We start from the raw sequence: 55,998 nt of genomic DNA, 5'->3' as shown, positions 1-55,998 counted from the left end.
CGTGCACGACGCCAAACGAGTTCAGGTGCTGCGGCTGGGGCTCGTAGGCGAGCTCGGCCACCCCGTCCGCCCAGCGCCGCAGGCGAAAGCCGAGCAGCTCGACGAACGGAATGGACACGCTGAACGGCAGGTCAACCTCCGACGACGGCACTGACGCCTCCGTCGACCGCGAGCCACTGGCCGGTGATGTGCTTGCCGGCGTCGGAGGCGAACAGCACCGCCGCCCCCTTCAGATCCTCGTCGTCGCCCAGCCGCTGCAGCGGCGCGTGCGCCGCCAGCCGCTGCTCGCCCAGGGCCTGCAGCGTACCGCGCGTCATCTTGCTCGGAAAGAAGCCCGGACAGATGGCGTTGACCCGGATGCCGTAGCGCCCCCACTCGGCCGCCAGCGCGCGCGTGAAGTTGATCACCGCACCCTTGGAGGTGTTGTAGGCCAGGGTTCTGAGATCGGGCGGGTTGCCGCCCAGGCCGGCGATCGAGGCGATGTTGACGATGCTGCCGCGGCGGCGCGGGATCATGCTGTGACGGCCCACGTACTGGCTCAGGATGAAGTAGCCGCGGATGTTGAGGTTCATCACCTTGTCCCAGGCCTCCAGAGGGTGATCCTCGGCCGGCGCGCCCCAGGCCGCCCCGGCGTTGTTGACGAGGATGTCGATGTCGCCCAGACGCTGCAGCGTCTCCTGCCCCAGGCGGTGCAGATCCTCCTCGCGCGCGCAGTCGGCGGCACACCAGCGCGCGTCGATGCCCTGCGCCTGCAGCGCGGCCACCGCCTCCTCCAGCTCGTCGGCCTTGCGCGCGGCCAGCATCAGCTTGGCGCCGGCCTCGCCGAGCGCCTGCGCGATCTGCAGGCCCAGCCCGCGCGAGCCGCCGGTGACGAGCGCGACGCGCCCGCTGAGGTCGAACAGTTGGGCAACGGTGCGGGTGGTCATGGTGTCGTGTCTCCTCTCGTCGCTCGTGTCGGCTTCGCTCAGAACGCTTCCTCGGGCATCGTGGCGCAGGTCAGGTCGCGCGTGCGCACCACCTGCAGCCACGGACCGGTCCGCGGCAGCTCGTAGTGGAAGAAGTAGCGGCACGCCTGCACGCGGCCGAGGCTGGCCGCATCGGGGCGGCCGGCCGCCACCAGCGCCACGTCCAGCCACAGCCACGCGATCACCGTGTGGCCGAACGCCTGCAGGTACGGCACGGCGTTGGCCAGCGCCGCGACAGGGTCGCCTCCCTCCCAGGCCGCGTGCGTGGCCGCCAGCAGCGCCTGCCATGCCTGCCGCAGCGCGGCGGCATGGCCTGCCAGCGCCGGCACGGCGTCGGCGCGTGCGGCCGTCGCCTCCACGCGCCGCCCCAGCAGCGCCAGCGCCCGCCCCTGCTCGAGCAGAACCTTGCGTCCGAGCAGGTCGAGCGCCTGGATGCCGTGCGTGCCCTCGTGGATCATGTTGAGGCGGTTGTCGCGCCAGTACTGCTCCACCGGAAAGTCGCGCGTGTAGCCGTAGCCGCCGTGCACCTGGATCGCCAGGCTGTTGGCCTCCAGGCACCACTCGCTCGGCCAGCTCTTGGCGATCGGCGTCAGCAGCTCCAGCAGCAGCCGGGCCTCCTCGGCGGCGGCCGCCTCACCGGTGCGCTGCTCATCCACCAGCCGGGCGCAGTACAGCTCCAGCGCCAGCGCCCCCTCGCAGTAGGCCTTTTGCGCCAGCAGCATGCGCCTGACGTCGGCGTGCTCGATGATGCGCACCGGCGGCTGCGCCGGGTCCTTGCCGGCCGGACCGACCGGCCGCCCCTGCAGCCGCGTGCGCGCGTACTCCAGGCTGGCGAGGTAGCCCGCCATGCCCAGCATCGTGGCGGCCATGCCGACGCCGATGCGCGCCTCGTTCATCATGTGGAACATGCAGCGCAGGCCGTCGCCCACCGCGCCGACCCGGTAGGCGACCGCACCGGCCCCCTGCCCGTCCAGCCCCGGCCCGACCCCGGGCCCGGTCACCGGATGGCGCCCCTCGCCGAAGTTGAGCAGCGTGTTGGGCGTGCCGCGCCAGCCGCACTTGTGGTTGAGCCCGGCCAGCGCGACGTCGTTGCGCCGCTCGGTGCGCTGGCCGTCGGGTGTCACCAGCCACTTCGGCACGATGAACAGGGAGATGCCCTTCACGCCCGGCACCAGCCGTCCGTCCGGCCCGGGGATCTTGGCCAGCACCAGGTGCACGATGTTGTCGGTCAACTCGTGCTCACCGGCGCTGATCCACATCTTGGCGCCGCGCAGCCGGTAGCGTGGTCCCAGCGTCTCGACCTCGAAGTCCGGCCCATCGGGCTCGGCGCGCGTCGTGATGTCGCTCAGGCTCGAGCCGGCCTGCGGCTCGCTCAGGCACATCGTGCCGGCGAAACGCCCGGCCAGCTGCGGCAGCGCGAACGCGCGCCGCTGCGCCGGCGTGCCGTGCGCCAGCAGCAGGTTGGCGTTGCCGACCGTGAGCATCGCCGCGCTGATGCTGACCGAGGCGGCGGCGAAGAAGGCGTTGCCGGCCGCCTCGACCACGTAGGGCAGCTGCATGCCGCCCAGCCCGGCATCCTGCGCCGCGGCCAGCATGCCGCTTTCGGCATAGGCGCGCCAGGCCTCGTGCGTGCAGGCCGGCAGCACCACGCGGCCGTCCTCCATGCGCGGCTCCTGCACGTCCACCGTGCGGTTGTGGGGCGCGAACTTGTCGCGCGCCAGGCGCTCGCAGGTATCGAGCACGGCGTCGAACGTGTCGCGCGCGTGCTCGGCATAGCGCGGCCGCGCGCACAGCGCCTCGACCTGCAGCCAGTCGTGCAGCAGGAAGTCGATCGCCGCGCGCAGCCCGCTGGTCATGTCACAACACCTCGAACACGCCGGCCGCCCCCATGCCGCCGCCGATGCACATCGTGACGCAGACGCGCTTGGCGCCGCGGCGCCTGCCCTCGATCAGCGCATGGCCGGTCAGACGCTGGCCGGACATGCCGTAGGGGTGACCGATCGCGATCGCGCCGCCGTTGACGTTGAGCCGCTCCGACGGGATGCCGAGGCGGTCGCGGCAGTAGATCACCTGCACCGCGAACGCCTCGTTGAGCTCCCACAGGTCGATGTCGTCCACCGTCAGCCCCAGGCGCTTGAGCACCTTGGGCACCGCGAACACCGGCCCGATGCCCATCTCGTCGGGCTCGCAACCGGCCACCGCAAAGCCCAGGAAGCGCCCGAGCGGCTGCAGCCCCTTGCGTTCGGCCACCTTCTCGTCCATCACCACGCAGGCGCCTGCACCGTCGGAGAACTGGCTGGCGTTGCCGGCGGCGATCGTGCCGCCGGGGATCGCAGGCTTGATGGCGGCGATGGCCTGCACCGTCGTGCCCTCGCGCAGCCCCTCGTCGCGGCTGACCGTGACCTCCTTCGTCACCAGGCCGCGCACCTTGTCCACGACGCCGGCGGTGACGGTGATCGGCACGATCTCGTCGTCGAACTTGCCCGCGGCGGCGGCGGCGCACGCCTTCTGCTGGCTGGCGGCCCCGTATTCGTCCATCTGCTCGCGCGTGATGCCGTAGCGCCTGGCCACCTGCTCGGCGGTCTGCAGCATGGTCCAGTAGATCTCGGGCTTGCGCTGCAGCAGCAGCGGGTCGGTGAACATGTGCCTGTTCATCTCGTTCTGCACGCACGAGATGCTCTCGACCCCGCCGGCCACGAAGATCTCGCCCTCGCCGCTCATGATGCGCTGCGCGGCCATCGCGATGGTCTGCAGACCGGAGGAGCAGAAGCGGTTGACGGTGATGCCGCTGACGCTGACCGGACAGCCGGCCGCCAGCGCGATCTGGCGCGCGATGTTCCAGCCGGTGGCGCCCTCGGGGTTGGCGCAGCCCATGATCACATCCTCGACCTCGGCCGGATCGAGCCGGGCGCGCTCGATGGCGGCGCGCACCACGTGGCCGCCCAGCGTGGCCCCGTGGGTCATGTTGAAGGCGCCTTTCCAGCTCTTGGCCAGCGGCGTGCGTGCGGTGGAAACGATGACGGCGTTGCTCATGATGGGTGTCCCTTGGCGGAAATGCGTGTGCGTGCGGCGCCTCAGGCCGCGGCGAAGCCCTTGCCCTCGGCCACCAGCCGCTGGATCAGCGGCGCCGGCTGCCAGAACTGCGCATCGTCGTTGGGGTTGCGCGCAAAGCGCTTCATCGCCTGCATCACGTTGAACAGGCCGAACTGCTCGGCGTAGTGCATCGGGCCGCCGCGCCAGGCCGGAAAGCCATAGCCGGTCAGGTACACCATGTCGATGTCGCTGGCGCGCGCGGCGATGCCCTCCTCCAGGATGTGCGCGCCCTCGTTGACCAGCGCGAACACCAGCCGCTGCACGATCTCCTCGTCGCTGATCTTGCGCGGGGTGATGCCCCGCTCCTTGCGGTAATCCTCGATCATCTGGTTGACGAGCGGGCTTGGGATGGCGTCGCGCTTGCCCGGCTGGTAGTCGTACCAGCCCGCGCCGGTCTTCTGCCCGAAGCGCCCCATCTCGCACAGCCGGTCGGCGATCGGCGAATAGCGCAGGTGAGGCTTCTCGACGTAGCGGCGCTTGCGGATGTACCAGCCCACATCGTTGCCGGCCAGGTCGCCCATGCGGAACGGCCCCATCGCGAAGCCGAACTTCTCGATCGCGCGATCCACCTGCTCGGGCGTGCAGCCCTCCTCCAGCAGGAAGCCGGCCTGGCGGCTGTATTGCTCGATCATGCGGTTGCCGATGAAGCCGTCGCACACTCCGCTGACGACGCAGGTCTTCTTGATTCTCTTGCCCAGCGCCATGATGGTGGCCAGCACGTCCTTGGCGGTGGCGGCGCCGCGCACCACCTCCAGCAGCTTCATGACGTGCGCGGGGCTGAAGAAGTGCGTGCCGATGACGTCCTGCGGCCGCTTGGTGAAGGCGGCGATCTTGTTGACGTCCAGCGTCGAGGTGTTGGTGGCCAGGATCGCACCCGGCTTCATGACCGCGTCGAGCCGCTCGAACACCTGGCGCTTGACCTCCAGATCCTCGAACACCGCCTCGATGACGAGATCGGCGTCGCGGATGTCGTCGTACGACAGCGTCGTGCGCAGCAGGCTCAGGCGCTCCTGCATCTGCTCCGGCTTGAGCTTGCCCTTGGCCACCTGACCTTCGTAGACCGCGCGGATGTTGGCCACGCCGCGCTCCAGCGCCTCCTGTTTCGTCTCCAGGATCGTGACCGGCAGGCCGATGTTGAGGAAGTTGATCGTGATGCCGCTGCCCATCGTGCCGGCGCCGATCACCGCCACCGCACGGATGTCGCGCAGCGGGGTGTCTTCCGGCACGTCGGCGATCTTGCCTGCGGCGCGCTCGGCCATGAACACGTGGCGCAGCGCCAGACTCACCGGATCGGTCATCAGGTTCAGGAAGGTCTGCCGCTCCTGCGCCAGCCCCTCGTCGAACGGCTTGGTCGTGGCGGCCTGCACCGCGTCGATGCATTTGAGCGGGGCCGGGTAGTGCCTGGCCTGCGCCCCCACCATGTTGCGGGCGAACTGGAAGTACGCGTCGCCCTGCGGATGGCGACACGGCAGGTCGCGCACGCGCGGCAGCGGTGTGCCGTCGGCATGGCGCTGGGCCGCCTCGCGCGCCAGCGCCAGCGCCTCCTGCAGCAGCGTGTCGGCGCTGGCGGCGATGCGGTCGAACAGCCGCTGCCCAGGCACCTGCGCCAGCACCTCGGCTGCCACCGGCTCGCCGCTGACGATCATGTTCAGCGCCGGCTCCACGCCCAGCACGCGCGGCAGCCGCTGCGTGCCGCCGGCGCCCGGGATCAGGCCGAGCTTGACCTCCGGCAGCGCCACCTTGGTACCTGGCACGGCGATGCGGTAGTGCGCGCCCAGCGCCAGCTCCAGCCCGCCGCCCATGCACACGCCGTGCACCGCCGCCACCACCGGCTTGCGCGCATGGTCCAGCGTCAGGATCAGGCTGAGCAGGTTCGGGTCCTGATACGCGCGGGGCGTGCCGAACTCCTTGATGTCGGCACCGCCGGAAAACACCTTGCCGGCGCCGGTGATGACGATGGCGCGCACCGCCTCGTCGTCGTGGGCGCGGTCCAACCCCCGGGCGATGGCCTGGCGTGTGCTCAGGCCCAGCCCGTTGACGGGCGGGTTGTCCAGCGTGATGACGGCCACGTCGCCGTGGACCTGGTAGTGAGCGGTCATGGACAGCCTCCTCGAAAGGGAATCGGATGCAATCGAACGGTCGTTCGGCTGGCTGGCATTCTAGGCAGCGCGGGCGCTGGCGGCGACGCCGCACTGTCACCCAGTTGTCTGCCGCCGCACACTCAGCCGACTTCCAGCCACTCCCGCCGCACGTAGGGATTGGCCTTCAGATCCTGCGGCGTGCCGTCGAAGACGATGCTGCCGTGGCCCATCACGAGCACGCGGTCGGCGATGTCCAGCGCGATGGTCAGCTTCTGCTCGATCAGCAGCACCGAGATGCCGCGGCCCTTGAGCGCACGCAGGTAGTCGGCCACCTGCTCGACGATCTTGGGCGCCAGGCCCTCGGTGGGCTCGTCGATGATGATGAGGTCGGGGTCGCCCATCAGCGAGCGGCACAGCGTCAGCATCTGCTGCTCGCCACCTGACAGCACGCCGGCCTCGGTGTGCTGGCGCTCCTTCAGGCGGGGAAACAGCGCGTACATGTCGTCGTAGCTCCAGCGCGCGCCACGGCCGCGCCCCTTGATGCCCAGGGTCAGGTTCTGGTGCACCGTCAGCTTCGGAAAGATGTCCCGGCTTTCCGGCACGTAGCCGATGCCCCGGTGCGCCACCTCGAACGGCTTGAGCCCCGTGATGCGCTCGCCGCGGTAGCGGATGTCGCCCTCCGCGTCCACCAGTCCCATGATCGCCTTGGCGGTGGTGGAGCGGCCCGAGCCGTTGCGCCCGAGCAGCGCGACGATCTCGCCCGCCCCGACGTGAAAGCGCACGCCGTGCAGCACGTGACTCTTGCCGTAGAAGGCGTGCAGGTTGTCGATCTGCAGCATGGTTCCTCCGCGGGCGGGCGTCAGTGGGCGGCCTCGGCAGCCTGCTGCTCGGCCAGCACCGAGCCGAGGTAGGCCTCCTGTACACGCGGGTTGGCCTTGACCGCCTCAGGCGTATCGAAGGCGATCACCTCGCCGTAGACCACCACCGCGATGCGGTCGGCCAGGCCGAACACCACCCCCATGTCGTGCTCCACCGTCAGCAGCGTGCGCCCCTCGGTGACCTCGCGAATGAATTCGATGAAGCGGCGCGTCTCGCTCTTGCTCATGCCGGCGGTAGGCTCATCCAGCAGGATCACGTCGGCCCCGCCGGCGATGGTGATGCCGATCTCCAGCGCGCGTTGCTCGGCATAGGTCAGGTTCATCGCCAGCGTGTCGCGCTTCTTGCGCAGACCGATGCGGTCCAGCAGTGCTTCGGCGCGCTCGTTGGCGTCGTCCAGATCGGCCAGGAACTTCAGGAACGTGTAGCGGTAGCCCAGGCTCCACAGCACGCCGCAGCGCAGGTTCTCGAACACGCTCAGCTTCGGGAAAATGTTGGTGATCTGGAAGCTGCGGCTCAGGCCCAGGCGGTTGATCTCGAACGGCCGCTTGCCGTCGATGCGCCGACCGTTGAGCAGGATCTCGCCGCTGCTGGGAGGAAAGCGCCCGCTGATGAGGTTGAACAGCGTCGACTTGCCCGCCCCGTTGGGTCCGATGACGGCCACGCGCTCGCCTCGCCGCACCGCCAGGCTCACCCCGCGGATGATCTCGGTCTTGCCGAAGCGCTTGACCACGTTGCGCAGCTCCAGCGCCGGCACGCCGGCGCCGCCTTCAGGGTTCGTCGCATGCCTCATGCCGCCAGCTCCCGCCGCTTGATTTCCTTCTCGATGTCGAGCTGGATCTCGTCCCAGTGCGCGCGGAAGCGCCGCCGCGCCAGTTCGAACAGCGCCGCGCCGGTGACCATCACGAACGCCGAACCGAACCAGCTCTGCGCCGAGCGCACGTCCAGCACCGCACCGAGGTACTCCACCTCCGAGCCGATGGAGGCGTTGAGCTGCAGGTGGTAGACCATCTCCACGAGGCCTCCGGCACCGGCCAGCGCCACCAGCCCCGTGCCGCCCAGCGCCAGGTAGCTCACCCACAGCTCGCGCAGCCGACCGAACGCCGCCACGCGCAGGTTCATCATGATCAGGCTGGCGATGCCGCCCGGGGCGTACATCACCATGAACAGGAAGATCAGCCCCAGGTACAGCAGCCACGCCTTGGTCAGCTCGGAGAGGAACACCAGCGCCAGCACCATCAGCACCCCGCCGATGATCGGCCCGAAGAAGAACGTCGCCCCGCCGAGGAAGGTGAACAGCAGGTAGGCGCCGGAGCGCAGCGGCCCCACCACCTCGGCGGTGACGATCTCGAACTGGAGCGCCGCCAGGCCGCCGGCGATGCCGGCGAAGAAGCCCGACACCATGAACGCCAGGTAGCGCACCACCTGCGTGTCGTAGCCGATGAACTCGACGCGCTCGGGGTTGTCGCGCACGGCGTTGAGGATGCGCCCCAGCGGCGTGCGCGTGAAGGCGAACATCGCCGCCACGCACACGAAGGTGTAGAGCGCGATCAGGTAGTACACCTGCACGGCCGGACCGAAGGTGATGCCGAGGAAGGGCTCGCCCACGACGCGATCGGCGCTGATGCCGGCCTCACCGCCGAAGAAGTCCGAGAACATCAGCGACAGCGCGAACACCAGTTCGCCCACGCCCAGCGTGATCATCGCGAACGCGGTGCCGGCCTTGCGCGTCGTCACCCAGCCGAACAACGCGGCGAAGAACCAGCCCGCCAGTCCCCCCACCAGCGGGATCAGCGACACCGGTACCGTCACCCCACCCTCGGCCACCTTCAGCAGCGTGTGGATCGCCACGTACGAGCCCAGGCCCGAGTAGACCGCATGCCCGAAGCTGAGCATGCCGCCCTGCCCGAGCAGCATGTTGTACGACAGGCAGGCGATGATGGCGATGCCCATCTGCGACAGCATGCTGACCGCCAGGTTGCTGCTGAACAACTGCGGCGCCAGCAGCAGCACCAGCGCAAACAGCGACCACACGACCCAGCGGCCGACGTTGTAAGGGCGGAATTCGTAGTACGCCTTGCTCATGACGGGGTCATCCGCTTCTCGGTCGATCAATGGTCGCGCGTGCCCAGCAGCCCTTTCGGGCGGAAGATCAGGATCAGCACCAGGAACAGATACGGCAGCACCGGCGCCACCTGCGACAGCGTCAGGCGCAGGAAGTCCTTGCCGCGCAGCGCCTCGGACAGCGGTACGCCCACGCTTTCCAGCAGCGAGCCGATCGAGTGGTCCATCGCCACCGCGAACGTCTGGATGACGCCGATCAGGAGCGACGCGACGAACGCCCCCGGCAGCGAGCCGAGGCCCCCGATCACCACCACCGCGAACACCAGCGACCCGAGCGTGGCGGCCATCGCCGGCTCGGTGACGAAGGTGCTGCCGCCGATGACGCCGGCCAGCCCGGCCAGCGCGCAGCCGGTACCGAAGACCAGCATGAAGACGCGCGGCACGTTGTGGCCCAGCGCCTCCACCATCTGCGGGTGCGTCAGCGCAGCCTGGATCACGAGTCCGACGCGCGTGCGCGTGATCAGCAGCCACAGCGCCACCAGCATCCCCACCGCCACCAGCATCATGAACGCGCGCGTGGCCGGAAACGGCGTGCAGGCCGCCTGCGCGCACACCTCGGCGGCGGCACGCCCCCAGACGAAGCCCATCGTGTCGTCGGCGTAATGGATCAGCGTGAACGCCGGGCCCTGCAGGCTCGCCGGCGGACGGAACGGCACCGCCGTGCGCCCCCAGACCAGCTGCACCAGCTCCAGGATCACGTATGACAGCCCGAAGGTGATCAGCAGCTCGGGCACGTGGCCGAACTTGTGCACCTTGCGCAGGCTGTAGCGCTCGAACAGCGCGCCTGCCACCCCCACCAGCAGCGGCGCCACCAGCAGCGCCACCCAGAAACCCGTCACCTGCGACAGCGCGTAGGCGAAATACGCGCCGAGCATGTAGAAGCTGGCGTGCGCGAAGTTGAGCACGCCCATCATCGAGAAGATCAGCGTCAGGCCCGAGCTGAGCATGAACAGCAGCAGGCCGTAGCTGACCCCGTTGAGCAACGAGACGAGGACGAATTCCATGAGGGCATCCGCTTGAGGTGGCGCACGCAAGGACGGGCATCCCCGGCGGGCCCGTGCCCGGCTCAGGCTGGGAAGGCCGCGCCCGCGGGGCGGCCGCCGGCCGCCATGCCGGCCGGCGGCGACGCGGCGCTCAGTTGGGCCGCTGCATCGCGCAGCTGGTGGGCGTGCTCGAGACGTAGGAGGGGAATTCGCGCACCAGCGCGAACGTCATGCCCGTGTTCTCGACGCTGTACGGAAACTTGGCGTCGGCCTTCTGCCAGCGCGTCAGGTACAGGGGCTGCTGCAGCTGGTGATCGGTCTTGCGCATCTCGACCTCGCCGTTGTAACTGGTGAACCTCAGGCCCTCCAGCGCCTTGGCCACCTGGACCGGATCGGTCGACTTGGCCTTGGCCATCGCCTCCGACAGCGAGCGGAAGATGTGGATCACCGAGCCGGTGTAGAAGTCGGCGTTGAAGCGCTGCTTGAACTCGTTCTGCCACTGCTGCATCTCGCCGCCCATGTTGTAATGGTTGTACGAGACCTGATAGACCTTGCCTTCGGAGGAGGTTCCCAGGGCGGTGGGCGTGCCGGTGACGCCGGCGTAGTAGGTGAAGAACTTGCCGGCGTAGCCGCCCTCGTTGGCGGCCTTGACCAGCAGCGCCAGGTCCGAGCCCCAGTTGCCGGTGATGACCGCGTCGGCCCCGGAGGCCTTGATCTTGGCGATGTAGGGCGCGAAATCGCGCACCTGCGCCAGCGGGTGCAGATCCTCGCCGACGATCTGGATGTCGGGCCGCTTGCGCGCCAGCAGCTCCTTGGCGTACTTGGCCACCTGGTGGCCGTGCGAATAGTTCTGGTTGAGCAGGTAGACCTTCTTGACGTCGGGCTGATCCTTCATGAAGGTGGTCAGCGCCTCCATCTTCATCGAGGTGTCGGCGTCGAAACGGAAGTGCCAGTAGTTGCACTTGCTGTTGGTGAAGTCCGGATCCACCGCCGAGTGGTTCAGGAAGATCACCTCCTTGCCCGGGTTGCGCGCGTTGTGGCGCGCCACCGCCTCGATGAGGGCGCCGGCCACCGACGAGCCGTTGCCCTGCGTGATGTAGCGGATACCCTGGTCGATGGCCGACTGCAGCGCCGTCAGGCTCTCGGCCGGGCTGAGCTTGTTGTCGAACGGCACCACCTCCCACTTCACGCCGGCCGGGTTGTGCTTGTTCGGCCCGCTGAACTTCTCGGCGAAGAACTGGAAGCTGCGCACCTGGTTCTGCCCCACCGGCGCCATCAGGCCCGACAGCGGATCGATCCAGGCGATCTTGACCGTCTGGCCCGCCAGCGGCGCGTTGGCCGCGGCCTGCGCCTGCTCGCGCTTGGCCTGGCGGGCGCTCTGCGCCTGCGCCACGCTGGTCAGCGCCAGCCCCAGCATCGCCGCCACGACGATCGGTCGAAAGGTCCGGTTCATGGTTGTCTCCTTGTGTGGTGGGTGGTCCGCATCGACGAGCTTAAGCTGCATGCTGCGCCGCAACGATCAGGGGAAACCCCGCAGCGCTATCACCTTGGCGACCGTCGTCGGGGCGACAATCCGTCGCCCCTCCGACCAGCAGGGCTCAAAGCCCGGGCAGGCGGTAGTCGGCCAGCATCTCGCGCAGCTTCATCTTCTGCATCTTGCCGGTGGCGCCCAGCGGGATCGCGTCGACGAACACGACGTCATCGGGAATCTGCCACTTGGCCAGCTTGCCCTCGTAGAACGCCAGCAGCTCCTCGCGCGTCAGCTCGGCACCGGGCTTTTTGACCACGACGACGATCGGACGTTCATCCCACTTGGGGTGCTTGACGCCGATGCAGGCCGCCATCAGCACCGCCGGGTGCGCCATGGCGATGTTCTCGACGTCGATCGAGCTGATCCACTCCCCGCCGGACTTGATCACGTCCTTGCTGCGGTCGGTGATCTGCATGTAGCCGTCCGGATCGATCGTGGCCACGTCGCCGGTGGGGAACCAGCCGTCGACCAGCGGACTGGGCTGGCCGCTGCGGTAGTAGTCGCGGATCACCCACGGCCCGCGCACCATCAGCTCGCCCTGCGACACGCCGTCCCACGGCAGCTCGCGCCCGTCGGGCCCGACGATCTTCATGTCGATGCCGAAGATGCCGCGGCCCTGCTTGAGGCGGATCTTCATCTGCTCCTCCTCGGGCAGCTGCAGGTGCTTGTTCTTGAGCGTGCACAGCGTACCCAGCGGACTGAGTTCCGTCATGCCCCAGGCGTGCAGGACCTCCACGCCGTACTGCTCGCGGAACGCCTTGATCATCGCCGGCGGGCAGGCCGAGCCGCCGATCACCGTGCGCTGCAGGTGCGGCAGCTGCAGCCCGTTGGCCGCCATGTGCGCCAGCAGCATCTGCCACACCGTGGGCACGCCGGCGGCCATCGTCACGCGCTCGGCATCCAGCAGCTCCCACACCGACTTGCCGTCCAGCTGGGCGCCGGGCAGCACCAGCTTGCAGCCCACGGCCGCGGCCGCGTACGGAATGCCCCAGGCGTTGACGTGGAACATCGGCACCACCGGCAACACGCAGTCGCGCGCGCTCAGGCACATCACGTCGGGCAGCGCGGAGGCATAGGCGTGCAGGATGGTGGACTTGTGGCTGTAGAGCGCCGCCTTCGGATGACCGGTGGTACCGCTGGTGTAGCACATGCTGCTGGCGGTCTCGTCGGAAAAGCGCGGCCAGTCGTAGCGGTCGGGGTGCGGCGCGATCCAGTCCTCGTAGGCGATCAGGTCCGGGATCGCGCCGTCGGCGGTCAGGCGCGCCAGGTGCCCGGCGTCGCACAGCGCCACCCAGCGGCGCACCGTGGGGCACTTGGCGTGGATCGCCTTGACGATCGGCCAGAAGGTCATGTCGAACGCCAGCACGCGGTCCTCCGCGTGGTTGACGATCCAGGCGATCTGCTCCGGCAGCAGGCGCGGGTTGATGGTGTGCAGCACGCGCCCCGAGCCGCTGACGCCGTAGTACATCTCGAAGTGCCGGTAGCCGTTCCAAGCCAGCGTGGCGATGCGCTCGCCCTGCTCGAGCCCGAGCGCATCGAGCGCGTGCGCCAGCCGGCGCGCCCGCCGCGCCGCCTCGGCGTAGGTGGTGCGGTGGATGTCACCCTCGACGCGGCGCGAGACGATCTCGACGTCACCGTGGTGACGCGCGGCGTGCTCGATCAGATCCGAAATCAGCAACGGGCGATCCTGCATCAGGCCCAGCATGGCAGTCTCCTGTCCAACGGCGGTTGGGGGCGTGGCTCACGGGGCGCACCAGGACGGTGCGCCTTCCCGACGTTAAGCTTACGACGACGGCGGTGCCACGGTGCCGCGCCCGCGCGACAATCCCCCCGTGCCGGCGCCACAACTGTCGCCGCGCCGACATCCCTGCCCTGCCCGCATGAGCCTCGACCCCCGCCATCCGGTTCGCATCTTCCTGTCGCAACAGCCCTGGTTCGTCGGGCTGGACGCTGCCACCCAGCGCGAGCTGGTGGACGCCATGCTGCTGCACCGCGCTGGCCGCGGCGAGCGCCTGCTGGCACGCGGCTCGCCGGTGCAGGCCTGGTGGGCGGTGCTGGCCGGCATGGCCAAGCTGCAGACCGCCGCGCCCGACGGACGCGTGTCGGCCTTCCTCGGGGTACCGGCCGGCCAGTGGTTCGGCGAGGGCACGGTGCTGCGCGGCGGCAGCTGGCGCTACGACGTGGTGGCGCTGCGCGACACGACGCTGATCGGCCTGCCGCTGCCGTGGTTCCAGCGGCTGCACGCCACCAGCCTGCCCTTCAACCACTTCCTGATCGAGCGGCTCAACCACCGGCTCGGCCAGGCGATGACCGCCATCGAGGCGGGGCGGCTGTGTACCCCGCAGGAGCGGGTGGCGCAGGTGCTGCTGATGTTCTGCGGCGCCGGGGTGCAGCGCATCACGCTGTCCCAGGAAGACCTGGGCCACCTGGCCGGTCTGTCGCGCCAGACGATCAACCGCGTCCTCAAGGCCTTCGAGGCGCGCGGCTGGGTCACGCTGGACTTCAGCCGCGTCGAGGTCGGCGACCGCGCGGCGCTGGAGGGTCTGCTTGGCGCGCGGACGGCGGTTCAGCCGGCGGCGGCCTGAGCGTGATACCCGCGCCGCCAGCCGGGCCGCCACGGACGTCCACCGGCACCTTGGCGGCCCTGACCCGACAATGCGGCCTTGCCCGCATCCCGTCCGACGCCGACCATGAGCGACCTTCCCCCCTTTCCCCTGCGCCCCGACGACGCGCGCTGGCAGGCGCATCTGCAGGCGCTGCTGGCGCGCGGCGAGGCTGAGCCGCTGGCCTGGCAGGTGACCCGGCACGCCGCCACCGAGCGCCCGTTCAGCGGCCGCTACGAGGACTGGTGGCGCCCCGGGCGCTACCATTGCATCGTCTGCGGCACCCACCTGTTCGACAGCGACACCAAGTTCGACGCCGGCTGCGGCTGGCCGAGTTTCTGGCGCGCCCGCCCCGGCGCCATCGTCGAGCGGCTCGACCGCAGCCACGGCATGGTGCGCACCGAGACCCTGTGCGCGGGCTGCGGCGCCCACCTCGGGCACGTGTTCGACGACGGTCCGCCGCCCACCGGCCTGCGCTACTGCATGAACTCGGCCGCGCTGCGCTGGCAGCCCGCCTGAGCCGGCGCGGCGGCCGCGCCGTGCGCATAATCGCCCCATGCGACTGTTGCTGGACTTCGCGCCGATCCTGGCGTTCTTCGTCGCCTACCGCATCGGCGGCATCTACACCGCCACCGCGGTGCTGATGGCCGCCACCGTCGTGCAGATGGGCATCGTCTGGGCGCTGGACCGCCGGCTGCAGGCGATGCACAAGGTCACGCTGGCGCTGATCCTGATCTTCGGCGCGCTGACGCTCGTGCTGCAGGACGAGCGCTTCATCAAGTGGAAGCCCACCGTGCTGTACGGCGCGCTGGCGTTGGTGCTGGCTGCGGCCCTGTGGGGCTGGCGGCGCAACGTGCTGCAGCAGCTGCTGGGCAGCCAGCTGCCGCTGCCGCCGGCGGTCTGGCACCGCCTGGCGCTGGCCTGGATCGCCTACTGCGTCTTCATGGCCGCGCTCAACGGCGCGGTGGCGGCCTGGTTCTCCACCGACGCCTGGGTCGATTTCAAACTCTGGGGCTACGTGTTTCCGCTGGCCTTCCTGGTCGGCCAGGGACTCTACGTGGCCCGCCACCTGAAGGACAAGACCGCATGACCCCCGCCTTTCCGCGCAGCCTGCCCAGCGCCGAGCTGATCGAGGCGTTGCTGCGGGCCACCCTGGCGCCGCGGCGCCTCGAGGTCATCGACGAAAGCGCCGCCCATGCCGGCCACGCCGGCGCCAGCCCGAGCGGACGCGGCACGCATTTTCGCGTGCGCATCGCCGCCGATCGGCTCGACGGCCTCAGCCGCGTGGCCGCCCATCGGGTTGTGTATGATGCGCTGCGACCGGCCTTCGACGCTGGCCTGCACGCCTTGGCGCTGGAAATCGAGCGCCAGCCGGCCCACGCGGCCTGACCGTCGCGGGCCCTTCCACCCCTCCTGAACGTTGCCTTTCCCTTCCTGATGAAACCGAATCCGACCCACGCCGCGCTGGCCGCCGTGCTGACCGCGGTGCTCGCGGCGCCCGCTGCGGCGCAGAACCTCGCCATCGTCAACGGCAAGCCCGTGCCCAGCGCGCGCCTGAAGGCGCTGGAGGCGCAGGTGGCGCGTTCCGGCCGCCCGATCGACGACCAGGTGCGCGAGCAGCTGCGCGAGGAGGCCATCCTGCGCGAGATCTTCATGCAGGAAGCCGAGCGGCGTGGCCTGCGCGCCTCCCCCGAGGTCAAGGCGCAGCTGGAGCTGGCCCAGCAGACCGTCCTGATCCGCGAGCTGTTCGCCGACGAGCAGCGGCGCAACCCCGTCACCGACGCCGAACTGCGCGCCGAGTACGACCGCATCGCGCAGTCGATGGGGCAAGAGTACCGTGCGCGCCACATCCTGGTGGAGACCGAGGACGAGGCCAAGGCGATCCTGGCGGAACTGGCCAGGGGCGCCAAGTTCGAGGACCTGGCGCGCCAGCGCTCGAAGGACAAGGGTTCCGGGGCCAACGGCGGCGACCTCGACTGGGCCACGCCGGATGTCTTCGTGCCGGAGTTCGGGCAGGCGATGGCCCGGCTCGGCAAGGGTGAAGTCAGCCCCGAGCCGGTCAAGAGCCAGTTCGGCTGGCACGTCATCCGCGTCGACGACGTTCGCAAGGCACAGCTGCCCGACTTCGAGACCGTCAAGCCGCAACTGCAGCAGCAACTGCAGCAGCACAAGCTCGCCCGTTTCCAGGAGCAGCTGCGCAGCCGGGCCAAGGTGCAGTAAGGCGCCGCGCCTGCGGCCGGCTCCGTCGACGTCACGGACGCGCGGGCCCGGCTGGAGCCTCGGCGCGCGGCAGCGGCAGCAGGCCCAGCGGCGCCTGCAGCAGCGGATACAACCCGAACAGCACCGACACCGCCACCGCCTGCGCCGCCGGCACGCCGAGCAAACCGAGCACGGCCGCGGCGGCCGCCTCGCGCGTGCCCCAGCCGCCCAGCCCCACCGGCAGTGCCGCTGCAATGAAAATCGGCGTGGCCGCCGGCACCAGCCACCACCACGCCAGCGGCAGATCCAGCGCGCGCGCCGCGGCGGCCAGCGCCGCCACCGTGGCGGCCTGCGCCACCAGCGACAGCCGCAGCTGCTGCGCCCACAGGCCCACCGGGTCGCGCTGCGCCAGCTCCCGCCAGCCGCGCCACCACGGCCGCCGGGCCCACGGCACGCGTGCGCCCGCGCGCAGCAGCGCAAGCGGCGCCAGCGCCAGCGCCAGCGTGGCCACACCGAGCAGCCCCGCCAGCGCCGGCGTGGCCAGCGCCTGCAGCCCGGGCCACGCTCCCGGCGGCAGACCGGCCATCAGCGCCGGCAGCAGCACCGCGCCGCCCAGCAGCACCAGCGCCCACAGCCCGGAGAGCCGATCCAGCACCACGCTGGCGCTGGCGCGCGCCAGCGGCATGCCGGCGCGATGCAGTGCCCAGGCGCGCCAGACGTCGCCGCCGACGGTGGCCCCCGGCAGCACGGCGTTGAGCGCCTGGCCGCGCAGGTAGGCCACCCACGCCCAGCCTGGCGTCACCTCGTGTCCCAGGCGCCGCGCCAGCGCGCGCCAGCGCCACGCGCACACCGAATTGGCCAGCAGCGCCAGCGCCACCCCGGCCGCCACCCAGCCGGGCGCCGCCTGCGCCAGCGACTCCAGCAGCGACCGGGGGCCCACCCAGGCCAGCAACGCCGCCAGGATCGACAGCGACACCGCCAGCCGCAGCAGCCGGCGCGCGAGCGGCCGCGCCGCCGCGCTCATGCGTCAGGCCGCGGCGCCGGCAGCGCGCGCGTGTGGTACTGCGGCCGCGCCGCCCCTTCGTGGTAGATGCGGATCAGCAGCTCGCCGGTGAGCCCGGCCACGATCAGCTGCACCCCCATCAAGGCCATCATCACCCCGGCCATCAGCAACGGCCGGCCGCCGATGGCCTCGCCCAGCAGCTTGAGCACGCCCAGGTACAGCAGGATCAGGATGCCCGGCACCAGCAGCCACAGCCCCAGCCCACCGAACGCGTGCAGCGGCCGCTGCCGGTAGCGCAGGAAGAACACGATCAGCACCAGATCCAGGATCACGCGGAAGGTGCGGTCGATGCCGTACTTGGACTGGCCGCGCGTGCGCGGGTGATGGCGCACCGGCACCTCGACGATGCGCGCCCCGGCCTCCTTGGCCAGCGACGGGATGAAGCGGTGCAGCTCACCGTAGAGGTGGATGCGCTCGATGATCTCGCGACGGTAGGCCTTGAGCGCGCAGCCGTAGTCGTGCAGCCTGACGCGCGTGGCCCAGGAGATCAGCCGGTTGGCCAGCATCGAAGGCAGCTTGCGCGACAGCGCCTTGTCCTGGCGCTGGCGACGCCAGCCAGAGATCACGTCCACTTCCGGATCCTGCTGCAGCCGCTCGATCAGCGCCGGGATGTCGGCCGGGTCGTTTTGCAGGTCACCGTCCAGCGTCACGATGTAGCGCCCGCGCGCGCGCTCGAAGCCGGCCTGCAGCGCGGTGGACTGGCCGTAGTTGCGCGCCAGCGCCACCGGCCGCAGCCACGCGTGGCGCTGCGCCAGCTCGGCCAGCAACGCCAGGCTGCCGTCGGTGGAGCCGTCGTCGACGCAGATCAGCTCGAACGACCAGCCGGTCGGCAGCAGGGCCTGGCCGACGCGCTCGACCAGCTCGGCCAGGTTGTCGCGCTCGTGGTAGACCGGCACCACCACCGAGACCTCCAGCGCCGCCGCGCCGGGCGGCGCCGCACCGCCATCGGGGGTACCGGGGCACGGGTGACCTGAGTTCGCGCAGGATGGGGACGTGGCGTGCATGGGAACGGACGAACGGAGGCGTCAGGACAGCGCGGAGTATCGCATTCGCCTGGGCGCGCGCGGCCGCCCGTGTCCGCCCCGTATACTGCGCCGCGTCCAGTCCTGACATCCGCCGATGCTTCCATGACGCTTCCTGCCCCAACCGACGCGCTGCGCATCACGGTGGCCGGCGCCGGCTACGTCGGCCTGGCCAACGCGCTGCTGCTGGCGCAGCACCATCCCGTCACCGTGCTGGACATCGACCCGCGGCGCGTGGCGGCGCTGCAGGCGCGCCGCCCCACCGTCCACGACGGGCTGGCGGAACAATGGCTGCGCGAGCGCGCCGACCTGCAGCTGGCCGCCACCACCGACGCCGCGCAGGCGCTGGCCAGCGCCGATGTCGTCGTCATCGCCACCCCCACCGACTACGACCCGGTCACGAACGCCTTCGACACCTCCAGCGTCGAGGCGGTGGCGGCGCAGGCGCTGGCAGCCCACCCGAGCAGCACGCTGGTCATCAAGTCCACCGTGCCGGTGGGGTTCACCGCGCGGCTGCGCCAGCGCCACGCCACCGACCGCATCGTCTTCTCGCCCGAATTCCTGCGCGAGGGCCGGGCGCTGGAAGACAACCTCGCCCCCAGCCGCATCGTCGTCGGCGACCGCGGCCCGCGCGGGCAGCTCGTCGCCGAGCTGCTGCGCCAGGGCTGCCGCGCGCCCGAGCGCGTCCCGGTGCTGCTGACCGACCCGACCGAAGCCGAGGCGATCAAGCTGTTCGCCAACACGTACCTGGCCATGCGCGTGGCGTTCTTCAACGAGCTGGACACCTACGCCGCCACGCACGGGCTGGACACGCGCCAGATCATCGACGGCGTGTGCCTGGACCCGCGCATCGGCGCCGGCTACAACAACCCCAGCTTCGGCTACGGCGGCTACTGCCTGCCGAAGGACACCAAGCAGCTGCTGGCCAACTACCGCGACGTGCCGCAGAACCTGATCGCCGCCATCGTCTCGGCCAACGCCACGCGCAAGGACTTCATCGCCGACGACGTGCTGCGCCGGCTGCAGACCCTGTCCACCCCCGGCGGGCGCGCCCCGGTGGTCGGCGTCTACCGCCTCGTCATGAAGCAGGGCTCGGACAACTTCCGCGCCTCGGCGATCCAGGGCGTCATGAAGCGCCTCAAGGCCAAGGGCGTGCCGGTGATCGTCTACGAGCCGGCCTACGACGGCGACGACTTCTTCCGCTCGCCGGTGCTGAAGGACCTGGCGGCCTTCAAGGCGCAGGCCGACCTGATCCTGGCCAACCGCCACCACCCGGATTTGGAAGACGTGGCCGAACGTGTTTACACCCGCGATCTTTTCGGAGGGGATGCGTGACGGAGAGGCAGTTCAACACCGCCGGCCCGTCGATTCCAGGCGATCACTACCTGCTGGATCCCTTGGCGCGCGTGGATCTGGCCGAGATCGAATCGCTGATCGAGGCCAAGCGCTACTTCGTGCTGCACGCCCCGCGCCAGACCGGCAAGACCACGGCGCTGCTGGTGCTGATGGAGCATCTGAACCGGCAGGGGCGCTACCGCTGCGCCTACGCCAACATCGAAGGCGCGCAGGCCGCCCGTGGCGACGTGCAGGCCGGCATCAGCGCCGCCTGTCACGCCATCGCCCGCAGCATCGAGGACGCCACCGGCGAGCGTGCGCTCTACGACTGGTACCGCCGCGAAGGCGAAGCCATCGACGCGCGCGACCGCCTCACCGCCCTGCTGCGGCACTGGAGCCAGATGGCGCCGCAGCGCCCCGCGGTGCTGCTGCTGGACGAAGTCGACGCCCTGATCGGCGACACGCTGATCTCGCTGCTGCGCCAGATCCGCGCCGGCTACGCGCAGCGGCCGGCGGCCTTTCCGCAGACGGTGGTGCTGTGCGGCGTGCGGGATGTGCGCGACTACCGCATCCACAGCGGCGACGGCGAGATCATCACGGGCGGCAGCGCCTTCAACATCAAGGCCGCCTCGATCCGGCTGGGCAACTTCAGCGAAGAAGAAACGCGCGCGCTGTGGCTGCAGCACACCGAAGCCACGGGTCAGCGTTTCGAGGAAGCCATCTGGGCGGAACTCTGGGAAGACACCCGGGGCCAGCCGTGGCTGGTCAATGCCCTGGGGCACGAATGCACCTGGCAGGATAGAGAACTACGCAAGAACCGCGCGCTGCCGGTGACGCTGGAGCGCTACAAGGCCGCGCGCGAGCGCCTGATCCAGAGCCGCGCCACGCACCTCGATCAGCTCACCGACAAGCTCAGAGAGCCACGCGTGCACGCCGTCATCAGCCGGATCCTTGCAGGCGAGAACCCCCATGACACCCTGCCCACCGAAGACGTCGAATACGTCGCCGACCTGGGCCTCATCGAAACCCGCCCGCAGCTCAGGATCGCCAACCGCATCTACCGTGAAGTCATCCCCCGTGAACTGACCTGGACGCGCCAGATCACCATCACCCACGAGCAGGCCTGGTACGTCCGCCCGAGCGACCGGCGGCTGGACATGGACAAGCTCCTTGCGGCCTTCCAGCAGTTCTTCCGCGAGAACGCCGACGCCTGGATCGAGCGCTTTCAATACAAGGAAGCCGGCCCGCAGCTGCTCTTGCAGGCCTTCCTGCAGAGGATCGTCAACGGTGGCGGGCGCATCAGCCGCGAGTACGGCCTCGGCCGTCGCCGAACCGACCTCTTCCTCGAGTGGCCGCTGGATGAAGCGCAAGGCTTTCTCGGGCCGGTGCAGCGCATCGTCCTCGAACTCAAGATCCTGCACAGGAGCCTGGAAGCGACGATCGAGGAAGGGCTCACCCAGACGGCGGCGTATGCCGACCAGTGCGGCGCGCAGGAAGCGCACCTGATCGTCTTCGACCGCCGGCCCGGACGAAGCTGGGAGGAGAAGATCTTCCACCGCACGGAAACCATCGGCGGCCGCACGATTGGCGTGTGGGGGATGTGAAGCGATGGCCACACCGATGCGCGTCTTCATCACCGGCACCGCCGGCTTCATCGGCTTTCACCTGGCGAGGCGGCTGCTGGAGGAAGGCCATGCGGTGCACGGCTACGATGGTCTCACCGACTACTACGACGTGCGGCTCAAGCACCGTCGCCACGCGCTGCTGCGCGAACACCCTGGATTTGCCGCCACCGAGGCGATGCTGGAGGACCTGCCGGCGCTTGAGGCCGCCGCGCGCGCCGCGCAGCCCGACGTCATCGTCCACCTGGCCGCCCAGGCCGGTGTGCGCTACAGCCTGGAAAACCCGCGCGCCTACGTGGACGCCAACCTGATCGGCACCTTCCACGTGCTGGAGGTGGCCCGGGAGCTCAAACCCCGCCACCTGCTGATGGCCTCCACCAGCAGCGTCTACGGCGCCAACGAGGCGCTGCCGTTCGACGAGCAGCAGAAGACCGACTGGCCGCTGACCTTGTACGCCGCCACCAAGAAGGCCAACGAGGCGATGAGCCACGCCTGGGCGCACCTCCACGGCGTGCCGACGACGATGTTCCGGTTCTTCACCGTCTACGGCCCGTGGGGGCGGCCGGACATGGCGCTGTTCAAGTTCACGCGCGGGATTCTGGAGGGCACGCCGATCGAGATCTACAACCACGGCGACATGTGGCGCGACTTCACCTACGTGGACGACCTCGTGCACGCGATCCGGCTGCTGATCGAGGCCGTCCCGCCGGCGCCTGAGGCGCGCACGCCCGAAGCGGGCTGGCAGCCGGTGGAGGGCGACACGCTGAGCCCCGCCGCGCCGTGGCGCGTGGTCAACATCGGCAACTCCGACAAGGTGCGCCTGCTGGACTTCGTCGAGGCGATCGAGGCCGAGGTCGGCCGCCCCGCACAGCGCCGTCATCTTCCGATGCAGGCCGGGGATGTTCCGGCCACCTGGGCCGACTGCGGGCTGCTGAAGCGCCTGACCGGCTACGCGCCGCGCACGCCGTTCCGTGAGGGCGTGGCGCGGTTCGTGCGGTGGTACCGGGAATACCACGGCCTCTGAGCCCCGCAAAAGCCAAAGCCCCCGCCGGCGAACCGGCAGGGGCCTGGGTCAGCCCGCAGGCGGGGCCGCCGCGCCCCCGCCGCGCCTTCAGTGCACCGTGCGCCCGAACAGGAACTGCCCCGGCGCGCGCACCGGATCCACGTCCACCGGGATCTCGCTCTTGGGCGGGAAGCGCCCTTCGAGGATGAGCCTGGACAGCGGGTTCTCGATGCGCTGCTGGATCGCGCGCTTGAGCGGCCGCGCACCGAACACCGGGTCGTAGCCGACCTTGGCCAGTTCCTCCAGCGCCGCGTCGGTGAACGTCAGCGTGAGATCCAGCTTGGCCAGCCGCTCCTGCAGCGTGCGCAGCTGGATGCGGGCGATGTTCTTGATGTGCTCGGTGCCGAGCGGATGGAACACCACCGTCTCGTCGATGCGGTTGAGGAACTCGGGGCGGAAATGCGCCTTCAGTTCCTCCCACACCGCATCCTTGATGTCCTCCATGTCGTGGCCCTGTTGCGCCAGCTGCTGGATGCGCTGCGAGCCGATGTTGGAGGTCATCACGATGACCGTGTTCTTGAAGTCCACCGTGCGGCCCTGGCCGTCGGTCAGCCGCCCGTCGTCCAGCACCTGCAGCAACACGTTGAACACGTCCGGGTGGGCCTTCTCGACCTCGTCGAGCAGCACGACGCTGTAGGGCTTGCGCCGCACCGCCTCGGTCAGGTAGCCGCCCTCCTCGTAGCCGACGTAGCCCGGCGGCGCGCCGATCAGGCGGCTCACGGAGTGCTTCTCCATGAACTCGCTCATGTCGATGCGGATCATGTGCTGCTCGCTGTCGAACAGGAAGGCCGCCAGCGCCTTGCACAGCTCGGTCTTGCCCACCCCCGTCGGACCGAGGAACAGGAAGCTGCCCAGCGGCCGGTTCGGGTCGCTCAGGCCCGCGCGGGCGCGGCGGATGGCGTTGGAGACGGCGGCGATGGCCTCGTCCTGGCCGACCACGCGCTCGTGCAGCCGCGCCTCCATCTGCAGCAGCTTGTCGCGCTCACCCTGCATCAGCTTGCTGACCGGGATGCCGGTGGCGCGCGAGACCACCTCGGCGATCTCCTCGGCGCCGACCTGCGTGCGCAGCAGCTTGAAGCCCTTGGCGCCGTCCTTGCCGGCCTCGCGCGCCTGCGCCTCCTGCAGCCGCCGCTCCAGTTCCGGCAGCCGGCCGTACTGCAGCTCGGCGACCTTGTTGAAGTCGCCCTTGCGCTTGAGCTCCTCGATCTGGAAGCGGATGCGGTCGATCTCCTCCTTGATCTGCGCCGAGCCCTGCACCTGCGCCTTCTCGGCCTTCCAGACCTCCTCCAGATCGGCATACTCGCGCTCCAGCCGCGCGATCTCCTCCTCGATCAGCTCCAGCCGCTTGCGCGAGGCCTCGTCGGTCTCCTTGCGCACCGCCTCGCGCTCGATCTTGAGCTGGATCAGGCGCCGCTCCAGCCGGTCCATCGCCTCGGGCTTGGAGTCGATCTCCATCTTGATGCGCGCGGCGGCCTCGTCGATCAGGTCGATCGCCTTGTCCGGCAGGAAGCGGTCGGTGATGTAGCGGTGCGACAGCTCCGCCGCGGCGACGATGGCCGGGTCGGTGATCTCCACGCCGTGGTGCAGTTCGTACTTCTCCTGCAGGCCGCGCAGGATGGCAATCGTCGCCTCGACGCTGGGCTCATCGACCAGCACCTTCTGGAAGCGCCGCTCCAGCGCCGCATCCTTCTCGATGTACTTGCGGTACTCGTCCAGCGTGGTGGCGCCGATGCAGTGCAGCTCGCCGCGCGCCAAGGCGGGCTTGAGCATGTTGCCGGCGTCCATCGCGCCCTCGGCCTTGCCGGCGCCGACCATGGTGTGGATCTCGTCGATGAAGAGGATGATGCGCCCCTCCTCGGCGGCGATCTCCTTCAGCACGGCCTTCAGGCGCTCCTCGAACTCGCCGCGGTACTTGGCCCCGGCCAGCAGCCCGGCCATGTCCAGCGCCAGCACGCGCTTGTTCTTCAGCGTCTCCGGCACCTCGCCGTTGACGATGCGCTGCGCCAGCCCCTCGACGATGGCGGTCTTGCCCACGCCCGGCTCGCCGATCAGGACGGGGTTGTTCTTGCTGCGTCGCTGCAGGATCTGGATCGTGCGGCGGATCTCGTCGTCGCGGCCGATCACGGGGTCGAGCTTGCCCTGGCGGGCGCGCTCGGTCAGGTCCAGCGTGTATTTCTTCAGCGCTTCGCGCTGGTTCTCGGCTTCGGGGCTCGTCACGGCTTGTCCTCCTCGCACGGCGTCGATGGCGGCCTCCAGCGCCTTGCGGTTCAGGCCCGCGGCGCGCGCGGCATCCGCCAGCATGATCTTGCTGTCGGCCAGCGCCAGCAGAAACAGCTCGCTGGCGATGAACTGGTCGCCGCGCTTCACGGCCTCCTTCTCGGCGGCCTGCAGCAGCGTGACCGTGTCACGGCCGACCTGCACCTGCTCCTGGCCCTGCACCTGCGGCAGGCGCTGCACGGCGTCCTCGGCAGCCTTCCTCAGCTGCGCGACGTTGACGCCGGCGCGCTGCAGCAGCGCCGGCGGGCCGTCCTGCTTCAGCAGCGCGGCCAGCACGTGCGCCGGTTCGATGTAGGCATGGTCCTTGGCCAGCGCCATCGATTGCGCTTCGGCCAGGGCCTCCTGGAACGAGGTGGTGAGTTTGTCGATCCGCATGGAAGGGGCTCCGAAAAGGTTGACTGCCGTTCCATGTGGGGCGACTGTGCCGCGCTTTCAAGCCCGGCGTCGTTGACGCGGATCAAACGCCGCCGGCGCGCGCCAGCACGCCGTTCAGGCGTTCTTTGCCTGGATGCCCCAGCGCGCCAGCGCCGCATCGTCGCTGACGCGCGCATCGACCCAGCGCGCGCCCTGCGGCGTGTGCTCCTTCTTCCAGAACGGCGCCTGGGTCTTGAGGTAGTCCATCAGGAACTCGCACGCCGCAAACGCCTGGCCGCGGTGCGCCGAGGTCACCGCCACCAGCACGATCGGATCCTGCGGCTGGAGCACCCCGACGCGGTGGATGACGCGCACGCCGCGGATGTCGAAGCGCCGCGCCGCCTCATCGATCATCGCGTCGATGGCGCGCTCGGTCATGCCCGGGTAGTGCTCCAGCTCCAGCGTGGCCACCGCGTCGCCGTCGTTGACGTCGCGCACGGTGCCGAGGAACGCGCACACCGCGCCGACGCCGGCATCGCCCGCCCGCAGCGCCGCCACCTCGGCGCCGAGCTCGAAGGGTTCGGTCTGGATCGTCACGCTGCGCCGCTGCAGAGTCATGGCCTCATCCTCCGGTGACGGGCGGAAAGAACGCCACCTCGGCACCGTCGTGCAGCGCGGCGGCGCCGTCGGCCATCGCCTGGTCGAGCGCCATGCGCAGCGGCCGCCCCTCGGCCAGCGCCTCGGCCCAGACGCCGCCGCGCGCGCGCAGCTGCTCGCGCAGCGCCTGCAGCGTGGCGGCGTCCGTGTCGAGCTGCTCCTGCGCGGTGCCGAGCTGCTCACGCAGCGCCGCAAAGTATTTCACCGTGACGCGCATCGAATCTCCCCGGCAGGTCTCCCCATCAAACCAAGAAATCCGCCAGCGGCCAGTACGGCACCAGCTCGCCACGGCGCAGCGTGCGCCCGGCGGCGATGTCCGCCAGGCCATCAGCCCACGCCACCGACGTCAGCACGGAGGAATTCTGGTTCGCGAACACCTCCAGCCCGCCGTCGGCGTTGCGGCGCACGCGCACGAACTCGCGCCGCTTGTCCGGCCGCGGCCAGTCGAAGTCGGCGCGCGCCAGCAGCGCCGGCGGCAGCGCCGGCGCCACCACCGCGCCGGCCAGCCGCAGCAGCGCCGGCCGCGCCAGCAGCAGGAAGGTCACGAGGCTGGAAACCGGGTTGCCCGGCAGCCCGAACACGTGGCAGCGCCCCTGCCCGCCGAGCCGCTCGCGATCGATGAAGCCGTGCATGAACGGCTTGCCGGGCTTCATCGAGACCTGCCACAGGTCCAGCCCGCCGAGCGCCTGCACCGCGGGCTTGACGTGGTCGGCCTCGCCAACCGACACGCCGCCGGTGGTCAGCAGGGCGTCGTGCGTCAGCGCCGCCTGCGCCAGCGCCCGCTCGGTGGCGGCGCGCTCATCCGACAGCACCGGCAACACCGTCACCTCGAACCCCAGCCGGCGCAGCAGCGGCACCAGCGCGTAGCGGCTGCTGTTGTAGATCGCACCGGGTGGCAGCCGCTCGGGTGGCACCGTGCCGGGCTGCACCAGCTCGTCGCCGGTGGGCGCCAGCGCCACGCGCAGGCGCCGGCGCACCGGCAGCCGCGCCACGCCGATCGAGGCCGCCACACCCAGATGCGCCGGACGCAGCCGCAGACCGGCGGCCAGCGCCACCGCACCACGCGCCACGTCCTCGCCGCGACGCCGCACCCACTGCCCAAGGGCCGGCGCCGACGCGAAGCGCACCCACCCATGCACGCCTGCCGTCGGGTCGGCCCCGGGCGGCGCTTCGGCCGGCTGCGCCTCCTCCTGCATCACGACGGCATCCGCCCCCGCCGGCAGCGGCGCGCCGGTGAAGATGCGCGCCACCGTCCCCGGTTGCAGCGCGGCGCCGAACGCCCCGGCGGCGATGCGCTGCGCCACCGGCAGCGGCCGCCCCTCGGCCACGGCGGCGGCAACGTCGGCTGCGCGCACCGCGTAGCCGTCCATCTGGCTGTTGTCGAAGCCCGGCACGTCCAGCCCGGCGACGACGTCGGACGCCAGCACGCGCCCGTCGGCCTCCTCCAGCGGCACCTCCTCCACCGGCAGGTCCAGCGGCTGCACCGCCTGCAGCAGGCGCTGCAGCGCCTCCTCCACCGTCATCAGCGGCGCGCGCGCCGGCGGCGGCGCGGCGGTCGTCTCGGTCGGTGTGCCCATCCCAGCCCTCCCCGTCAGTCGGCGGCGCAGACCTCGGCGATGTAGGCCTTGACCTGCGCCGCATCCGCCGGCATCACGCGCACGCGCTTGGGCAGGCTTTCGATGCCGACCAGGTGCGCGGGTCGATCCGGCTCGCGGCCCGTGGCCTCGACGATGGTGGCGGCGAACTTGGCCGGCAGCGCCGTCTCCAGCACGATCATCGGCACGCCCGGCTGCAGGTGCTCGCGCGCCACCTTGACGCCGTCGGCGGTGTGCGGGTCGATCAGCATCGCGTGACGCTGCCAGACGTCGCGGATCGTGGCCAGCCGGTCGGCGTGCGTGCTGCGCCCGCTGGCAAAGCCGAACACCTCCCGCGCGCGCGCGAAGGCCGGGTGCGCCGAAAGGTCGAACCGCCCGTGCCGCGCCAGTTCCTCGGCGAACAGCCGGCGGGTGGCTTCGGCGTCGCGCCCCAGCAGGTCGAAGACGAAGCGCTCGAAGTTGCTCGCCTTGCTGATGTCCATCGAGGGGCTGGAGGTCTCGTAGGTGTCGGCGCTGCCGCGCACGCGGTAGACCCCGGTGCGGAAGAACTCGTCCAGCACGTCGTTCTCGTTGGTGGCCACCACCAGCCGCTCGATCGGCAGCCCCATCATGCGCGCGATGTGGCCGGCGCAGACGTTGCCGAAGTTGCCGCTCGGCACGGTAAAACTCACGCGCTCGTCGTCGCGTTCGGTGGCCTGGATCCAGCCGGCGAAGTAGTACACCACCTGCGCCAGCAGGCGTGCCCAGTTGATCGAGTTGACGGTGCCGATGCGGTGGCGGCGCTTGAACTCGAGGTCGGCGCTGACCGCCTTGACGATGTCCTGGCAGTCGTCGAACACGCCTTCGATGGCGAGGTTGTGGATGTTGGGGTCCTGCAGGCTGTACATCTGCGCCTGCTGGAACGGGCTCATGCGCCCGTGGGGGCTGAGCATGAAGACGCGGATGCCGCGCTTGCCGCGCATCGCGTACTCGGCGGCGCTGCCGGTGTCGCCACTCGTGGCGCCCAGGATGTTGAGCGTCTCGCCGCGGCGCGCCAGTTCATACTCGAACAGCTGGCCGAGCAGCTGCATCGCCATGTCCTTGAACGCCAGCGTCGGCCCGTTGGACAGCGCCTCCAGCCACAGGCCGTTTTCCAGGTGGCGCAGCGGCACGATCTCGCCGGTGCCGAACACCTCGGCGGTGTAGGTGCGCCGCAGCAGCGCGCGCAGGTCGTCGGCCGGGATGTCGTCGATGTAGAGGCGCAGGATCTCGAACGCCAGCTCGGCGTAGCCCTGCTCGTGGTAGGTGCGGCGCAGGCGCGCCAGATCCGCCGCCTCCAGGCGCGGGTAGCGCTCGGGCAGGTACAGGCCGCCGTCGGGCGCCAGGCCCTCCAGCAGGATGTCGCTGAAGCGGCGGCGTTCGGGGTGACCGCGCGTGGAGAGGTAGAGCATCAGGCCAGCTCCTCCTTGCGGATGCGCACGATCGGCGCCAGCACGGTCGGCAGCGCCTGCATCGCCGCCAGCGCGGCGTTCATCGTGCCTTCGGCGGTGTCGTGCGTCAGGATGATCAGGTCGGTCTGCGTGCTGCCCTCGCCGCCGACCTCGTCGGCCTCGCGCTGCAGCACGGCGTCGATGCTGATGCCGGCGCGCGCCAGAATCCCGGTGACGTCGGCCAGCACCCCGGGTTGGTCCGCCACGCGCAGGCGCAGGTAGTAGCCGGTCACCACCCGCTCCATCGGCACCACGGCCAGGTCGCTCATCGCGTGCGGCTGGAACGCCAGGTGCGGCACGCGGTGCTGCGGGTCGGCGGTGTGCAGGCGCGTCACGTCCACCAGGTCGGCGATGACGGCGCTGGCGGTCGGCTCGCTGCCGGCGCCCTTGCCGTAGTAGAGCGTGGTGCCGACCGCATCGCCCTGCACGACGACGGCGTTCATCGCGCCCTCGACGTTGGCGATCAGCCGCCTGGCGGGCACCAGCGTCGGGTGCACGCGCAGCTCCACGCCGCCGTCCACGCGCTTGGTGATGCCCAGCAGCTTGATGCGGTAGCCGAGCTGCTCGGCGTAGCGGATGTCGGCTGCCTGCAGCTTGGTGATGCCCTCGACGTAGGCCTTGTCGAACTGCACCGGGATGCCGAACGCCAGCGCGCTCATCAGCGTGGCCTTGTGCGCGGCGTCGATGCCCTCGATGTCGAACGTCGGGTCGGCCTCGGCGTAGCCCAGGCGCTGCGCCTCCTTCAGCACGACGTCGAAGTCCAGCCCCTTGTCGCGCATCTCCGACAGGATGAAGTTGGTGGTGCCGTTGATGATGCCGGCCACCCACTGGATGCGGTTGGCGGTCAGGCCCTCGCGCAGCGCCTTGATGATCGGGATGCCGCCGGCCACCGCGGCCTCGAACGCCACCATCACGCCCTTGGCCTGCGCGGCGGCGAAGATCTCGCTGCCGTGCACCGCCAGCAGCGCCTTGTTGGCGGTGACGACGTGCTTGCCGGCCTCGATCGCCTCCATCACCAGCTGGCGCGCGATGCCGTAGCCGCCGATCAGCTCGACGACGATGTCGATCGCCGGGTTGGCGATCACCGCGCGCGCGTCGGCCACCACCTGCGCCGCATCGCCGACGATCGAACGCGCGCGCCCGGTGTCCAGGTCGGCCACCATCGTGATCGCGATGCCGCGGCCGGCGCGGCGGCGGATCTCCTCCTGATTGCGCTGCAGCACGCGGAAGACGCCGCTGCCGACGGTGCCGATGCCCAGCAGGCCGACTTGGATGGGGGGAAGGTTGCTCATGGATGCCGTGGTCGTCGTCATGAAGTCCGTGAGGGCGGGCGAGGCGCTCACGCCGCCCGCCGGGCGGGGGTCAGTCGGTGCCGTAGCGGCGCCGCAGGTGGCCGAGGAAGCGCGCGATGCGCCCGATCGCCTCGGCCAGATCGTCCTCGTGCGGCAGGAACACCAGCCGGAAGTGGTCCGGCGTCGGGTAGTTGAAGCCGGTGCCCTGCACGATCAGCACCTTCTCCTCGGCCAGCAGGTCGTAGGCGAACTGCTGGTCGTCCTCGATCGGATAGATCTTCGGATCCAGGCGCGGGAACATGTAGAGGGCGGCCTTCGGCTTGACGCAGCTGACGCCCGGGATCTCGGTCAGCAGCCGGTGCGCCAGGTCGCGCTGGCGGCACAGCCGCCCGCCCGGCGCCACCAGGTCGTTGATGCTCTGGTAGCCGCCCAGCGCCGTCTGGATCGCCAGCTGCCCTGGCGTGTTGGCGCACAGCCGCATCGAGGCCAGCATGTTCAGCCCCTCGATGTAGTCCCTGGCGCGGCGCTTGTCGCCGGAGACGATCATCCAGCCCGCGCGGTAGCCGCACGAGCGGTAGTTCTTGCTCAGGCCGTTGAACGTCACGAACAGGAGGTCGTCGGCCAGCGACGCGATCGAGGTGTGGACGTTGCCGTCGTAAAGCACCTTGTCGTAGATCTCGTCGGCGAAGATGATCAGCCCGTGCTTGCGCGCCAGCTCGACGATGGCCTGCAGCACCTCCACCGGGTACAGCGCGCCGGTGGGGTTGTTCGGGTTGATGACGACGATGCCCTTGGTGCGCGGCGTGATCTTGCGCGCCATGTCGTCCAGGTCCGGGATCCAGCCGTTGGCCTCGTCGCACAGGTAGTGCACCGGCGTGCCGCCTGACAGCGACACGGAGGCCGTCCACAGCGGATAGTCCGGCGCCGGCACCAGGATCTCGTCGCCGGCGTTGAGCAGCGCGTTCATGCTCATCGTGATGAGCTCGCTGGCGCCGTTGCCGAGATAGACGTCGTCCACCGTCACGCCGGCGATGCGCTTTTCCTGCGTGTAGTGCACGATCGCCTTGCGCGGCGCGAACAGCCCCTTGCTGTCGGTGTAGCCGGCCGCCTGCGGCAGGTTGCGGATCATGTCCTGCACGATCTCGTCGGGCGGCTCCAGCCCGAACACCGCCAGGTTGCCGATGTTGAGCTTGATGATCTTGTGCCCGTCCTCCTCCATCTGGCGGGCCTTCTCGAGCACGGGCCCGCGGATGTCGTAGCAGACGTTGGCCAGTTTGGCGGACTTCTGGATCGGCGGCAGCATGGTGGGCATAATTTCACCACAGATTGCCCTGCCGCCCCGCCGAGCCACCCCGTGAAGATCCAGCCCGACCGCATCGATACCCTGGCGATCCAGGCCCACGGTCCGGGCTGGCTGGTGGCCGGCGGCCAGCGTCACGAGACCAGCGTCATCATCGCCTCCAGCGGCACGCTGCGCCCGTGGGGCTGCGCGCGCTGGGCCGACCTGACGGAGCAGCACTTCGCCACCCTGCTGGAAGAGGTGCCCGAGGTGGTGATCTTCGGCAGCGGCACGCGGCTGCGCTTCGTCGCCCCGGCGCTGCTGCGCCCGCTGATCGAGCGCGGCATCGGCGTGGAGACGATGGACACGATGGCGGCGGCGCGCACCTACAACATCCTGGCCGGCGAAGGCCGGCGGGTGGTGGCGGCGCTGCTGCTGGAAAACGACGCGAGCGCTGGCTGACCCGGAGCCAGGCCTGCCGGCGCCACGCCCCGGCGCCGGTTCGCCGTGTGCTAAAATTGGTCGAGTAGCTGAACCGAGGGGACTTGCTGCATGGCCGTCGTCGTCAACAAACCGATTCCCGAATTCGAAGCCCAAGCGACCGGCGGCATCAAAGTCACCCACCAGTCCCACCTCGGCCAGACCCTGGTCCTGTACTTCTATCCGAAGGACCACACCCCCGGCTGCACCACCGAGGCCATGCAGTTCCGCGACCAGTACGCGGAATTCGTCAAGGCCGGCGCACAGGTGTTCGGCGTCTCGCGCGACAACCTCAAGTCGCACGAGGACTTCAAGGCCAAGCTCGGCTTGCCGTTCGAGCTGATCGCCGACACCGAGGAGAAGATGTGCCACATGTTCGGGGTGGTCAAGAACAAGATCATGTACGGCAAGAAGGTCAAGGGCATCGAGCGCAGCACCTTCCTGATCAGCCCGGAAGGCATCCTGCTGCAGGAGTGGCGCGGCATCAAGGTGCCCGGCCATGTCGACGAGGTGCTCAAGGCCGTGCGGATGCTGAAGAAGGTTGCCTGACGCCTCCGAAGCATCCCGCTCGCCATCCGTGAGCGTTTTCCTCCCCCGCAGCGCCGCCCCATCCGGGCGGCGTTCGCTTTTCTGGCATCATCGGTTCCATGCCTCTGCCTCCTCCCCCCACCCGCAAGGGTGACCGCGTCGTCGCCGGCGCCGCCGGCCCTTCCGTCCGCACCCCCACCACGACCGCCGACGCGCCGCCCGCACCGATGCCTGCCCGGTCCTCCGCCGTCGCCGCCGAGCCGCCGAGCGCGGCGCCAGGCGCAACGGCCGCACCGGCGCGCCGCCGCGGACGCCGGCCGGCGCAGGCGCCCGCCGCCCCGGTGGCAGCGCCGATGCCGCAGGCCGTGGCCACCCCCGCTGCCTCGGCTGCCGCGGCACCGACCCCCGCCCCGCGCCGCCGCACGCGCGGCGGTGCCGCCGACGGCGTGCGCCGCCTGTTCGTGCTCGACACCAACGTGCTGATGCACGACCCGACCTGCCTGTTCCGCTTCGAGGAACACGACATCTACCTGCCGATGATCGTGCTGGAGGAGCTGGACAACAACAAGAAGGGCATGAGCGAGGTCGCGCGCAACGCACGCCAGGCCAGCCGCACGCTGGATGCGCTGGCGGCCACCGTGCGTGGCGACATCCGCGACGGCGTGGCGCTGACCGCGCTCGGCCACCGCGAGGCCACCGGCACGCTGTTCTTCCAGACCGAGCCGTTCACGCAGGCGCTGCCGGATGGCATCGCGCACGGCAAGGCCGACAACCAGATCCTCGTGGTGGTGCAGGCACTCAAGGCACGTCACCCCGACCGGGATGTGGTATTGGTGTCCAAGGACATCAACATGCGCATCAAGGCGCGGGCGCTGGGCCTGGCCGCGGAGGATTACGAGAACGACAAGACGATCGACGACGTCGAGCTGCTCTACACCGGCATGCTGGCGCTGCCGGCGGACTTCTGGAGCCGGCAGGGCAAGTCGGTGGAGAGCTGGCAGCAGGGCGGCCACACCTTCTATCGCATCGGCGGCCCCATCGTCGAGCAGCTGCTGCTCAACCAGTTCGTCTATTACGAGGCGCCGGGCGAGCCGGCGCTGTACGCGCGGGTCGTGGAGCTGCGCGGCCGCACCGCCGTGCTGCGCACGCTCAAGGACTACACGCACCTGAAGAACGCCGTCTGGGGCGTGACCGCGCGCAACCGCGAGCAGAACTTCGCGCTCAACCTGCTGATGGACCCGGACATCGACTTCGTCACGCTGGCCGGCACCGCCGGCACCGGCAAGACGCTGATGGCGCTGGCCGCGGGGCTGACACAGGTGCTGGACGAGCGCCGCTACAGCGAGATCATCATGACGCGCGCCACCGTCAGCGTCGGCGAGGACATCGGCTTCCTGCCCGGCACGGAGGAAGAAAAGATGGGCCCGTGGATGGGCGCGCTGGACGACAACCTGGAATTCCTCGCCCAGGGCGCGCGCAACAGCGCCGGCGAATGGGGCCGCGCCGCCACCAACGACCTCATCCGCAGCCGCGTCAAGATCAAGAGCATGAACTTCATGCGCGGCCGCACGTTCCTGAACAAGTACGTCATCATCGACGAGGCGCAGAACCTCACGCCCAAGCAGATGAAGACGCTGATCACCCGCGCCGGCCCCGGCACCAAGCTGGTCTGCATGGGCAACCTGGCGCAGATCGACACACCGTACCTCACCGAGGGCTCCTCCGGCCTGACCTACGTGGTGGACCGCTTCAAGGGCTGGCCGCACGGTGGCCACGTCACGCTGGCGCGCGGGGAGCGGTCACGGCTGGCGGATTTTGCGAGCGAGGTGTTGTAAAAGCGCCAGATCCGTATTGCCCCTCGTCCCGGGCGAGACATTTACGCGACGCCGACGCTGCCTTCCACCACCGTCCGATCCGGCCCCGGCACGCGGCGGCGCGCCAGCAGCAGGTACATCGTCGGCACGACGAAGATGGTCAGCAAGGTGCCCACGCTCATGCCGCCGACGATGACCCAGCCGATCTGCTGGCGGCTCTCCGCCCCGGCGCCGGTGGCCAGCGCCAGCGGAATCGCGCCCAGCACCATCGCGCCGGTGGTCATCAGGATCGGGCGCAGGCGCAGCTCGGCGGCGCGGCGCACGGCGGCCAGCGTCTCCAGCCCCTGCTGGCGCAGCTGGTTGGCGAATTCCACGATCAGGATGCCGTGCTTGGTGATCAGGCCCACCAGTGTGACCAAGCCGATCTGGCTGAAGACGTTGAGCGTGCCGCCGGTCCACTTCAGCGCCGCCAGCGCCCCCAGCATCGACAGCGGCACCGACAGCATGATGATGAACGGGTCGACGAAGCTTTCGAACTGCGCCGCCAGCACCAGGTAGATGAACAGCAGCGCCAGCACGAACACCAGCGCCAGCGCGCCGGAGGCGGCGCGGAATTCGCGGCTCTGGCCGTTGAGGTCGGTGGTGTAGCCCTCCGGCAGCACCTCGCGCGCGATCTGGTCCATCGTCGCCAGCGCCTCGCCGAGCGCGAAGTCCGGCGCCAGGTTGGCGGTGATCGAGGCGCTGCGCCGCTGCGCGAAGTGGTTCAGCTCGCGCGGGGCCACCACCTCCTGCACCTTGACCAGCGCCGACAGCGGCACCATCGCGTCGTTGCGCCCGCGCACGTAGAGCCGCTCGATGTCCTGCGGCACGCTGCGGTCGCTGGCCGCGGTCTGCACGATGACGTCGTACTGCTCACCCTCGCGCTTGTAGCGGCCGACGACGCGGCCGCCCAGCATCGTCTCCACCGTGCGCGCCACCGCGTCGACGCTGACGCCCAGTGCCGCGGCACGCTCACGGTCCACCTCCAGCCGCAGCTCGGGCTTGTTCATGCGCAGGTCGGTGTCCACCTGCAGGAAGCCCGGATACTGCGCCATGCGGCGCTGGAACTCGCCGACCACGCGCGCGAGGTTGGCGTAGCTGTCGTTGGTGGTGATGACGTAGTTGACCGGCCGCTCGCGAAAGCCCTGCCCCAGCGACGGCGGCGTGATCGGAAACGCCGTCACGCCCGGCAGGCCGGCGACCTTCGGCGCGATCTCGCGCGCCAGCTCCAGCGTCGAGCGCTGGCGCTCCTCCCACGGCTTGGCGCGGAAGAAGACCGTGGCCTGCGACACGGTGGGGTTGCCGACCAGCGCGAAGATGCGGTCGAACTCCTCGTACTGCGCGCCGATGCGCTCGATGGCGGCGGCGTAGCGCGAGGTGTAGGCGGCGGTGGCGCCATCCGGCGCGTTGACGATGTTGAGGATGACGCCGCGGTCCTCCAGCGGGGCGAGCTCCTGCTTGGTGGTGCGCAGCAGCCAGAGGCTTGCCGCCGCGCTGGCCAGCATCACCAGCACCACCGCCCAGCGCCAGCGCAGCGCCACCGCCAGGGCCGCAGCGTAGCCGCGCGTCAGCGCCTGCAGCGCGCGCTCCATCGTGCGGTCGAACCAGCCCGGCTGCGCCTGATGGCGCAGCAGCCTGGCGCACATCATCGGAGAGAGCGTCAGCGCCACGAAGCCTGACACCAACACCGCCCCGGCGAGCGCCAGCGCGAACTCCGCGAACAGCCGCCCGGTGCGCCCCGGCGTGAAGGCCAGCGGCGCGTACACCGCCGCCAGCGTCAGCGTCATCGCCACCACCGCGAACGCGATCTCGCGCGCGCCCTTGATCGCCGCGGCCAGCGGCGTCATGCCCTCCTCGATGTGGCGGTGGATGTTTTCCAGCACGACGATGGCGTCGTCGACCACCAGCCCGATGGCCAGCACCAGCGCCAGCAGCGTCAGCGTGTTGATGGTGAAGCCGAACAGCGCCATCAGCGCGAACGCCCCGATGAGGCTGACCGGAATCGTCACCAGCGGGATGACGGAGGCGCGCGCGCTGCGCAGGAACACGACGATGACCAGCGTCACCAGCACCACCGCCTCCAGGATCGTCGCGTAGACGGCCTTGATCGAGCGGTCGATGAACACCGAGTTGTCGTTGGCGACCTGCACGTCGATGCCGGGGGGCAGGTCGGCGCGCACCTTGTCCAGCAGGGCGCGCACGGCGGCCGACATCTCCAGCGGGTTGGCCGTGGCCTGGCGGATCACGCCCAGCGACACCGTGTCGCGGCCGTTCAGGCGCACGGAAGTGCGCTCATCCGCCGCCCCCTGCTCCACGCGCGCCACGTCGCCGACGCGGATCGGCAGGCCGCCGACCTGCCGGATGACGACGGCGCGGAACTGCTCCGGCGTCTGCAGGTCGGTGGCGGCGGTGACGTTGAACTCGCGCAGGCGGCTCTCCACGCGGCCCGCCGGCACCTCCAGGTTGGCGCGGCGCAGCGCGTCCTCCAGATCCTGCACCGTCAGCCCGTAGGCCGCCAGGCGATCCGGGTCCGGCCACAGCCGCATCGAGAAGCGCCGCTCGCCGAAGATGCGCACCTCGGCCACGCCGGTGGCCGTCTGCAGCACCGGCTTGGCGATGTGGTTGGCCAGATCCGTCAGCTCCAGCGGGCCGTAGCGATCGGACGACAGCGCGATCCAGATGACCGGAAAGGCGTCGGCCTCCACCTTGGCCACCACCGGCTCGTCCACCGTCTGCGGCAGGCGGCCGCGCACGCGCGCGACCTTGTCGCGCACTTCGGCCGCGGCGGCGTCGGGGTCACGCTCCAGCCGGAAGCGCACGGTGATCTGGCTCTGCTCCGGCCGGCTGATCGAGGTGATGACGTCCACGCCCTCGATGCCGGCCAGCGAGTCCTCCAGCGGCTTGGTGACGGTGGATTCGATCACCTCGCTGGAGGCGCCGGCCAGCCGCGTGGTGACGGTGACGACCGGCTCGTCGATCTTGGGGTACTCGCGCACCGCGAGCTGCCGGAACGAGACCCAGCCGACCAGCACGATCAGCAGCGACAGCACGGTGGCGAACACCGGGCGGCGGATGGCGATTTCGGGCAACTGCATGGGCCGCTCCTCGCGCCGCCTCAGGCACCCGGCCGCGCCGGGATGCCACCGCCGGGCTGACCACCGCCGGATCCGCCCGCGCCCGGGTCGCCACCGGGCTGGGCCGCACTGGAAACCCCCGACGGGCCAACGTGCGGCTGGCCGGTGCCGCCGCCCGCCCCCGCCGGCCCGCCCGGTGCGGGGCGGTTCGGGTCGATGACGCGCACCGGCGTGCCGTCACGCTGCAGGCGCTGCTGGCCGGCGATGACGATGGTGTCGCCGGCCTGCAGGCCCTGGGTGACCTGCACCTGGCCGTCGCGGCGCAGCCCCAGGCGCACCGCCACGCGCTCGACCTCCGGCGGAGCTTCTCCTGCCGCCGGGCGCAGCCGCCAGACGAAGAACTGCTGCCCCTGCGGCACGATGGCTTCCTCCGGCACCAGCAGCGCGGCCTCGTCACGCCCCAGCTCCAGCGCCACGCGCACGAACATGCCGGGCTGCAGGCCGTGGCGGCCGCCGTCCAGCGCCGCGCGCACCACCAGCGCCCGCCCGTCGGCGTCCAGCGCCGGGTCGATCGCGACGATGCGCGCCGGCACCGTCTGACCGGGACGCGCGTCCACCTGCAACCGCAGCGGCTGGCCGACGCGCACGCGCGGCTGCAGCCGCTCCGGCAGGCGAAAGTCCACCACCAGCTGCGACAGGTCCTCCAGGTGCACGAGCTCCGCGCCGTCCTTGACGTATTCGCCCACGTGCACGGCGCGGATGCCGGCCACGCCGTCGAACGGCGCCACGATGCGCATGCGCGCCAGCCGCGCCTGCGCCAGATCGACCTGCGCCTGCGCCACCTGCACGGCGGCGCGGCTTTCGTCCAGCACGCGCTGGGCGACGAAGCCCTGCGCCACCAGCTCCTCGTTGCGGCGCAGGTTGGCCTGCTGCACCGCCAGCTGCGCCTGCGCCTGGGCCAACTCCGCGCGTTGCAGCGCGTCGTCCAGCTGCACCAGCAGCTGCCCCTTGCGCACCGGCGCGCCGTCGGCAAAGCCGATGGCGACGATGCGCCCGGCCACCTCGGGCCGAATGACCACGCGCTGGCGCGCGGCCAGCGTGCCGACCGCCTGCGCCTCCTCGACGATCGGAGCCACCTGCACGGAGGCCACCTCCACCGCCGGCGGGCCGCCGCGGCCGGGGCCAGCCGGACCGGCCCCAGGGCCACCCGTGCGCCCCGGTGCGCCCGGGCCGGCGGCGGTCGGCGCGGAGGCGGCCACGCCTGCCCCGGCCCCTTGGCCCGCCGGTGCCGGTCGCTGCCACCACCAGGCGCCCAACGCCAGCGCGATCAGCGCCGCCCCCGCCAGCCATGCCACCGGTCGTCTGGCCATGCCCATGCTCGTCCCCGCTCGTGTTGATCCGGCGGGCACTGTAGCGCAAGCCCTTTGCTGGCGTGTAAACCGGGGTGACGGGCCCGTCAACGCACTGGCACGCCGCGGTTGGCCAGCGCGTCGGCGCGCTCGTTGCCGGCATCGCCGCTGTGGCCGCGCACCCAGTGCCAGTGGATCTCGTGACCGCGCGCGTGCACCAGCTCGTCGAGCCGGCGCCACAGGTCCTCGTTCTTCACCGGCTTGCGCCCGGCGGTCTTCCAGCCACGCGCCTTCCAGGCCGGCAACCATTCGGTGATGCCCTTGCGCACGTACTCGCTGTCCAGGTACAGGTGCACGCGGCACGGGCGCTTCAGCGCCGCCAGCGCCTCGATCACCGCGGTCAGCTCCATGCGGTTGTTGGTGGTCAGCGGCTCGCCGCCCCAGAGTTCCTTTTCGGCGCGGCCGGCGCGCAGCAGCGCGCCCCAGCCGCCCGGCCCCGGGTTGCCCTTGCAGGCCCCGTCGGTGTAGATGGTGACGTCGGTCATGGTGCGGAGGGGTCGCCGTCGCGGCGCGCCACCACCGCCGGGGCACGGGCGGCGCGCAGCGGCCGCCACGCCGGCCCCAGCAGGTGCATGCCGCGCACGCGCTTGACGGCGACGATGAAATACACGGCGCCCAACGGCGCCCAGGCCCACGGGCCGCAGCGATCCATCCAGGCCCAGCGCTGCAGCCAGCGCTCGCTGCGCACGGCGGGGCGGTAGCAACCGTAGACGAGCCGCTCGACCTCCAGGCTGAGCAGCCGCAGCCAGTCCTGCAGCCGCCACGGACCGATGAAGGCGCCAGCCTCCGGCAGGTACAGCCGTGCCCAGCGCGTGCCGGCCAACCCGAGCCGCGCCGCCAGATGGGCGCGGCCCTGGCGCAGGCCCCACAGGCTCAGCGGGTTGAGGCCGCTGATGACCACGCGCCCGTTGGGCACCAGCACCCGCTCGACTTCACGCAGCACCGCGTGCGGATCGGCGCTGAGCTCCAGCGTGTGCGGCAGCGTGACCAGATCGAGGCTGGTGGAAGGAAACGGCAGCGCCGCGGCGTGCGTGACCAGATCGACCGCGCGCCGCGGTGCACCGACGGTGTCCAGATCCGGCGCCAGTTCCTCCGGCGCAGCCAGCCAGCGGTGCGGCATGCGGTTGGCCGCCAGCGTATCCAGCTCCGGCAGGCCCAGCTGCAGGGCGTGGTAGCCGAACGCGTCGGCCACCGCGTCAGCGAAGCGCCGCGCCTCCCACCCCAGCAGGTAGCGCCCCGGCGCGGTGCAGAACCAGCCGGCCAGCTCCCGCCCCAGGTGCGTCGGCTCGGGCGGAAGGTCGCGCACGCCCGGGCGTTCCACGGCATCAGGTGGACACGGCCGGCGCGGGATCGGCTGCCGCGGCAGCCGGCTCCAGCGGCTCGCCCAGCACGGTGGCGCGCACCATCTCGCGCATCAGGCGTTTTTCGGGAAAGCTGAGGTTGCGGCCCAGCTCGCGGCGCACCTGCATCAGGATGCGCCGGTCGGCCTCCGGTGGCACCCCCTGCTGCTGGCGCATCGCGGCGGCCAGATCCAGCCGCTCGTCCTGCGGCTCGGCCGCCCACCAGTCGCCGATGATGCGCGCGACTTCGGCGCGCCAGTGCGCGTCGGGCTCGGCGGGCTGCTCGCGCGCGCCACGTTCGTCGCGCTCGCCTGCGTCGGCCCGGGTCAGCGCCTCCCATGCCGCGGCGGTCAGCGTCACGCGGCGGTCGGCCTGTTGCAGCAGGCGCGCCCAGCTCGGATCGTCCTGCGCCAGGCGCGCAAAGTCGTGCACCCCCTCGTCGGCCAGCAGGGCCACGCGTGCGCCACGCCACTGCGCCTCGTCCAGGTAGGGGATCAGCCGCTCGTCGTCGCTGGCCACCAGCAGCAGGCAGCCCGGCAGGTGTTGCGCCAGCTGCACCATCTCGCCACCGAGCGCGCGCACCAGGCTGAGGCCGCCATCGGCGGTGTGCGCCGGCACCGGGCGCACCACGACGTCGTCGTGCAGTTCGGCAGCGCCCTGATCGGTGAACAGGACCGTGCGCAGCAGCGTGCCGTCGCTGCCGGCTGCCCGCATCAATTGCGCCATCACGCCCGGCAGCGCGGCGCGCTGCAGGGTACGCACCGGCTCGCTGCCGGTCTGCGCGGCCAGCCACAGCAGGAAACGTTCGTCGACCAGCGCCACGCCGGGGGCGTGGTGGCCGGCATGGGCGCCGTGCCGGCGCGGATGGGAGGGTCGGGAAACGGAAGGAAAGCGGCTTTTCATTCGAGAAACGACATCCAGAGACGATGCAGGCGGGGCTCCGGCGCAGACGAAATGGCAACGACCGGCCCGGCCCCGTCGACTAGACGGCCGGTCGCGGCCCGATTGTGCCGCAATGGCGCCGCGGCCGCCTGCCCCTCAGGGCGCCGGGGCGGCGTCCGAGCCGGACTGCAGCAGCCAGGCGAGGCGCCGGCGGGCGCGCTGGGCGGTGGCGACATCGCCGGTCTGCTCGGCCAGGCGCTGCTGCACCGCCAGCCACGCCGCCAGCGGCCTGCGCCACCCCTGCGCCGCAGCGGTGTCCACCAGCAGCGCCACCCCTTCGCTGTCGAGCCGGCCCGCCTGCCACAGCCAGCCGCCGGCCACGAGCCGGCTCACCGGGTCGTCCAGACCGCGCAGCGCCACCAGCGCCGTCGCGGGGTCAGGCGTCGGCCCGAGTGCACGCAGGGCCAGCGTCGATGCCGGCAGCGTGACCGGCATGGCCCCCCCCGCGCCTTCGGCGGCCGGTGGCGGCAGCGCGCCGGCCAGCCAGGCGGCGTAAGCGCGCTCCGCAGCGCTGGCGTCGGGCAGGAAGGGCTCGGCCGCGCGGCAGGCGCCTGGCTGTGCGGCGGCCAGCCGCAGCGCGCAACGCAGCAGTGCCACGCGCGCCAGCGCCTGGGCGTCCGCGGCGCTGCGGGCGGCTTGCTCTGCCCGCGCCCAATGCAGCGCGGCGCCCCGATCGCGCGCCTGCAGCTCGGCCGCGACGCCCTGTTCGACCGCCTGGCGCAGGTCCAGCCGCCAGTCCGGCACCGGCGGACGCACGGCACAGCCGGCCAGCAGCGTGGCCGCCACGATGGCCGTGAGCCGGCGGCGGCTCGTCATGGCAGATGAACCTCCACGTCGCGCGCAAACGGCCAGCGTCGCTGCACGTCCAGCATCAGCGCGTCGACGCGCCTGAGCGTCACCTCCACTTCGGCGCGCAACGCGTCCAGATCGACGGTGGCGGCGCGCACGTTGCGCGCCACGCCGTGCGCCTCGTCGAGCACGCCGTCGACGCGCCTGAGCGAGCCGCGCAGGTCCTCGAGCAGCGCGCGTGCCTCGCGCAGGGCGGCCTGGGCGTCGCCTGCCACTCCCTCGGGGGCGAGCAGCCGCTCGTCGGCGCGCTGCACCACCGCCTCGACGCGCTGCAGCACGCCTTGCACGCCGGCCAGCACGCGCCGGCTGTCCTCCAGAAGCACGGTGACGCGCCGGCGGTCGGTCTCACCCAGCACGGCCTGCAGCGCGCCACCGGGCCCGTTGGCACGCGCCAGCAGCTCGCGCAGCTCGCGCAGGCTGGCGTTGACGGGTGCCTCCGGCGCGGTCATCGCCTTGAGCTGCTCGACCAGCTCGCGCGCGGTGTTGACCACGCGCGGCAGATCGGCCAGCGCGTCGCCGCGCAGCACGGGCCGCACCGCGCCGTCGGGCAGCGGCGGGCTGTCCATCACGCCGGTGAAGGCGCGCAGCTTGGTGCCGCCGACCAGGCCGCGCTCCAGCGTGAAGACGCTGACCTCGCGCAGCCAGCGCGCGTCGCGGCGCGGCACGTCCACCTCGATGCGCACGCTGCCGTCGTCGGCCAGGCCGATGCGGCGCACGCGGCCGATGGCAAAACCCGAGAACGTCAGGTCCATGCCGACGGTGACGCCCTCGGCATCGTCGGTGACGAGGATCAGGCGCTGCGTCGGCTCGAAGACGCCGCGCGCATGCATCAGGTACAGGGCCGCCGCCACCAGCAGCAGCGCCAGCAGCGCCAGCAGCGCCCGCGCACGCCGCTCGATGCCGCGCGGCGGGGACACCTCATCAGCGGCGGCCATCTCGTCAACCCGGTTGCCCATGGTGGGTTCAATAATAGTTGCCCAGCAGCGCCAGCAGCTCCACGGCCAGCAGCACCGCCGCGGTGCGTACCAGCGCCCGCACGTCGCCTTGGGCACGCGCATCGAACATCGCCGCCAGCGGCACCACCCCCACCGCCAGCGCGAAGCCCAGCGTCTTGAGCGTGAAGATCAGCGTCACCGACGGGTCGAAGATCTGGCCGACCGCGCGCGTGTACATCGGCAGCGCCCAGGGGGAGAAGCCGTACAGGTTGAGGTAGGTGAGCACCGAGGCGATGACGCAGCTGGTCAGCGTCAGCAGCACGGTGGCGAACGCCCCGCCGAGCGCACGCGGCAGCACGTGCCGGCGCCACGGTTCGGGGTCGTCGGGCGGCGCCAGCCGGCCTTCCAGACGCAGGCGGCGCAGCTCCGCGCCGCGCGCCAGCATCACGCGCAGCAGCACGAACAGCGCGGCGGCCAGCGGCAGCAGCTCCAGCACCAGCACGCGCACCACCGTCTCCACGGCGTACTGCGTCAGGCCGTAGCCGAGCGCGGTGACGACCACGATGCGGATCAGCACCTGGCCGAACAGCGCCGACAGCACGGCGTACCACCACAGCGCCGGCAACGCCGCCTGCACCAGGTGCTGCGCCACGCGCGGCCAGGCCGCACCGCGGTAGCTGGCCGGCTGCAAGGCCAGCGCCAGCAGCCGGCCCGTCAGGCGCAGCAGCGCCCGCCAAAGGGCCCAGCCGCGCAGTGCCGCCTCCGCAGGCAGGGGACGGGATTCCATGGACGCCATGTTAGCCGAGCGCCCAGGCCACGTGCTCCCGTACCAGCGGCGTGTCGGCGCCGGTCTGCAGCGCCGCGACCAGCGCGTGCGCGACGGCCTGCGCGGTGGCCTGGTCGCCGCTCGCCATCAGAGCCCTGCGGGCGTTGCCCAGTGCCACGGCCAGGTTGCGGCGCCAGCGCTCGTGGCCGATGCGCCGGATCGCGCTGCCCTCGGTGCGCCGCTCGAACGCCGCCGTGTCCCAGCGCCACAGCTCCAGCAGCGTGGCCGCGTCCAGCGCGTGGCGCGGCTCGAAGTCCGGCAGCGCGCTGCGCCGGGCGAACTTGTTCCACGGGCACGCCAGCTGGCAGTCGTCGCAGCCGTAGATGCGGTTGCCGATCAGCGGGCGCAGCGCCGGCGGGATCGGGCCGGCATGCTCGATCGTCAGGTACGAGATGCAGCGCCGCGCATCCAGCCGGTACGGCGCCACGATGGCCTGCGTCGGGCACGCGTCTAGGCACGCGCGGCAGCGACCGCAGCGGGAAGACTCCGACGGCGTGCGCGGCAGCCACCGGTCGATGAAGATCTCACCGAGAAAGAACGTCGAGCCGGCCTGGCGGCTCAGCAGGAGCGTGTGCTTGCCGCGCCAGCCCAGCCCGCTGCGTGCGGCCAGCTCCACTTCCAGCACCGGGGCCGAATCGGTGAACACGCGGCACGCCGGTGGCGGCGCGTGCGGCTGCAGCTCGACCCACGCGGCCCGCAGGCGCTCGGCCAGCTTCTGCAGCCGCTGCCGCAGCACCTTGTGGTAGTCGCGCCCGCGGGCGTAGAGCGAGACCACGGCCGCCTGCGGATCATGCAGCCGCCCCCATTCCCGCGCGCGCCAGTCGGGTGCGGCCGCCGCCGGCAGGTAGTCCATGCGCGCGGTGATGATGCTGACGGTGCCGGGCACCAGCTCGGCCGGGCGCGCGCGCTTGCAGCCATGGCGCGCCATGTAGTCCATCGTGCCATGGCAACCTTCGCGCAGCCACGCAAGCAGCCCGGCCTCGGCGTCCTGCAGGTCGATGCCGGCCACGCCGATCTGGGAAAATCCGAGCTCCTGCGCCCAGCCGCGCAGCCGCCGCAGCAACGCGTGGGCGGCGGCCGCCTCCAGCGAGCCGGGCGGTGGCGGTTCCATGCGGCCACATTGTAGGGAAGCGATGACGTCCAACCCCTGTCACCCGACGACGACCTTGCGCTGGCCCGCGCAGGAGGAGGCGGCGCTGGCGGCGCGGCTGCGGCGGCTGGCGCAGTGGCTGCGCGCCGACGCCGCCCGGGCCGACCTGCTCATCACCCTGCACGGCGACCTCGGCGCGGGCAAGACCACCTTCGTGCGCCACCTGCTGCGCGCGCTGGGCGTGCAGGGGCGCATCAAGAGCCCGACCTATGCGCTGGCGGAGCCGTACGAGCTGGTGCTGGACAACGGCGTGCTGCCGGCCTGGCACGCCGACCTCTACCGCCTGCAGGATCCGCGCGAGTGGGCCGAGGCCGGTCTGCAGGAACTGCTGGCCGGCCGCGGACTCCGACTGGTCGAGTGGCCCGAACGCGCCGGCGCGGCGCTGGACATGGCGGACCTGGCGGTGCGGCTGATCCCGACGACCGACGACGGCCTGCGTGACGTCGAGCTGGCCGCCGGCAGCGCCAAGGGTCGGGCCGTGCTGGACGCCCTGCGCGACGACCCCGTATGAGCATCGCCCCTGCACACGCTTGCGAGTGCCTTGACGGCCGCCGTGCGGCACTGCGGGCGCTGGCGGGCTGGCTCGGCGCGCTGGCGCCGGGGTGGCCGGCGCCGGCTTGGGCGGCGCGCATCATCGGCGTGCGCGTCTGGCCGGCGCGCGACTACACGCGCGTGACGATCGAATCCGACGGCGCGCTGCAGGCCACGCCGCTGTACGTGGCCGATCCGCCGCGGCTGGCGGTGGACATCCGCGGCGCCGACCTGCTGCCTGCCCTGCAGGCGCTGGTGCAACGCATCACGCCGGACGACCCCTACGTGGCGCGCGTGCGCGTGGGTCTGTTCGATCCCGACACGGTGCGGCTGGTGCTGGACCTGAAGGCGCCGGTGCGCCCCGAAGTGTTCCAGCTGGAGCCGGTGGCGGCCTACCGGCACCGGCTGGTGCTGGACCTGGTGCCGCTGCAGCCGCTCGATCCGCTGGAGGCCCTGATCGCGCGCCACAGCGGCGTCGAGCCGCCGGCCTCCTCCGCCATGGCCGAGCCGCCCGCCCCTGCGACGGCCGACCCGCTGGGCGAATGGCTGGCGCGGCGCGAGCAGGCGGGTCCGGCGTCCGGCGCGGCCCCCGCCCCGCCCGCAGCGGCCCGCGCGCCGGCGCAAGCGGCCGCCCCCACCGCACCGGCGCGGCCCGCGGTGGAACGCCTGATCATCGTGGCGCTCGACCCCGGGCACGGGGGCGAGGACCCGGGCGCGATCGGGCCGGGCGGCACACGGGAAAAGGACATCGTGCTGGCCATCGCGCGACTGCTGCGCGACGAGCTGGATGGCACGCGCGTGGGCGGCCACACGGTGCGCGTCTTCATGACGCGCGACGACGACTACTTCGTGTCGCTGCACACCCGCGTACAGAAGGCGCGACAGGTGCAGGCCGACCTGTTCGTCAGCCTCCATGCCGACGCCTTCTTCTCGCCGCGGCCGCGCGGCGCCAGCGTCTACGCGCTCAGCGAGCGCGGCGCCTCCAGCGCGGCGGCGCGCTGGCTGGCCAACCGCGAAAACGGTGCCGACGCCATCGGCGGCCTGCCGGTGCAGGTACGCGACGTGCACGTGCAGCGCGCGCTGCTGGACATGAGCATGACCGCGCAGATCAACGCCAGCCTGCGCCTGGGCGACACCCTGCTGCAACGGCTGGCGCGCGTCGGTCCGCTGCACAAGCCGCGCGTCGAGCAGGCGGGCTTTGCGGTGCTGCGCGCCCCCGACATCCCGAGCGTGCTGGTCGAGACCGCCTTCATCAGCAACCCGGAGGAGGAGCGGCGGTTGCGCGACCCGGCCTTCCAGCGCCAGCTGGCGCGCGAGCTGGCCGCCGGCATCCGGGCGCACTTCGAGCGCCACCCGCCGGCCGCCCGGGCCCGGCGCCTGTGACGCAGGCGCGCGGGCGTCGGCCTAGAATCGGACGGTGAGCGCCCTCCCCCCCACCGCCTCCGCACAGCCCGTCGCCAGCGCGCGGCGGCCGATCCGGCCGCTGCCCGACGATCTGATCAGCCAGATCGCCGCCGGGGAGGTCGTCGAGCGGCCGGCTTCGGTGGTGCGCGAGCTGGTGGACAACGCGCTCGACGCCGGCGCGCGCCACGTCACGGTACGGCTCGCCGGCGGCGGCATCCGGCTGGTGGCGGTCGAGGACGACGGCGTCGGCATCCCGCGCGAGGAGCTGCCGCTGGCGCTGCAGCGTCACGCCACCAGCAAGATCCGCGACCTCGACGAGCTGGAGGCGGTGGCGACGATGGGCTTTCGCGGCGAGGCGCTGGCGGCCATCGCCTCGGTGGCGGAAGTGACGCTGACCTCGCGCAGCGCCGAGGCCACCGACGGCTGTGCCTGGACCCTGGAGGCCGCCAGCGGCGAGCTGCGCCCGGCCGCGCGTCCGGTGGGCACCACCGTGGAGGTGCGCGAGCTGTTCTTCCGCACGCCGGCGCGGCGCAAGTTTCTCAAGAGCGAGGCCACCGAGCTGGCCCACTGCATCGAGGCGGTGCGGCGCCACGCGCTGGCACGCCCGGAGGTGGCCTTCGCGATCTGGCACGAGGGGCGCCTGCTGCACCACTGGCCGGCCACCACGGCGCTGGTGCCGGAGCTGGCCTGGTCACGGCGCGTGGCCGACGCGCTCGGCGACGAGTTCGTCGAGGCGACGCTGCCGGTGCAGGCCGAGGCCGGACCGCTGCGCCTGCGCGGCCTGATCGTGCAGCCGCAGGCTGCACGCGGCCGCGCCGACCGCCAGTTCGCCTACGTCAACGGCCGCTACGTGCGCGACAAGGTCATCGCGCACGCCGTGCGCAGTGCCTATGACGACGTGCTGCATGGCCAGCTGCAGCCGGCCTACGTGCTGTGGCTGCAGATCGACCCGCGCGCGGTCGACGTCAACGTGCATCCGACCAAGATCGAGGTGCGCTTCCGTGACGCCGGCGCGGTGCACCAGGTGGTGCAGCACGCGCTGGAGCAGGCGCTGGCGCGACCGCGGGCCGGTGAGCCCGCACCGCCCGCCCCGGCTCCCGCGGCGCCGCCAACCGCACCCGCCCCCCCGCGCCCCTGGGACACGACCCGCTACGCCGCCGCGCCGGCGCTGGCGCTGGCGGCGCGGGAACCGCTGCCGCGCTGGCCCGGCTGGCTGCATGAGCCTGCCGGTGCCGCCACGTCCGCGCCGAGGCCGGCCGAGGCCGGGCCCGTGCCGGACGAGGCCGAGGCCGCCGACGAGGCGGGCAGCGGCGACTGGCCGCTCGGTCGCGCGCTGGCGCAGCTGCACGGCGTCTACATCCTGGCGGAAAACGCCCGCGGCCTGGTGCTGGTGGACATGCACGCCGCGCACGAGCGCATCGTCTACGAACGGCTCAAGGCGCAGCTGGCGCGCGATGACGACGCGCCGCTGCCGAGCCAGCCGCTGCTGCTGCCGGCGACGTTTGCCGCCACGCCGCTGGAGCTGGCCACCGCCGAGGCATGCACCGCGGTGCTGCGGCATCTGGGGCTGGAGGTCACGGCGCTGTCGGCGCAGACGCTGGCGGTGCGCAGCGTGCCGGTGCTGCTGGCGCAGGCCGATCCGGTGGCGCTGACGCGCGCGGTGCTGGCCGAGCTGCACCAGCACGGTGGCGTCCAGGTGTTGCGCCGTGCCCAGCACGCGCTGCTGGCCACGATGGCCTGCCATGGCGCCGTACGCGCCCATCGGCGCCTGACGCTGCAGGAGATGAACGCGCTGCTGCGCCAGATGGAGGCCACCGAGCGCAGCGACCAGTGCAACCACGGGCGCCCGACGTGGCGCCAGCTGACGCTCAAGGAGCTGGACGCGCTGTTCCTGCGCGGGCGCTGAAAGGACGGCGCGTGGGTGACGGCGCTGGCGCACCGCTCTTGTTACCATCCATAACCATGTCGTCCACCTCCGCTTCCGCGTCGATGCCGTCCGGCTGGGTCGTCGTGTTCCTGTCGCTGCTGCTGGGCGTGCAGCCGCTGGCCACCGACCTGTACCTGCCGGCCCTGCCGTCGATCACCGCGGCGTTCGACGCGCCGATGGCCAAGGTGCAGGCCACGCTGTCGGCGCTGCTGCTGGCCTTCGGCATCGCCCAGCTGGTCTGGGGACCGGTATCGGATCGCTTCGGGCGCCGGCCGGTGCTGCTGGCCGGTCTCACGGCCTACACGCTCGCCTCCGTGGGCAGCGCGCTGGCCGGCAGCATCGAGCAGCTGATCGTCTGGCGCATCGTGCAGGGCGCGGCGATGGGCGCGGCAGTGATGGGGGCACGCGCCATCGTGCGCGACCTCTATCAGCCGGCCGAGGGGGCGCGCATGATGTCCAGGGGCTTGAGCGGCCTTGGCCTGTTCGCCTGCCTCAGCGGCCCGCTGGGCGGCTGGCTGACCGAACACGCCGGCTGGCGCGCCGCGCTGGCGGCGCTGGCGGTCTTTGGCGCGGTGGCGCTGGCGCTGGTGACGCTGCGCTTTCGCGAGACGCTGCCGCAACGCAACCCGCAGGCGCTGCGGCCGGCCGAGATGCTGCGCATCTGGGGCCGCATCGCGCGTCACCCGACGTTCTGGGCCTGGGCGCTGCTGGCGGCCACCTCCTACGGCGGCCTGTTCACGTTCCTGGCCACCTCCTCGTTCGTCTTCATCACCGTGCTGGGGCACAGCAAGACCGGCTACGGCCTGCTGATGCTGTCGATGTCGACGGTGTACATCGCCGGCACGTTCCTGTGCCGGCGCCTGATCCCGCGGCTGGGCGTGCGGCGCACGGTGGCGCTGGCGGCGGCCTTCACGCTGACCGGCGGCACGCTGGCCGGCGCGCTGGCGCTGGCCGGCCTGCACACCACCTGGGCCATCATGGGGCCGTTTTACCTGTTCATCCTCGCGCACGGCGTGCACCAGCCGTGCGGCCAGAGCGGCGCGGTGGCACCGTTTCCGCAGGCCGCCGGGGCGGCCTCGGCGCTGGCCGGCTTCATCATGATGGTCACCGCCTTCGCGATGGGCACCTGGCTCGGCCAGCGCATGTCCACCGGGGCCGACACCGGCGTCTACCCGCTGACCAACGGCCTGTGGTTCTGGGGCGTGCTGATCGCCCTGGTGGCCTGGACGCTGGTGCAGCGCCACGGCGAAGTCCGCCCCGCCCCGGTGCCGACGCGATAATCGCGCCCCATGCAGCCCGATCGCAGCCCCCCGGCATGCGACTGGCTGGCGCTCGCAGGCCCCACCGCCGGCGGCAAGACCGCGCTGGCGCTGGCCATCGCCGAGCGCTGGCCGGTGGAGATCATCAGCGTCGACTCGGCGCTGGTCTACCGCGGCATGGACATCGGCACCGCCAAGCCCGGCGCCGCCGAACGCGCGCGCGTGCCGCACCACCTGATCGACATCCGCGACCCGCGCGAGCCGTACAGCGCGGCCGAGTTCGTGCGCGACGTCCGCGCGCTGCTGCCGGCGATCCGGGCGCGCGGGCGCTGGCCGCTGCTGGTCGGCGGCACGATGCTGTACTTCAAGGCGCTGTTCGACGGCCTGGACGAGCTGCCGCCGGCGCAACCGGCGCTGCGCGCGGCCATCGAGGCCGAGGCGCGCGCGCGTGGCTGGCCGGCACTGCATGCCGAGCTGGCACGCGTCGATCCCGTCACCGCGGCACGGCTGGCGCCGCACGACGCGCAACGCATCGGCCGCGCGCTGGAGGTCTGGCGCGCCACCGGTCAGCCCCTGTCGGCGCTGCAGCGGCGCTGGCGCCACTCCCCCGGCGCGACGCCAGCCGACCCCGACCAACCCGGCGAGGGCGGGCAGCCCGGCACCTCACCTGCGCCCCGGACGGCAGCGACGCCGACCATCGGCGGCTTGCGCGGCCGACTGCTGAGCCTGGAGCCGCAGGATCGCGGCTGGCTGCGCCCGCGCATCGACGCCCGCCTGCAGGCGATGTGGCGCGACGGGCTGCTGGAGGAGGTGCGCCGTCTGCGCGCGCGCGGCGACCTGGGGCTGCACCTGCCGGCGCTGCGCTGCGTCGGTTACCGGCAAGCGTGGGAGGCACTGGACGAGGCCGGCGCGGCCGGCCGCCACGCCCTCACCCCCGACGAGCACGCGCAGCTGCACGAGCGCGCCGCCGCCGCGACGCGTCAGCTGGCCAAGCGGCAGCTGACGTGGTTGCGCTCGATGCCGGCGCGCCACGTGCTGCCGGCCGACGCGGCCGACGTGCTGCCGCGCACGCTGGCCGTCGTCGAGGCCGCCTGGGGGCTGCCCGGCAGCGCCCCGCCCGCGCCGTCCGTGCCTTCCGGGACGGGCGAGGCCGCCCCGTCCTGAGGACGCCGCGCCGCTGCTTACGCCGCGGCACCGCACAGGCGGGCACGTGCCTCGGCGTATTCGCGCTTCAAGCGCTCGATCACCTGCGCCGCCGGCCGTACGGCATCCACCACCGCGATGCCCTGCCCGCAGCCCCAGATGTCCTTCCACGCCTTGGCGCCGGTGGAGGCGAAGTTCATCTTGCTCGGGTCGCTTTCGGGCAGGTGATCCGGATCGAGCCCGGCGGCGCGGATCGAGGGCTTGAGGTAGTTGCCGTGCACGCCGGTGAACAGGTTGGTGTAGACGATGTCGTCGGACGTGCACTCGACGATGCACTGCTTGTAGGCGTCGCTGGCGCGTGCCTCGTCGGTGGCGATGAACAGCGAGCCGATGTAGGCGAAGTCCGCCCCCATCGCCTGCGCCGCCAGGATCGCGCCCCCGGTGGCGATGGAGCCCGACAGCGCCAGCGGCCCGTCGAACCAGCGCCGGATCTCCTGGATCAGCGCAAACGGGCTCTTGGTGCCGGCGTGCCCGCCGGCACCCGCGGCCACCGCGATCAGGCCGTCGGCGCCCTTGTCGATGGCCTTGTGCGCGAACGTGTCGTTGATGACGTCATGCAGCACCACGCCGCCCCAGCGGTGGACGGCCTGGTTGACATCCTCGCGCGCGCCCAGGCTCGTGATGACGATGGGCACCTTGTACTTTTCGCACAACGCCATGTCGTGCTCGAGCCGGTCGTTGCTCTTGTGCACGATCTGGTTGATCGCAAACGGCGCGGCGGGCCGGTCGGGGTGCGCGGCGTCGTAGGCCGCCAGCGTCTCGGTGATCTCGGCCAGCCACTCGTCCAGCTGCGAAGCCGGGCGGGCGTTGAGCGCCGGCATCGAGCCGACGATGCCGGCCTTGCACTGCTCGATGACGAGCCTGGGGTTGCTGATGATGAACAGCGGCGAACCGATCACCGGCAGCGCCAGCCGTTGCAGGACGGAGGGGATGCGGGCCATCAGAACGCCTCCAGCGCCATGGCCTTGAGCGAGCCGGCCCCGTGCACGATGGCGTCGCGCTGCGCCAGCGCGCGCGGCAGGATGTGCTCGGCGTAGAAACGCGCGGTGGCGATCTTGGCGCGCATGAACGCTTCGTCGCGACCGGCGGCCAGCTCCTGCTCGGCGGCCAGCAGCGCACGCGCCATCTGCCAGCCCGCCATCAGGTTGCCGGCCAGCATCAGGTACGGCACGCTGCCGGCGTAGGCCGCCACCGGATCGGCCTTGGCCTGCGCGGCGATGAAGCGCACCACCTCCTCGTACGCGGCGCGGGCGGCCTGCAGCCGCACGCGCACCGCCTGCGCCGCCTCGCTGCCGCTCGAGGCCAGCGCCTGCTCGGTGGCGGCCACCTGCGCGGCCACCGCCAGCGCCACCGCGCCGCCGTCGCGCGCCGTCTTGCGCCCGACCAGGTCGTTGGCCTGGATCGCCGTGGTGCCCTCGTAGATGGTCAGGATCTTGGCGTCCCGGTAGTGCTGCGCAGCGCCGGTCTCCTCGATGAAGCCCATGCCGCCGTGCACCTGCACGCCCAGGCTGGTGACCTCGTGGCTGATCTCCGTGCTGTAGCCCTTGACCAGCGGCACCATGAACTCGTAGAAGGCCTGGTTCTGGCGCCGCGTGGCCTCGTCCGGGTGGTGGTGGGCGGCGTCGTAGGCGGCAGCCGCCACCGCGGCCATCGCTCGGCAGCCTTCGGTGAGCGCGCGCATCGTCATCAGCATGCGGCGTACGTCCGGGTGGTGGATGATCGGCGCCGCGCCGGCCACGCTGCCGTCCACCGGGCGGCTCTGGATGCGTTCGCGCGCGTACTGCACCGCCTTCTGGTAGGCGCGCTCCGACAGCGCGATGCCCTGCAGACCCACCGCGTAGCGCGCCGCGTTCATCATGATGAACATGTACTCGAGGCCGCGGTTCTCCTCACCGACCAGGTAACCGACGGCGCCGCCGTGGTCACCGTACTGCAGCACGCAGGTGGGGCTGGCCTTGATGCCGAGCTTGTGCTCGATGCTGACGCAGTGCACGTCGTTGCGCGCGCCCAGACTGCCGTCCGGGTTGACGAGGAACTTCGGCACGATGAACAGGCTGATGCCCTTGACGCCCTGCGGCGCGCCGGTGACGCGGGCCAGCACCAGGTGCACGATGTTGTCGGCCATGTCGTGCTCGCCGTAGGTGATGAAGATCTTGGTGCCGAAGATCCGGTAGGTGCCATCGGGCTGCGGCTCGGCGCGCGCGCGCACCAGCGACAGGTCGCTGCCGGCCTGCGGCTCGGTCAGGTTCATGGTACCGGTCCAGCGCCCTTCGATCATCGGCGGGATGTAGGTGGCCTTCTGTTCCTCGCTGCCGGCGGTCAGCAGCGCCTCGATGGCGCCGTCGGTCAGCAGCGGACACAGGGCGAAGCTCAGGTTGGCGGCGTTGAGGATCTCGGTGCACATGGCGCCGATGGCCTTCGGCAGCCCCTGGCCGCCGAACTCGGCCGGATGCTGCAGCCCCTGCCAGCCGCCCTCGGCGTACTGGCGGAACGCCTCCTTGAAGCCGGGCGTGGTGAACACCTGCCCGTCGCGCCACCACGAAGGATTCTTGTCGCCTTCCCAGTTCAGCGGCGCGATCACCTCCTCGTTGAGGCGTGCGCACTCCTCCAGCACCGCCTGCGCGGTCTCGAGGTTGGCGTCCTCGAAGCCGGGGATGCGGTTGATCTCGTCCAGCCGTGCCAGGTGCTGCAGCGCAAACAGCATGTCCTTGACGGGCGCCTTGAAGGTCATCGATGTCTCCTTGCGGCAAAAAAGAGGGCATCCGCCGGATGCCCCGATGCAGACGGATGCGGCGTCAGAGCGCCCGGGTCAGTTCCGGCACGGCCTGGAACAGGTCGGCCTCCAGCCCGTAGTCGGCGACGCTGAAGATGGGCGCCTCCGGATCCTTGTTGATCGCCACGATCACCTTGGAATCCTTCATGCCCGCCAGGTGCTGGATCGCGCCGCTGATGCCCACCGCCACGTAGAGTTCCGGCGCGACGATCTTGCCGGTCTGGCCGACCTGCCAGTCGTTGGGGGCGTAGCCGGCGTCCACCGCGGCGCGGCTGGCGCCGATCGCGGCGCCCAGCTTGTCCGCCAGCGGCGTGATGACCTCGTTGAATTTCTCGGCGCTGCCCAGCGCCCGGCCGCCCGAGACGATGATGCGCGCGGCGGTCAGCTCGGGGCGGTCGCTCTTGGCCACCTCGCGCCCGACGAAGCGGCTCTTGCCGGCGTCGGCCACCGCCGCCACGCTCTCGATGGCAGCCGCCCCACCCTGCGCCGGCGCGGCGTCGAAAGCCGTGGTGCGCACGGTGATGACGTGGCGCGCGTCACCGCTGCGCACGGTGGCAATCGCGTTGCCGGCGTAGATCGGCCGCTCGAAGGTGTGGGCGTCGATCACCGCGGTGATGTCGCTGATCTGCGCGACGTCGAGCCTGGCCGCCACGCGCGGCGCGACGTTGCGCCCGGCTGCCGTGGCGGGAAAGAGGATATGGCCGTAGTCCCCGGCCAGCGCCAGCACCTGCGCGGCCAGGTTTTCCGCCAGGCCGTGCGCCAGCGCCTCGCCGTCGGCGTGCAGCACCTTGGCCACGCCGGGCACCTGCGCGGCGGCCTGCGCGGCCCCGCCGGCCTGCTGGCCGGCCACCAGCACGTGGATGTCGCCGGCGCCGGCAGCCTGCAGCTTCAGCGCCGCGCCGATGGCGTGGAGGGTGGCCCCCTTGAGGGTGGCGTGGTCGTGTTCGGCAATCACGAGGATGGTCATGGCGTGCTTCCTTTCCCCGGGGGTGTTCAGATGACCTTGGCTTCGTTGCGCAGCTTGTCCACCAGCGTGGCCACGTCCGGCACCTTGATGCCGGCCTGACGCTTGGGCGGCTCGGCCACCTTCAGCGTCGTCAGCCGCGGCGTCACGTCCACGCCGAGATCGGCCGGCTTGACGGTGTCCAGCGGCTTCTTCTTCGCCTTCATGATGTTGGGCAGCGTCACGTAACGCGGCTCGTTGAGCCGCAGGTCGGTGGTGACGATGGCCGGCAGCTTCAGCGCCAGCGTCTCCAGGCCGCCGTCGATCTCGCGCGTGACCTCGACCTCCTCGCCCTTGACCTCCACCTTGGAGGCAAAGGTGGCCTGCGGCCAGTCCAGCAGCGCCGCCAGCATCTGCCCGGTCTGGTTGGCGTCGTCGTCGATCGCCTGCTTGCCCAGGATCACGAGCTGCGGCTGCTCGCGCTCCACCAGGGCCTTGAGCAGCTTGGCCACCGCCAGCGGCTGCAGCTCCACGTCGGTCTCCACCAGGATGGCACGGTCGGCCCCGATGGCCATCGCCGTGCGCAGCGTCTCCTGGCACTGCGCCACGCCGCACGAGACGGCCACCACCTCGGTGGCCACCCCCTTCTCCTTCAGGCGCACCGCCTCCTCCACCGCGATCTCGTCGAACGGGTTCATGCTCATCTTGACGTTGGCGATGTCGACGCCGCTGCCGTCGGCCTTGACCCGCACCTTGACGTTGTAGTCCACCACCCGCTTGACCGGGACGAGAATCTTCATGCCTGTTGCTCCTGAAGGTCGTTGGGGCCACCATGCCCGGATTGACGTTTACGTTAACGTCAATTCGGCTGGCATTGTACGGGCGGTTGCCCGCCACGCAAAAACGAACGATCGTTCGATTTTTGGCGCATTATAGGCAGCGACGCCGCCAGCCACAAGCCCAGTCTTGTCCAACGAGGTATGAGCCTGAACGAGGCGTTGTGATTCCAACGAGGTGTGAGCCTGAAGGGGCGATCTGGGTCGATCATTTTTCACATGGTGATCGACATGAACGACTCTGCCCTGGGCA

The 55,998-nt window shown here is 71.3% G+C and carries 49 protein-coding genes (1 of these 49 only partly in view); 16 read left to right on the top strand and 33 right to left on the bottom strand.

Going from position 1 to position 55,998, the window contains the following annotated elements; translation table 11 throughout:
* The 11 genes from Tsedi_RS06910 to Tsedi_RS06860 all read right to left on the bottom strand — a co-directional run.
* A protein-coding gene (locus tag Tsedi_RS06910) for a PaaI family thioesterase (RefSeq protein WP_143895122.1) crosses the window boundary here: on the bottom strand, positions 1-130 show its 5' end (the start). Its footprint begins 311 nt before the window's first position; the window shows 130 of its 441 coding nt (coding positions 1-130); it begins with the start codon at positions 128-130; its stop codon lies off the left edge, out of view.
* 1 nt (position 131) lies between these two features.
* On the bottom strand, positions 132-926 hold the full coding sequence (locus tag Tsedi_RS06905) for an SDR family oxidoreductase (protein ID WP_143894988.1): 795 nt from the start codon (positions 924-926) through the stop codon (positions 132-134).
* A gap of 38 nt (positions 927-964) precedes the next feature.
* Positions 965-2,821, bottom strand: a complete 1,857-nt coding sequence (locus tag Tsedi_RS06900; RefSeq protein ID WP_143894986.1) for an acyl-CoA dehydrogenase — start codon at positions 2,819-2,821, stop codon at positions 965-967.
* Position 2,822: 1 nt separating this feature from the next.
* Positions 2,823-3,998: an acetyl-CoA C-acyltransferase gene (locus tag Tsedi_RS06895; RefSeq protein ID WP_143894984.1), complete on the bottom strand. Its 1,176-nt coding sequence runs from the start codon at positions 3,996-3,998 to the stop codon at positions 2,823-2,825.
* A gap of 41 nt (positions 3,999-4,039) precedes the next feature.
* On the bottom strand, positions 4,040-6,157 hold the full coding sequence (locus Tsedi_RS06890; RefSeq protein WP_143894982.1) for a 3-hydroxyacyl-CoA dehydrogenase NAD-binding domain-containing protein: 2,118 nt from the start codon (positions 6,155-6,157) through the stop codon (positions 4,040-4,042).
* A gap of 122 nt (positions 6,158-6,279) precedes the next feature.
* On the bottom strand, positions 6,280-6,978 hold the full coding sequence (locus Tsedi_RS06885; protein WP_143894980.1) for an ABC transporter ATP-binding protein: 699 nt from the start codon (positions 6,976-6,978) through the stop codon (positions 6,280-6,282).
* Between the two features lie 20 nt (positions 6,979-6,998).
* Positions 6,999-7,808 (bottom strand): ABC transporter ATP-binding protein, encoded by an 810-nt coding sequence (locus Tsedi_RS06880; protein ID WP_143894978.1) that lies wholly within the window; start codon positions 7,806-7,808, stop codon positions 6,999-7,001.
* Complete coding sequence (locus tag Tsedi_RS06875) at positions 7,805-9,100, bottom strand: branched-chain amino acid ABC transporter permease (protein WP_143894976.1); 1,296 nt, start codon at positions 9,098-9,100, stop codon at positions 7,805-7,807. The genes Tsedi_RS06880 and Tsedi_RS06875 overlap by 4 nt, the downstream gene beginning before the upstream one ends.
* A gap of 26 nt (positions 9,101-9,126) precedes the next feature.
* Entirely contained in the window at positions 9,127-10,143 is a 1,017-nt protein-coding gene (locus tag Tsedi_RS06870; protein WP_143894974.1) for a branched-chain amino acid ABC transporter permease, read from the bottom strand.
* 130 nt (positions 10,144-10,273) lie between these two features.
* On the bottom strand, positions 10,274-11,575 hold the full coding sequence (locus Tsedi_RS06865; RefSeq protein ID WP_246099204.1) for a branched-chain amino acid ABC transporter substrate-binding protein: 1,302 nt from the start codon (positions 11,573-11,575) through the stop codon (positions 10,274-10,276).
* 145 nt (positions 11,576-11,720) lie between these two features.
* A complete protein-coding gene (locus Tsedi_RS06860) occupies positions 11,721-13,358 on the bottom strand; it encodes a 3-(methylthio)propionyl-CoA ligase (RefSeq protein WP_143894972.1) in 1,638 nt (545 codons plus the stop codon).
* A 175-nt stretch (positions 13,359-13,533) separates the two neighbouring features.
* Between Tsedi_RS06860 and Tsedi_RS06855 the strand changes: the two genes are divergently transcribed.
* The 5 genes from Tsedi_RS06855 (at position 13,534) to Tsedi_RS06835 (ending at position 16,476) form a co-directional block, all read left to right on the top strand.
* Positions 13,534-14,238 carry a Crp/Fnr family transcriptional regulator gene (locus Tsedi_RS06855; protein ID WP_143894970.1) on the top strand — a complete coding sequence of 235 codons (705 nt, stop codon included), beginning with the start codon at positions 13,534-13,536 and terminating at the stop codon, positions 14,236-14,238.
* Between the two features lie 105 nt (positions 14,239-14,343).
* A complete protein-coding gene (gene msrB, locus Tsedi_RS06850; RefSeq protein WP_143894968.1) occupies positions 14,344-14,775 on the top strand; it encodes a peptide-methionine (R)-S-oxide reductase MsrB in 432 nt (143 codons plus the stop codon).
* A gap of 37 nt (positions 14,776-14,812) precedes the next feature.
* The gene (locus tag Tsedi_RS06845) at positions 14,813-15,346 is read left to right on the top strand and encodes a septation protein A (RefSeq protein ID WP_143894966.1); all 534 of its coding nucleotides are present in this window, start codon (positions 14,813-14,815) and stop codon (positions 15,344-15,346) included.
* Entirely contained in the window at positions 15,343-15,645 is a 303-nt protein-coding gene (locus Tsedi_RS06840) for a BolA family protein (protein ID WP_143894964.1), read from the top strand. Before Tsedi_RS06845 ends, Tsedi_RS06840 begins: the two co-directional genes overlap by 4 nt.
* A 48-nt stretch (positions 15,646-15,693) precedes the next feature.
* Complete coding sequence (locus tag Tsedi_RS06835) at positions 15,694-16,476, top strand: peptidylprolyl isomerase (RefSeq protein ID WP_143894962.1); 783 nt, start codon at positions 15,694-15,696, stop codon at positions 16,474-16,476.
* 31 nt (positions 16,477-16,507) lie between these two features.
* On the opposite strand, the gene Tsedi_RS06830 is transcribed toward Tsedi_RS06835, so the two are convergent.
* Positions 16,508-17,479: a lysylphosphatidylglycerol synthase transmembrane domain-containing protein gene (locus Tsedi_RS06830; RefSeq protein WP_143894960.1), complete on the bottom strand. Its 972-nt coding sequence runs from the start codon at positions 17,477-17,479 to the stop codon at positions 16,508-16,510.
* The gene (locus tag Tsedi_RS06825) at positions 17,476-18,522 is read right to left on the bottom strand and encodes a glycosyltransferase family 2 protein (protein WP_143894958.1); all 1,047 of its coding nucleotides are present in this window, start codon (positions 18,520-18,522) and stop codon (positions 17,476-17,478) included. Before Tsedi_RS06825 ends, Tsedi_RS06830 begins: the two co-directional genes overlap by 4 nt.
* 123 nt (positions 18,523-18,645) lie before the next feature.
* Between Tsedi_RS06825 and Tsedi_RS06820 the strand changes: the two genes are divergently transcribed.
* Genes Tsedi_RS06820 through Tsedi_RS06810 form a run of 3 tightly spaced genes read left to right on the top strand, consistent with a single transcriptional unit; the run spans position 18,646 to position 22,521 of the window.
* Entirely contained in the window at positions 18,646-19,875 is a 1,230-nt protein-coding gene (locus Tsedi_RS06820) for a nucleotide sugar dehydrogenase (protein WP_425472740.1), read from the top strand.
* The gene (locus tag Tsedi_RS06815) at positions 19,872-21,479 is read left to right on the top strand and encodes an AAA family ATPase (RefSeq protein WP_143894957.1); all 1,608 of its coding nucleotides are present in this window, start codon (positions 19,872-19,874) and stop codon (positions 21,477-21,479) included. Before Tsedi_RS06820 ends, Tsedi_RS06815 begins: the two co-directional genes overlap by 4 nt.
* 4 nt (positions 21,480-21,483) lie before the next feature.
* The gene (locus Tsedi_RS06810) at positions 21,484-22,521 is read left to right on the top strand and encodes an NAD-dependent epimerase/dehydratase family protein (protein ID WP_246099203.1); all 1,038 of its coding nucleotides are present in this window, start codon (positions 21,484-21,486) and stop codon (positions 22,519-22,521) included.
* An 87-nt stretch (positions 22,522-22,608) separates the two neighbouring features.
* Here the strand turns inward: Tsedi_RS06810 and clpB are convergent, their stop codons facing one another.
* From clpB to Tsedi_RS06775, 7 genes are all read right to left on the bottom strand, one after another.
* Positions 22,609-25,212: an ATP-dependent chaperone ClpB gene (clpB, locus tag Tsedi_RS06805; protein WP_143894955.1), complete on the bottom strand. Its 2,604-nt coding sequence runs from the start codon at positions 25,210-25,212 to the stop codon at positions 22,609-22,611.
* Between the two features lie 114 nt (positions 25,213-25,326).
* Positions 25,327-25,809, bottom strand: coding sequence for a molybdopterin synthase catalytic subunit MoaE (gene moaE, locus Tsedi_RS06800; RefSeq protein ID WP_143894953.1), 483 nt, complete (start codon positions 25,807-25,809; stop codon positions 25,327-25,329).
* 4 nt (positions 25,810-25,813) lie between these two features.
* Entirely contained in the window at positions 25,814-26,065 is a 252-nt protein-coding gene (gene moaD / locus Tsedi_RS06795) for a molybdopterin converting factor subunit 1 (RefSeq protein WP_143894951.1), read from the bottom strand.
* Between the two features lie 25 nt (positions 26,066-26,090).
* Complete coding sequence (locus Tsedi_RS06790; protein WP_246099202.1) at positions 26,091-27,425, bottom strand: molybdopterin molybdotransferase MoeA; 1,335 nt, start codon at positions 27,423-27,425, stop codon at positions 26,091-26,093.
* 14 nt (positions 27,426-27,439) lie between these two features.
* Positions 27,440-28,873, bottom strand: coding sequence for a threonine synthase (gene thrC, locus Tsedi_RS06785; RefSeq protein WP_143894949.1), 1,434 nt, complete (start codon positions 28,871-28,873; stop codon positions 27,440-27,442).
* On the bottom strand, positions 28,873-30,204 hold the full coding sequence (locus Tsedi_RS06780) for a homoserine dehydrogenase (protein WP_143894947.1): 1,332 nt from the start codon (positions 30,202-30,204) through the stop codon (positions 28,873-28,875). Before Tsedi_RS06780 ends, thrC begins: the two co-directional genes overlap by 1 nt.
* Before the next feature lie 70 nt (positions 30,205-30,274).
* Complete coding sequence (locus tag Tsedi_RS06775) at positions 30,275-31,504, bottom strand: pyridoxal phosphate-dependent aminotransferase (RefSeq protein WP_143895112.1); 1,230 nt, start codon at positions 31,502-31,504, stop codon at positions 30,275-30,277.
* Positions 31,505-31,558: 54 nt separating this feature from the next.
* Between Tsedi_RS06775 and Tsedi_RS06770 the strand changes: the two genes are divergently transcribed.
* From Tsedi_RS06770 to Tsedi_RS06760, 3 genes are all read left to right on the top strand, one after another.
* A complete protein-coding gene (locus Tsedi_RS06770; RefSeq protein ID WP_143894945.1) occupies positions 31,559-31,945 on the top strand; it encodes an Mth938-like domain-containing protein in 387 nt (128 codons plus the stop codon).
* Between the two features lie 90 nt (positions 31,946-32,035).
* Complete coding sequence (locus Tsedi_RS06765) at positions 32,036-32,512, top strand: peroxiredoxin (RefSeq protein WP_143894943.1); 477 nt, start codon at positions 32,036-32,038, stop codon at positions 32,510-32,512.
* A 98-nt stretch (positions 32,513-32,610) separates the two neighbouring features.
* Positions 32,611-34,326, top strand: a complete 1,716-nt coding sequence (locus Tsedi_RS06760; RefSeq protein WP_143894941.1) for a PhoH family protein — start codon at positions 32,611-32,613, stop codon at positions 34,324-34,326.
* 41 nt (positions 34,327-34,367) lie between these two features.
* On the opposite strand, the gene Tsedi_RS06755 is transcribed toward Tsedi_RS06760, so the two are convergent.
* The 9 genes from Tsedi_RS06755 to queG form a co-directional block, all read right to left on the bottom strand.
* Positions 34,368-37,439, bottom strand: a complete 3,072-nt coding sequence (locus Tsedi_RS06755; protein ID WP_143894939.1) for an efflux RND transporter permease subunit — start codon at positions 37,437-37,439, stop codon at positions 34,368-34,370.
* Between the two features lie 20 nt (positions 37,440-37,459).
* Positions 37,460-38,788 (bottom strand): efflux RND transporter periplasmic adaptor subunit, encoded by a 1,329-nt coding sequence (locus tag Tsedi_RS06750; RefSeq protein ID WP_143894937.1) that lies wholly within the window; start codon positions 38,786-38,788, stop codon positions 37,460-37,462.
* Positions 38,789-38,874: 86 nt separating this feature from the next.
* Positions 38,875-39,312 carry a ribonuclease HI gene (rnhA, locus tag Tsedi_RS06745; protein WP_143894935.1) on the bottom strand — a complete coding sequence of 146 codons (438 nt, stop codon included), beginning with the start codon at positions 39,310-39,312 and terminating at the stop codon, positions 38,875-38,877.
* A complete protein-coding gene (locus tag Tsedi_RS06740; protein WP_143895110.1) occupies positions 39,309-40,091 on the bottom strand; it encodes a class I SAM-dependent methyltransferase in 783 nt (260 codons plus the stop codon). The genes rnhA and Tsedi_RS06740 overlap by 4 nt, the downstream gene beginning before the upstream one ends.
* A gap of 61 nt (positions 40,092-40,152) precedes the next feature.
* The gene (locus Tsedi_RS06735; RefSeq protein WP_143894933.1) at positions 40,153-41,070 is read right to left on the bottom strand and encodes a hypothetical protein; all 918 of its coding nucleotides are present in this window, start codon (positions 41,068-41,070) and stop codon (positions 40,153-40,155) included.
* Between the two features lie 135 nt (positions 41,071-41,205).
* Entirely contained in the window at positions 41,206-41,925 is a 720-nt protein-coding gene (locus tag Tsedi_RS06730; protein WP_143894931.1) for a hypothetical protein, read from the bottom strand.
* A complete protein-coding gene (locus Tsedi_RS06725; RefSeq protein WP_246099201.1) occupies positions 41,922-42,914 on the bottom strand; it encodes an MlaD family protein in 993 nt (330 codons plus the stop codon). Before Tsedi_RS06725 ends, Tsedi_RS06730 begins: the two co-directional genes overlap by 4 nt.
* Positions 42,915-42,921: 7 nt before the next feature.
* The gene (locus Tsedi_RS06720) at positions 42,922-43,680 is read right to left on the bottom strand and encodes an ABC transporter permease (RefSeq protein ID WP_143894929.1); all 759 of its coding nucleotides are present in this window, start codon (positions 43,678-43,680) and stop codon (positions 42,922-42,924) included.
* A gap of 10 nt (positions 43,681-43,690) precedes the next feature.
* Positions 43,691-44,830, bottom strand: coding sequence for a tRNA epoxyqueuosine(34) reductase QueG (queG, locus tag Tsedi_RS06715; RefSeq protein WP_143894927.1), 1,140 nt, complete (start codon positions 44,828-44,830; stop codon positions 43,691-43,693).
* 22 nt (positions 44,831-44,852) lie between these two features.
* Here queG and tsaE point away from each other — a divergent pair, with 22 nt between their 5' ends.
* The 5 genes from tsaE to miaA are packed head-to-tail and all read left to right on the top strand — an operon-like array spanning position 44,853 to position 51,154.
* Entirely contained in the window at positions 44,853-45,380 is a 528-nt protein-coding gene (gene tsaE, locus Tsedi_RS06710; RefSeq protein WP_143894924.1) for a tRNA (adenosine(37)-N6)-threonylcarbamoyltransferase complex ATPase subunit type 1 TsaE, read from the top strand.
* Positions 45,377-46,783, top strand: a complete 1,407-nt coding sequence (locus Tsedi_RS06705) for an N-acetylmuramoyl-L-alanine amidase (protein ID WP_143894922.1) — start codon at positions 45,377-45,379, stop codon at positions 46,781-46,783. Before tsaE ends, Tsedi_RS06705 begins: the two co-directional genes overlap by 4 nt.
* A 34-nt stretch (positions 46,784-46,817) precedes the next feature.
* Positions 46,818-48,710, top strand: coding sequence for a DNA mismatch repair endonuclease MutL (gene mutL, locus Tsedi_RS06700; protein ID WP_143894920.1), 1,893 nt, complete (start codon positions 46,818-46,820; stop codon positions 48,708-48,710).
* Positions 48,711-48,766: 56 nt separating this feature from the next.
* The gene (locus Tsedi_RS06695) at positions 48,767-50,011 is read left to right on the top strand and encodes a multidrug effflux MFS transporter (RefSeq protein WP_143894918.1); all 1,245 of its coding nucleotides are present in this window, start codon (positions 48,767-48,769) and stop codon (positions 50,009-50,011) included.
* 9 nt (positions 50,012-50,020) lie between these two features.
* A complete protein-coding gene (gene miaA / locus Tsedi_RS06690; protein ID WP_143894916.1) occupies positions 50,021-51,154 on the top strand; it encodes a tRNA (adenosine(37)-N6)-dimethylallyltransferase MiaA in 1,134 nt (377 codons plus the stop codon).
* A gap of 17 nt (positions 51,155-51,171) precedes the next feature.
* On the opposite strand, the gene Tsedi_RS06685 is transcribed toward miaA, so the two are convergent.
* The 4 genes from Tsedi_RS06685 to Tsedi_RS06670 form a co-directional block, all read right to left on the bottom strand.
* Entirely contained in the window at positions 51,172-52,134 is a 963-nt protein-coding gene (locus tag Tsedi_RS06685) for an NAD(P)H-dependent flavin oxidoreductase (RefSeq protein WP_143894915.1), read from the bottom strand.
* A complete protein-coding gene (locus tag Tsedi_RS06680) occupies positions 52,134-53,924 on the bottom strand; it encodes an acyl-CoA dehydrogenase (protein ID WP_143894913.1) in 1,791 nt (596 codons plus the stop codon). Before Tsedi_RS06680 ends, Tsedi_RS06685 begins: the two co-directional genes overlap by 1 nt.
* A 64-nt stretch (positions 53,925-53,988) precedes the next feature.
* Entirely contained in the window at positions 53,989-54,933 is a 945-nt protein-coding gene (locus Tsedi_RS06675) for an electron transfer flavoprotein subunit alpha/FixB family protein (protein ID WP_143894911.1), read from the bottom strand.
* Positions 54,934-54,959: 26 nt separating this feature from the next.
* Positions 54,960-55,709, bottom strand: a complete 750-nt coding sequence (locus Tsedi_RS06670) for an electron transfer flavoprotein subunit beta/FixA family protein (protein ID WP_143894909.1) — start codon at positions 55,707-55,709, stop codon at positions 54,960-54,962.
* Positions 55,710-55,998: the final 289 nt, after the last annotated feature.

Origin of the sequence: Tepidimonas sediminis (genome assembly GCF_007556605.1) — a bacterium.
In the GTDB taxonomy this organism is placed as follows: Bacteria; Pseudomonadota; Gammaproteobacteria; order Burkholderiales; family Burkholderiaceae_C; genus Tepidimonas; species Tepidimonas sediminis.
Note: the sequence above shows the minus strand (reverse complement) of the source record. Positions and strands in the feature narration are given on the sequence as shown.

What these genes read in the sequence shown, in the direction of transcription:
- Tsedi_RS06885 (WP_143894980.1), bottom strand. Translation starts at nt 6,978, where the DNA reads ATGCTGCAGATCGACAACCTGCACGCCTTCTACGGCAAGAGTCACGTG.
- Tsedi_RS06860 (WP_143894972.1), bottom strand. Translation starts at nt 13,358, where the DNA reads ATGCTGGGCCTGATGCAGGATCGCCCGTTGCTGATTTCGGATCTGATC.
- Tsedi_RS06905 (WP_143894988.1), bottom strand. Translation starts at nt 926, where the DNA reads ATGACCACCCGCACCGTTGCCCAACTGTTCGACCTCAGCGGGCGCGTC.
- Tsedi_RS06790 (WP_246099202.1), bottom strand. Translation starts at nt 27,425, where the DNA reads ATGGGCACACCGACCGAGACGACCGCCGCGCCGCCGCCGGCGCGCGCG.
- rnhA (WP_143894935.1), bottom strand. Translation starts at nt 39,312, where the DNA reads ATGACCGACGTCACCATCTACACCGACGGGGCCTGCAAGGGCAACCCG.
- Tsedi_RS06685 (WP_143894915.1), bottom strand. Translation starts at nt 52,134, where the DNA reads ATGGCCCGCATCCCCTCCGTCCTGCAACGGCTGGCGCTGCCGGTGATC.
- Tsedi_RS06820 (WP_425472740.1), top strand. Translation starts at nt 18,646, where the DNA reads ATGACGCTTCCTGCCCCAACCGACGCGCTGCGCATCACGGTGGCCGGC.
- moaD (WP_143894951.1), bottom strand. Translation starts at nt 26,065, where the DNA reads ATGCGCGTCACGGTGAAATACTTTGCGGCGCTGCGTGAGCAGCTCGGC.
- Tsedi_RS06840 (WP_143894964.1), top strand. Translation starts at nt 15,343, where the DNA reads ATGACCCCCGCCTTTCCGCGCAGCCTGCCCAGCGCCGAGCTGATCGAG.
- Tsedi_RS06900 (WP_143894986.1), bottom strand. Translation starts at nt 2,821, where the DNA reads ATGACCAGCGGGCTGCGCGCGGCGATCGACTTCCTGCTGCACGACTGG.
- moaE (WP_143894953.1), bottom strand. Translation starts at nt 25,809, where the DNA reads ATGACTCTGCAGCGGCGCAGCGTGACGATCCAGACCGAACCCTTCGAG.
- Tsedi_RS06760 (WP_143894941.1), top strand. Translation starts at nt 32,611, where the DNA reads ATGCCTCTGCCTCCTCCCCCCACCCGCAAGGGTGACCGCGTCGTCGCC.
- Tsedi_RS06865 (WP_246099204.1), bottom strand. Translation starts at nt 11,575, where the DNA reads ATGAACCGGACCTTTCGACCGATCGTCGTGGCGGCGATGCTGGGGCTG.
- thrC (WP_143894949.1), bottom strand. Translation starts at nt 28,873, where the DNA reads ATGCTCTACCTCTCCACGCGCGGTCACCCCGAACGCCGCCGCTTCAGC.
- Tsedi_RS06670 (WP_143894909.1), bottom strand. Translation starts at nt 55,709, where the DNA reads ATGAAGATTCTCGTCCCGGTCAAGCGGGTGGTGGACTACAACGTCAAG.
- Tsedi_RS06835 (WP_143894962.1), top strand. Translation starts at nt 15,694, where the DNA reads ATGAAACCGAATCCGACCCACGCCGCGCTGGCCGCCGTGCTGACCGCG.
- Tsedi_RS06880 (WP_143894978.1), bottom strand. Translation starts at nt 7,808, where the DNA reads ATGAGGCATGCGACGAACCCTGAAGGCGGCGCCGGCGTGCCGGCGCTG.
- Tsedi_RS06765 (WP_143894943.1), top strand. Translation starts at nt 32,036, where the DNA reads ATGGCCGTCGTCGTCAACAAACCGATTCCCGAATTCGAAGCCCAAGCG.
- Tsedi_RS06755 (WP_143894939.1), bottom strand. Translation starts at nt 37,439, where the DNA reads ATGCAGTTGCCCGAAATCGCCATCCGCCGCCCGGTGTTCGCCACCGTG.
- Tsedi_RS06735 (WP_143894933.1), bottom strand. Translation starts at nt 41,070, where the DNA reads ATGAAAAGCCGCTTTCCTTCCGTTTCCCGACCCTCCCATCCGCGCCGG.
- Tsedi_RS06780 (WP_143894947.1), bottom strand. Translation starts at nt 30,204, where the DNA reads ATGAGCAACCTTCCCCCCATCCAAGTCGGCCTGCTGGGCATCGGCACC.
- Tsedi_RS06720 (WP_143894929.1), bottom strand. Translation starts at nt 43,680, where the DNA reads ATGGAATCCCGTCCCCTGCCTGCGGAGGCGGCACTGCGCGGCTGGGCC.
- Tsedi_RS06875 (WP_143894976.1), bottom strand. Translation starts at nt 9,100, where the DNA reads ATGAGCAAGGCGTACTACGAATTCCGCCCTTACAACGTCGGCCGCTGG.
- Tsedi_RS06870 (WP_143894974.1), bottom strand. Translation starts at nt 10,143, where the DNA reads ATGGAATTCGTCCTCGTCTCGTTGCTCAACGGGGTCAGCTACGGCCTG.
- Tsedi_RS06845 (WP_143894966.1), top strand. Translation starts at nt 14,813, where the DNA reads ATGCGACTGTTGCTGGACTTCGCGCCGATCCTGGCGTTCTTCGTCGCC.
- Tsedi_RS06810 (WP_246099203.1), top strand. Translation starts at nt 21,484, where the DNA reads ATGGCCACACCGATGCGCGTCTTCATCACCGGCACCGCCGGCTTCATC.
- Tsedi_RS06750 (WP_143894937.1), bottom strand. Translation starts at nt 38,788, where the DNA reads ATGGCCAGACGACCGGTGGCATGGCTGGCGGGGGCGGCGCTGATCGCG.
- Tsedi_RS06680 (WP_143894913.1), bottom strand. Translation starts at nt 53,924, where the DNA reads ATGACCTTCAAGGCGCCCGTCAAGGACATGCTGTTTGCGCTGCAGCAC.
- Tsedi_RS06705 (WP_143894922.1), top strand. Translation starts at nt 45,377, where the DNA reads ATGAGCATCGCCCCTGCACACGCTTGCGAGTGCCTTGACGGCCGCCGT.
- Tsedi_RS06730 (WP_143894931.1), bottom strand. Translation starts at nt 41,925, where the DNA reads ATGACGAGCCGCCGCCGGCTCACGGCCATCGTGGCGGCCACGCTGCTG.
- queG (WP_143894927.1), bottom strand. Translation starts at nt 44,830, where the DNA reads ATGGAACCGCCACCGCCCGGCTCGCTGGAGGCGGCCGCCGCCCACGCG.
- miaA (WP_143894916.1), top strand. Translation starts at nt 50,021, where the DNA reads ATGCAGCCCGATCGCAGCCCCCCGGCATGCGACTGGCTGGCGCTCGCA.
- Tsedi_RS06825 (WP_143894958.1), bottom strand. Translation starts at nt 18,522, where the DNA reads ATGCACGCCACGTCCCCATCCTGCGCGAACTCAGGTCACCCGTGCCCC.
- tsaE (WP_143894924.1), top strand. Translation starts at nt 44,853, where the DNA reads ATGACGTCCAACCCCTGTCACCCGACGACGACCTTGCGCTGGCCCGCG.
- Tsedi_RS06890 (WP_143894982.1), bottom strand. Translation starts at nt 6,157, where the DNA reads ATGACCGCTCACTACCAGGTCCACGGCGACGTGGCCGTCATCACGCTG.
- Tsedi_RS06725 (WP_246099201.1), bottom strand. Translation starts at nt 42,914, where the DNA reads ATGGGCAACCGGGTTGACGAGATGGCCGCCGCTGATGAGGTGTCCCCG.
- clpB (WP_143894955.1), bottom strand. Translation starts at nt 25,212, where the DNA reads ATGCGGATCGACAAACTCACCACCTCGTTCCAGGAGGCCCTGGCCGAA.
- Tsedi_RS06855 (WP_143894970.1), top strand. Translation starts at nt 13,534, where the DNA reads ATGAGCCTCGACCCCCGCCATCCGGTTCGCATCTTCCTGTCGCAACAG.
- Tsedi_RS06830 (WP_143894960.1), bottom strand. Translation starts at nt 17,479, where the DNA reads ATGAGCGCGGCGGCGCGGCCGCTCGCGCGCCGGCTGCTGCGGCTGGCG.
- Tsedi_RS06675 (WP_143894911.1), bottom strand. Translation starts at nt 54,933, where the DNA reads ATGACCATCCTCGTGATTGCCGAACACGACCACGCCACCCTCAAGGGG.
- Tsedi_RS06695 (WP_143894918.1), top strand. Translation starts at nt 48,767, where the DNA reads ATGTCGTCCACCTCCGCTTCCGCGTCGATGCCGTCCGGCTGGGTCGTC.
- Tsedi_RS06895 (WP_143894984.1), bottom strand. Translation starts at nt 3,998, where the DNA reads ATGAGCAACGCCGTCATCGTTTCCACCGCACGCACGCCGCTGGCCAAG.
- msrB (WP_143894968.1), top strand. Translation starts at nt 14,344, where the DNA reads ATGAGCGACCTTCCCCCCTTTCCCCTGCGCCCCGACGACGCGCGCTGG.